The organism is Acinetobacter sp. C15, assembly GCF_013420645.1.
GTDB classification, from domain to species: Bacteria; Pseudomonadota; Gammaproteobacteria; order Pseudomonadales; family Moraxellaceae; genus Acinetobacter; species Acinetobacter indicus.
The window spans coordinates 57,672-110,705 of record NZ_VOXR01000007.1; the positions used below are offsets into that span (position 1 = coordinate 57,672).

Genomic DNA, 53,034 nt, shown 5'->3' on the forward strand with positions numbered 1-53,034 from the left:
CTGGGCTTTAACGTTCGTGCCGACAATACTGCACGTCAAAAAGCCGATGCTGACGGTATCGACATCCGTTACTACTCGATCATCTATCAATTGATTGATGACGTGAAAGATGCGATGAGCGGCAAGCTGGCACCAGAACACCGTGAAACGATTCTGGGTGTGGCGGAAGTCCGTGAAGTATTCCACTCAAGCAAGTTCGGTGCAGCAGCAGGCTGTATGGTACTGGAAGGTACTTTACACCGTAACAAGCCGATTCGCGTATTACGTGATGATGTGGTGGTGTTCCAGGGCGAACTTGAATCTCTGCGTCGTTATAAAGACGTGGTGGAAGAAGTCCGTGCTGGTATGGAATGTGGTCTTGCAGTCAAAGGCTATAAAGACATCAAAGTACAAGACAAGATTGAAGTGTACGATGTCCAACTAATTAAACGGAGTCTTTAATGGCGGGTAGTCAGCGTCTTAAGCGAATGGCAGATACGGTACAACGCGAGTTGTCCGACCTGATCCGCCAGGAGCTGAAAGATCCACGTCTGGGTGGTCTGGTGACCATCTCGGCGGTGAAAGTCAGCCCAGATTTAGGCTATGCCGAAGTGTATGTGACCGTAATGGGTCGTGAACTTGGCGATGAGCAAAGTGAAGCGGCAAACAAGGAAACCCTGGATGTGCTTAACAAAGCCTCCGGTTTCCTGCGCCATGAGCTGAGCCGTCGGATCAAGACCCGGATTACGCCGCGTTTGCGTTTCCATTACGACAAAACCAATGCCTACGGTAACTATATGTTTGGTCTGATTGCAGAAGCAGTAAAAGATTTACCAGCTGCCGATGCAAAAAAAGATGAAGAATAAGTAGGCCAGCAGGTCTATGCAAAAAAGCCACCTTCGGGTGGCTTTTTTTATGTCATCCGGAATTGCTTAACTTGCTTATCTTCCAGCAGAAACAAGCGCTTTAAGATTGCAATCAGGCAAGGGCAGGGCGGTTGAGACAGCACATAAAAAACCTGACCAGGAACAATCCGGGTCAGGTTTTTTAGAAGATGACGCGAAGACTTATTCGTCTTTAGAGGGTTTGATTCTGCCCAGCGGTTCACGATCTGTAAAGGCACGGCGACGGCTGCGCTGCCATGGTAGCGGACGTTCCAGGGTTTCTGGGACTTCACCACTCATCGAGCGCAGACGTAAATGCAGGGCTGCCTGTGCCATCAGGTTGGCCGATACCGGTGCGGTAATAAAGGCAAACAGGGTAATCAGCACTTCTGCAAACCCGAAGCGACCCAGATAAGCTGAATAAATAATGGCAGCAATCAGGAAGCTGCCCAGACCTAAGGTACTGGACTTGGTCGGGGCATGCAGGCGCATAAACAGGTCCGGCAGACGAATCATGCCAATTCCGCCGACCAGCATAAAGAAGGTGCCGATTAACAGGAAAATTGAGACCAGGATTTCCATCATCAGTTGCATGCTGTTCTCCTAATCAATCACGTGGCCAGAGGTGAAGTAACGGGCCAGGGCAGCGGTTGAAACAAAGCCTAGCATCGCCACCAGTAACGCACCTTCAAACAGTGAAGTACTGGTCCAGTAAATGCCCAGCACCACAATCAGACAGGTCGCATTTAAAAACAGGGTATCCAGCGCCAGCAGACGATCCACAATTGACGGTCCCATAATCAGGCGAATCAGGCACATAAACATCGAGCCGGCAATGGCAATCAGGCAGATGCCAAGCGCATAAGGCAATATCATCATGAGGCCGCTCCTGTCTTGACGTTAAAGATTTCAATCAGCGGCTGTTCATAACGGCTCTTGATCAGGGCAATTTCAGCTTCTTCGTCATCGGTACTTAAGGCATGCACCAGAATATCGCCGCGGTCCTGGTCAATACCGGCCGTGACCGTCCCTGGCGTGGTGGTAATGATCATCGCCAGCAAGGTGTTGACCTGTTCATGCTCGGTCTCCAGCGGTACACGGAACCATTTCGGATGCAGCGCATCGGTGGGTCCCAGCACCTGTTTGGCGACGCGGATATTGGACAGGATAATATCCCAGACCACCACCCAGAACAGTTTAAAGGCTGGCACCCAGTGGATATTCGGGGTGCGGGCAATAAACGGTTTGACCATCAGTGGAATCAGGATACTCAGGATCAATGCCATCAGCAGATTGCCGGCAGAAACACTATGTGCCAGTAACAACCAGCTAATGGCCACAATCACCGAAACAAAGGGATGTGGCAGCCAGATATCCCAAAACGATGTCTTTTGCATAGTTATGGCTCCATAGGTTTAAGTTGTGGCAGGTCGTCGCTGGCGGCGTCCTGCTCAATCTGCTGATTGATCTGACGTTGTTTATAGTCCGAAATATGCTCACCTTCCAGTGTATTTGGACTGATTATATACGGAATCAGCTTGGCATTCGGGTCCGGTTTTTCACCACTGTATTTGGTTTCTGGCAAATAGTTTGGATCATAAGGCTGGACGCTAATCACCTGGCCGGTTTCATCCTGCTTTAACACCGCCATTTCATACAGACGGTTGTTCTGCATTTGCTGGGCCGTGCTAAAGGCATAACGCTGGATTGGATTAGCAAAAACCACATAAGCCACCAGTGCTGCCAATAACAGGTAAATGGCCTTATCATTGCCTTTCGGGGCCTTGGCTGGCAGGGCCTGGTAGCTGTGATAGGCCTCATTGTCCGGATCATCTTCCGGACGCGATGCGCGCCAGAACAGGATAAAGCCAACCCGGGTCAGGGCCAGAATACTGAGTAAACCAACTAGCAGCACCACGGCAATAATAATGCCCTGATAAGGCGCATCAGCCGTGGCCTGTAACAAGAATACTTTACCGAGGAAGCCACTAAAAGGCGGCAGGCCGGCAATCATCAGTGCAATCAGCAGATAGGTAATTGACATCACTTTATGCTGTTTCATTTGCGGGGCGATATTAAAGTGATCCTTAAATTCACCGCGCTGCGCCGTGACCCAGCCGCAGAACAGATAGAAGGCCGCGGCAATTAAGGTACTGTGTACCAAGTAATACAGCGCTGCCGTCCAGGCCTGGGTGCTAAACAGGGCAATCGCAATCAGGATGGTGCCAATCGACGACAGCATCATAAAACCGACAAAACGGCGTAAGCGTTCTGCCCCAATTGCACCGATGACGCCATACAGTGAGGTAATCAGGCCAATTGGCAATAACCAGTTGCTGAGAATTTTCTGGCTCAGTTCATCATCAAAGACCGTCCCATTGACCCTTAAAATCGCATAAATCCCGACCTTGGTCATAATGGTAAAAATCGCCGCCACAGGCGTTGCCGCTACGGCATAGGTTTTCGGTAACCAGAAGCCGACCGGCAGCATCGCCGCTTTAATCCCGAACACAATAAACAGGATCAAGCCGCCGACTACCGCCAGACGATGCTGATCTTCTGCCAGCGTCGGTATTAAACGCGCCACATCGGCCATGTTAAGGCTGCCAACACTGCCGTAAATCATGCCCAGACCAATCAGGAACAGTGCTGAAGCCAGCAGGTTGATGGTGACATAATGCATCCCAAGCTGAAAGCGCGGTTTGCCCTGACTGTGCAGCAAGAGTACATATGAAGCCAGTAGCAGCACTTCAAAGAACACGAACAGGTTAAATAAATCGCCGGTGAGGAAAGCCCCGCACAAGCCCATCATCAGAAAATGGAACATGGCATGGAAGTAGCGGCCACGTTCATCCCATTGCTGGCAGGCGAACCATAGCACTGGCAAGGCCAGACCGTAGGTCAGTACCAACATTAGTGCAGACAGCTGATCCAGCACCAGTACAATCCCGAATGGAGCCGACCATTCTGACAGGTTGTAGACAGTAATCTGGCCGGTTTTGGCCAGCATCAGATAGCTGATCGCCAAGCCCAGTCCGAGAATAGTGGAAATCAGGCTGATGCCACGACGCCACGGCTGGCGCCAGTCATACGACAGCGAACCCGAACCCGGGTTGCCCAGCAGCACTAGAATAAAACCGGTAAAAGCCGGCAGCAGGATGCTGAGAATAGGAGTGTGTTGCGCCCAGAATTGGATAAAGTCATGCATTATGGCTCATCCTCACGTGGGTCAAGTAAAGCAGGATCATCTTTGGCATCCACATGGTCGGTTCCCGATTCATAACGGCTGCGTAAGGCCAGTTGCACCACAAAGGCGGTGGTGGCAAAGCCAATTACAATAGCAGTCAGCACCAGTGCTTGCGGTAAAGGGTCGGTGGATTGTGCTGCCGTGGTTAAAATGGCCGGTGCATTCAGCTGAATCCGGCCCATGGCGAACAGGAAAATATTGACTGCATAACCAATCATGGCCAGGCCCAGTACCACCGGAAAGGTACGTGCCCTTAAGATCAGGTACACGCCGGTGGCGACCAGTAAACCTACAGAGGTTGCGACTAAAAATTCGATACTAATCATGCTTACCCCCGAGGAATTGGACCAGACATACTGGAGTGACGCGAGTCGCCCAGCACGGAAATCAGCAACATGGTTGCCCCGACAACGGTAACGTAAACTCCAACATCAAACAGTGCCGCTGAAGCCAAATGCAGTTCACCAATCACCGGCGGATTGACATAAATATGTGCACTGGTCAGGAATGGACGGCCCCAGAACCAGGCTGCAATCCCGGTCAGGCCGGCAATGGTCAGACCGGAACCAATCCAGATTTCATATAAACGTCCGGATTTGGCTTTCAGCATTTGCTCGGTTTGGTCCTGACCAATGGCAATGTACTGAATGATCAGTGCCATTGATGTGACCAGTCCGGCAATAAAGCCACCGCCTGGCAGATTGTGCCCGCGCAGGAAAATATACAGGCTGACCACTAAGGCCACCGGTAAAATCCAGGAAGCGGTCATGCGCAGCATCAGTGGAGATGGGTTAAAACGATAGGTTAGGCCCTGCGTCATGGTGGTGCCGTGGGCACGCATCCCATCCATCAGGCAGAGGGCGCCAATGGCAGCAATACCGAGTACGGTAATTTCGCCGAAGGTATCGAAACCACGGAAGTCGACCAGAATCACGTTGACCACGTTGGTACCGCCGCCCAGTGGAATTGACTGCTGATTAAAGAACCATGAAATCGAGTTGTGATCACGGGTCATGATTAACCAAGCCAGCCAGCTAATACCAGCACCGGCCAGAATTGCAATCCCGGCATCGCGCCAGCGGCGGGTGCTGCTTGATTCATACGGGGTTAATTGTGGCAGCAGTGACAGGCTCATCAGTAACAGCACGGTGGTCACCACATCGACGGTAATCTGGGTTTGGGCCAGATCCGGAGCCGACAGGGTTACAAAGATCATGGTTACCACCAGACCGACAGCACCACTGATTAATACGGCTTTAATCCGTTCATGATGGAACCACAGCATCATCCAGCAGGCACTGAATAATAATAGCCACAAGACAATGGCAATCGCAGGTGCCTGGGTCAGCTCACGCGTACCGGTACCAATCCCCTGATTCAGCAGCGGCACAGAAACTAATGCAATAGTAAACACCAGAATCCAGAACAGATAACTTTGTAGGGAGCCGTTTTCGGTCAGGCGTTTAAAGCGGCGCGAGTTCAGCAATAGGCCTTTTAAGAACAGGTCAAATAACACCCGTCCCTGTAAGCGCCCCAATGCCGGATCGAGATCAATCTCGCGGATACGGCCGCCTTTGGCCAGGGCAAAATACATCACCAGACCGCCCACCAGCGCAATCACACTCATTAGCAATGGCAGGTTCAAGCCGTGCCAGATGGCCAGATGGGTGCCTTCAAAATTCATCAGCTGGGTACTGGCACGGGTGGTGCTATTGACCAGATGCTCAACCAGCAGGGCAGGGAACAGGCCGACAGCAATACATAAAATCGCCAGAATCAGGGCCGGTGCGCGCATGCCCATTGGCGGTTCATGTGCATCTTTATTGGGTACGTCTTTGCCAATCGGGCCATCGAAGAACACGCCATGCACTAAGCGCACCGAATAGGCCACGGCAAAAATACCGGCCAGTGTCGCCACAATTGCCGAGATCACCACCACCGGTCCGCTTAAATTGGCCAGCAGTTCGGTAAAGAACATTTCTTTGGACAGGAAGCCGTTGAACAGCGGCACACCTGCCATCGACGCAGCCGTAATCATGGTCAGCGTACCGGTAAACGGTAACAGCTGCCATAAGCCACTCAGTTTGCGTAAATCACGGGTGCCGGATTCATGGTCAATAATCCCGGCAATCATGAACAGCGCCGCTTTAAAGGTGGCGTGGTTAATAATATGGAAAATGGCTGCAGCCACGGCCAGCGGAGAACCAATCCCGAGCAGGCAGACAATCAGGCCCAAATGGCTGATGGTGGAATAGGCCAGCAGACCTTTCAGATCTTCTTTGAAAATGGCAAAGAAAGCCGCGATACACAGGGTAAACAGACCAACAAAGGTGACCAGATTATGGTACAGCGCCGCGCCGGCAAAAATTGGCAGCAGACGCGCCAGCAGGAAAATTCCGGCTTTCACCATGGTCGCGGAGTGCAGATAGGCCGAGACTGGCGTTGGTGCCGCCATGGCATTCGGCAACCAGAAATGGAACGGGAACTGGGCACTTTTGGTAAAGGCGCCGAGTAAAATCAGCAATAAACTGGGTACAAACAGCACATGGCTTTGAATCTGATCGGTCATGGTCAGAATCTGGTCTAGCTCATAGGTGCCGGTGATCTGTCCGAGCAGGACAAAACCACCGAGCATAGCCAAGCCACCCATGCCGGTAATGGTTAGGGCCATACGTGAGCCGCGTTGAGCCGCTTCGTAATTGCTCCAGTAACCGACCAGCAGGAACGAGGAAATACTGGTCAGTTCCCAGAACACCAGCAGGATAATCAGGTTATTCGACAATGAAATCCCGAGCATGGCTGCCATAAACAGCATGAGCAGGAGATACAGTTTGCTGAGGGAGTTTTTGGGGCTTAAATAATAATAAGCATAAATAAAGATGAGGGTACCGATACCGGTAATCAGCAAAGAAAATAATAAACCTAAAGCATCCAGGCGAAAGCTTAAATCAATCCCTAACTGGGGTAGCCACGACCATGACTGAATGATGGTGGCGCCATTAAAGACATCCTTTGCTTGAGTCAGTAACAGGATCAGACTGCTTAAACTGACTCCTATCGCCCCTAAAGCCGTTACCCCGCGCGAGAATTGCTTCAGCCACGAGACAAGGGTTGTGCCAAGTACCAGCGGTAGCAATATAATAATCGATAGCACACTCGTATCCATTGTCTTGATAGGTTCAAAACCTAAGGGTGAATCTTATCTTTCAAGGATTACAGGAATGCAAGGAGCAGTCCAAAATACTCAATCTTGAAAGCCGAAAAATAGAATTATGTCTAAATAAACAAGTTGTGTTGCGCAACTTGAGAAACTTATAGAAAATCGGATTTTACTATAAAAATATAAATCTGATTGATTTTATTACATGAATAAAACAACATCAATTTGTTTTTGCGCACACGGCAGACATTATACGCCGCCGAACTTTTTTCAGGATGAAATTGTTAGATCAGACCGGATTTTTTCGGCTGATTTTCCGATATTCCCCTCTATTCAAAGCCGTATTTAAGGCAACGGATGCGGGGTCGAGGTGTCATCATCATTTTGCAGCCGTTTCAGCAAGGCTTCCTGCTGTTCGGCACTCAGTTGCTGCTGAATCTGCTGATAGATGTCATCTACGCTGGTGGGCTCCTGTACCGCTTCACTCAGGCTTTCATCGCTGCTGCTGACTTCAGTCTGCATAAACTGGGCATAAATAGCGTCCAGCTGTTCCTGCACCGGTTGCAGATGAATTGGATGCAATTGCTGCTGATCCAGCCTTAAACATTGATAGTCTTCGGCATTTTCCAAGAGTGCCGTGCGGTTACCGGTGGCAATAATCTGCAGTGCCGGAAAAGCCTGATGCAAACGCGCCAGAATTACCGAGGCCATATCCTGATCGAGCTGATGATCGACCTGATCAATCAGCAGAATGCCGTCGCCTTCTAGAGTTGGATACAGACTATAAGGATTCAGCAGACATAAACGCCGCACAATATCGCCGACCAGTGCAATCCAGTTGCGGATACTGTTGGACAGCTGCTGATAGAGCTGGGTTTTGCCCTGATAGGTGACCATTAATTGCAGTTTTGGATGATATTGCAGATAAATCTGGCTCAGTTCTGGCAGCACAATTTGTAGTGCATCGCGCAGGGCCTGCAGACTTGGCGCGTGCATCTGGGCATGTGCCTGCATCAGTTTGTCACGCCGTGGAGGTTCTGCGTCGGGATGCTGCGGATGTAATAACTGTTCAATCAGTTCGGCGCTCTGAGCATTTTCAATATCGGAAATTTCCCGGAACCACTCAAAAAAACGTGTAAAGGTGGTGAAGGGGATAGCAGAAATTTCATAGGCATGTGCAGCCTGAAAAATCAGCGGATTGTTTTTACTCAGCAGATTGACTTCATTGACAAAACGTTCGGCCGGATAATAGGCAATTAATGGCAGGCCTTGTAGCGGGTCCTGTTTTACCGCCTGCTGGTACAGGCTGACCATTTTTTCTAGTTTCTGGGTTTCAGCCTTGCTGACCCCGACGCCGTTGCTGTTCAGGGTTTTGTACAGCTGCCAGTCGCAGCACTGACGGTCCTGCTGCTGGGCATCGCTGCTTTCCGGCAGGCTGCCAATGTCTTTGGGAAAACACACGCACAGATCAATTTTGGACTGTAGCCGGGTGTGCATAATGTCCTGATCAAGCATGACCAGTCCCGAGGTGCGTAAATCTTTATAACGGGCAGCAAACCAGGTCAGTGCCTGATAGGTGAAGCGCAGTAGCGAGGTTTTACCGGAACTCTGATTGCCCAGAATTAAGGCCACAGGCTGTTGCTGCGGATGCAGTTGTAGCTGAAGGTCGGTAAAGTGGGTGATGTGCTTGAACTGGACAGACTGAATTTTCATGGGTCACCTGCATGCTTTAACCCACCGCCTTACGCAAGGACACCGGCATCTGCTGTTTCAGCTGTTGCACCAGATCGTAAATATGATGGATATTTAAGCTTACTTTAGCACGTGTGCAGGCCACGTACAGTAATCGTAACTCTTCATCACTAATTTTATGATCACGTTCATTGACCTTGAACTGATAGTCATCTTCCAGATGCACGCGGTCCCATTCCAGCCCTTTGGCTTTGTGCGCGGTTGAAATAATATAGTCCGCCTGACCAATCGGGGTGATTTTGGCCAGCGCCATTTTCAGCGGATCGGTACCATGATCATCCACCAGTTTTACCAGCGGCTTAATGTCGCTGCCTTCATTGGTTTCGCAATATTCATGTACATCGTGCCAGGAGTTAAACCAGGCCAGTTCCGGCACATCGGTGACGCGGCGGCCCTGTTTCAGCATACTGGCAGCATCGACAAAACGGTTCAGTTTGACATGGTCGGCCTGCAGGCTGACCTTGTCACCATGTACCAGACCGGCCAGCAGCAATTCCATCGCCCGGGCATTGGTGCGGCATAAAATCGCATCGCGCTGTTTGGTATGCGGCTTGTTCACCACTTTGGAATGTAAATCCGGGTTGCCGAGCAGCGGCACGGTTTCATTTAAGCCGCCGAGAATGGCATTGGCGGTCATGGCGATGTCCGGACCAAAACGGAATGAGGTGGTTAAGCGCGACTCCGGCAAAGGCAGTTGCTGCATGGCGTTGATGGCACCGCGCCAGGCATAAATTTGCTGATGGGCATCGCCCACATAAATCACCTGGGTGTTGCGTTGTTTGAGCAGAATCCCCAGCATTAGCGGGTCGGCATCTTGCGCTTCATCAAACAGCACATAATCGGCCGGAATATTCGGTTCCGACAGCGCCCACAGTTTCAGGTAAATATCATGACCGATTCCGGCCTGATGGTTCGGATCAATTGATTCCAGCCAGCGCCGTTCCACTGCCGGATACAAATGTTTTTGCAGCAGCTCGGCATCATCAGGGTGCAGCCAGTTCGGTGCCTGAATATGCCGTGGTGCCGGATATTGCGAGCTGGTCGAGCAGAAATAGCCAACGGCATTGGCCACCAGACTGGCCAGCCTTGAAGGCATCAGCACATATTTTTCATAGCGGCCACCCATCATCCGGCGCAGGGTAATCGGTTCGAGACGATATTCCTTGGCAATAAAACTCGGACTCAGGCGCGGCAGGCGCAGTTTGTCGGTGACTCCACGTGGAACACTACGGAAGGCCAGCGAGTGAAAGGTGCGACAATCGACATTGCGATGAAACTTGTGTTGTGCTTCTGCAGCAATGGATTTGTTAAAGGCCAGATACATGCCACGCCGCTCCGGCATGGCTTCACTGATCATCTGTAGGGTAGTGGTTTTCCCTGTGCCGGCATAGGCAATCACCTTGAAGGATTTACCCAGACGTGCGTTATCAATGGCAGTGGCCTGCTCATAGGTGGCGGTCGGTTTCTTCAGCTCAGACACAGGGCGACAGCTTAAGCCTGAGTACGGTTGGCTTTTTCCACCAGACCGGATAAGCCCTGACGGCGTGCCAGTTCATTCAGAATCAGTTGCGGGTCCAGATTGAAATAGCCGAGCATGACCAGGCTGTGGAACCATAAGTCAGCCACTTCATAGATCAGGTCATTTTTATTGTCTTCATAAGCTGCAGCCTGATATTCCTTGGCTGCCAGAATAGTTTCTACGCTTTCTTCACCAACTTTTTCCAGAATCTTGTTCAGGCCTTTGTGATACAGCTTGGCCACATACGAAGAATCCGGATCGGCGGCTTTACGTTCAGCCATCATTTTGCCTAAATAGCTCAGAATTTCGACCTGTTCAGATTGCGCAGTGGAGGCATTCATGGCCAAGGTGTGCGGATTGCTGGACTTCTCGCCATAAATCGCATTCGGGTCTTTCAGCTGCGCATCAACAATTTCCCAGCCATTCGGAGTCAGTTTGCGATAGAAGCAGGATTCACGGCCAGTATGGCAGGCAATGCCGCCATGCTGTTCAATTTGCAGGATAACCACATCAGCATCGCAGTCCAGACGGATTTCATGCACCGTCTGGAAGTGACCGGATTCTTCACCTTTGTGCCAGAGTTTGTTGCGTGAACGGGAAAAATACACCGCCTGATTTTTTTCTGCGGTTAAGGCCAGCGCTTCGCGGTTCATCCAGGCCACCATCAACACCCGACCGGTTTGATGATGCTGTGCAATGGCTGGCACTAATCCCTGTTCGTTAAATTTTACTTCATCGAGCCATTGCAAGTTATTCATGAGTATGTCACCAAAATTTGTTCAGAAAAACGAGATTTACGCCAGTGCGCAAACGCTATAGTGTACGGTATCTGACCGGCTTGCAGGAAAAAATCTTTGCCTATTTTCGCTCAGGATGTTACCACTCTAACATTCATTTATCGTCCTGTTTAAAGCGGCTGTAACACCTCCGGCAAACACTGCTTTTCGACCAGTTCTAAAAACTCATCGCCCAGACGCTGACTTTCCGCAATACATTGCTTCCAGAGCTGAATGCGCTGTGCCTGATCCATGCCTTTTAAATTAAAGTCTTTACGGTCGGGTAGGCGGCCCAAGGGTAAAGACTGTAAATATTCGGCTGATGGTGAAATCAGCAGGGTTCGTGCATGATTGTCCGGATTGGCTTTGCGGTGTTTCAGCATTTTGTCGAACCAGCCTGGGGTAATGCTATCGGTAAAATGCGGATACAGCACCAGTCCCTGACTCTGAAACGGCAGGTCAATATGATAGTCAATCAGGCCGCCATCGCGGTAGCTGCCCGGCGCTTCCGGAATATCCCGAATTGCGGACATCACGCCCGGAATTGAGGCCGAAGCCATCAGCCAGCTGGTGACATTGTCCGGCGTTAGCGCATGATAATGGGTAAAGAAATCATCCTGCACCTGAAACTGGTTGCCTTGAGCTGGCTGGCTGATCACGCGCTGCATAAACAGGCGGTTGTGTTTGCGCGCCAGTGCATTGCCGCTGACAATACCAGCCACCGAGGCCAGTAGGGCCAGTGCACGGTCACTCTGGAAAATGTGCTGCGCTTTTACCGAGAGCACGGTCAGATGATAATCCGGATGATCGACCAGCTGCTGTGCCTTGCCATCGACCAGATTCAACAGCATATCGCGGCAGACATGACTGACGTCCTGCCGTGACATTTTTTTATGAAAGCTCAGATTGGTATATAAGTCTGCCAGCCGTTCGGTACCTGCTTTGGCGCCCCAGGCCAGAATGCTGGCAAAACGCCAGCTGCCAATTGAAGAACCAATCAGGGTGCGGCGCTGCGCTGACTGCGGCAAAAACTCGCCAAAAATGGCCTGATCCAGTCCCTGAATACCAATACCTTTTGGACCACCGGCAGCACCCGGAATCATATCGACCTGATCGGGTTGTAGGCCCTGCTCGGCAATCAGCTGCCGGGCCAGATGACCGGCACGAAGGGTGAGGGCAGGTGGTCGTTTTTGCAGAATCTGGATCATGGTCAGGAAGAAAAATAAACAGTTGTCTGTATTTTAGGCCAGTGACCAAGGCTCACAAGGGCAGGAATGTTCACTCTCTGACTGCTCAGTCATCCGGTATGTTATCTGCAATTGCAGGCCATAAAAAAACCGGTCATGTGACCGGTTTAAATAATGGAGGAATATAATGATTCAGGAAACTTTGCCCATTTCGCCTTATTTGGCCACGCGCCAGACTGCCAGAATACTGGCCAGCACAATCAGAATGACTGAGACAAACCACGGTGAAATAATCGCAATCGACAGCAGAATCGCCATTACGCTGCCAAAGATCCAGCTGCGTTTTTGCTGATGTTCCATTTGCAGACGCATGCTTTGCAGTTCATTCAGCTGTTTGGCATGCCAGGCCGACTGGTTTTTCAGGCCGTTTAAGCTGTCGATCATCAGGGTCGGTAAATCCTGCGCACCCAACAGTAGGTCCGGAATTTTTTGTCCCAGCTCTTTCAGGTTTTTCTGCGGATTCATTTGTGCCTTGACCCAATCGGTGAGGATTGGTTTGGCCAGACTCCAGATGTCCAGTTCCGGATACAGATCGGTGCCCAGCCCTTCAACATGCACCAGCGTTTTGAGCAGCAGCATCAACTGTGGAGGAATTTCCAGATGGAAACGGCGGGCAATATCCATCACTTCAATCAGAATACCGGCAAAGTCCAGCTCATGCATGGGTTTGGAGACCATCGGTCCTACCGTGCGGCGCATTTCACGTGCCAAAGCATCCTGATCAGTGCCCGGTGGAATCCAGCCAGCCTGATGCACAATCTGGATCAGCTGCATAAAGTCGCTGTTCATGACCGCCAGTAACATGCGCGCCACGGTCATCTGGTCGTGCTTGGACAGCTCACCCATAATCGCGCAGTCCAGCGCAATAAAGCGTGGGTTTTGCGGATTGATAGTTTCTACAAACACATTGCCCGGGTGCATGTCGGCATGGAAGAAGTTGTCGCGGAACACCTGGGTAAAGAAGATGGTCAGGCCTTTTTGCGCCAGATCGGCGCGGTCCATACCCAAGCGGTCAAAGGTGGCCACATCGGAAATTGGTACCCCGGTAATCCGCTCGGCCACCATCACATCTTTGCTGTCCATATACACTTCCGGCACATACATCATGCTGGAGCCGGTGAAGTAATGACGCATACGGCGGGTATTATCGGCTTCTAAGGTCAGATCGAGTTCTTTCAGGATAATCTGGCGATAGTCCTGAATAATTTCGGATAAATGCAGCGCGCGTGCCGCTTCAAGACGTTTTTCCAGAAAATGGCCGAGCCATTCCAGAATTTCAAAATCCTGCAGAATCTGCTGGCGGATATTAGGACGGGTGACTTTGACCACCACTTCGCGGCCATCGTGCAGGGCAGCGGTATGCACCTGGGCAATTGAAGCAGCTGCCAGCGGCTGCTCATCAAAACGCGCGAACAGGGTGTTGACATCGGCCTTTAAGGATTCCTGAATCCGCATTTGCGCGACATCGGAACCAAAGGGTTTGACCCGGTCCTGCAGCAAGACCAGCTGCTGTAATACTTCAGGTGGAATCAGGTCACGACGGGTCGATAACAGCTGACCGAGTTTAATCGCCAGTGGTCCCATATCTTCCAGCGCCTGTTTCAGCTTGAGCGGATTTTTCCGTTCCTTACTGGACCAGGCCGCCGGATGCATCCGGATCAGACTCAGAATATGGCGGGCTTTTTCTGGTAATTCTTCCGCAGGGAACAACGTGTCGAGTCTATAGTGCGCAGCAATACGCCAAAGTTCGATTAAACGTGAAACGTGCGGAATCATAAATCTCTTTACCTAGTCGTGTGAATCTGGAGTGTCTTCAAGCTGCTTGCGGAGCTGTTGAATCTTGGCCTCTACGCGGTCGATATTCTGGTTCAGGATGCGGGTATCCTGTTGCAGATCATCCATTTGCCAGCGCGGTGCAAACAGGCCGGAATCTTCTTTCAGGGCATCTTCGGCGAAAAACAGCTGACTTTGCAAGGTTTTTTTCAGCTGCTTGGGCGCCAGCTGGATTTTACCCAGCTCATGTGCCAGTGTCGGGCCAACCCATGGCGACAGATGCGCGGCCAGATCGGGTTCGGCCTGCTCGATAATACGCTGGATGTCCTGTAGCAGCTTATAGTCGCCTTGTACCGGAATGGTGCCGACATCATCGGCCAGCAGCAGTTTCAGCAGTTCCACCACATTCTTGACCTGCAAGGTGGCGGTGGCTTCACTGAGCTGCTGTTCGCGCTCAAACGGGCGCTGCTCGAAAATAGACGGTTGGGTTGCCTGTCCGGTAACGGTCGGCTCCAGACGCACCTTGTTTTCATCAAAAAATACATCTACCGACAGTTGCGGCGCATCCATCACCACGCGCAGGGTTTTGCCCTGTAGCTGGTTCAGCTGGATGCGGGTAATCGCATCCAGATTAATGACATGATGGATGCATCGTTCAACGGCACCTAAGGCCAGAATCGACCACATAGTAGTGTCCTTTTCGGAATTAGAGTTTAAAACCGCGGTGCACCGCCACAATACCACCGGTCAGGTTGTGGTAGTCACAGTTCTGGAAGCCGGCATTTTCCATCATGCCTTTCAGGGTGCGCTGGTCTGGGTGCATACGGATTGATTCCGCCAGATATTTATAGCTTTCAGAATCATTCGCCACCAGTTTGCCCATGATTGGCAGTGCAGTGAACGAGTACAGGTCGTACAGTTTCGAGAACGGTTCAAATACCGGTTTTGAGAATTCCAAGATCAGTAAACGGCCGCCTGGCTTAAGCACGCGGTACATGGCTTGCAGTGCAGCATCTTTATCGGTCACATTACGTAAACCGAAAGAAATGGTCACCAGGTCAAAGCTGTTGTCAGCAAAAGGTTCAAGTGTTTCAGCATTGGCCAGGACGAAATCGACATTGGTACAGCCGGCATCAATCAGACGGTCACGACCGACATTCAGCATCGATTCATTAATATCTGAAAGGACCACATGGCCGCTTGGACCAACTTCACGGCTAAAAACTTTGGCCAGGTCGCCGGTACCGCCCGCAATATCCAGTACGTGCTGGCCACGACGCACACCCGACATGTTAATCGCAAAGCGTTTCCATAAACGGTGAATACCAAAAGACATCAGGTCATTCATGATGTCGTATTTGCTGGCCACCGAATGGAACACTTCCGCCACTTTCTGGGCTTTTTCTTCGCTGTTTACGGTCTGGTAGCCAAAGTGTGTGGTCGCGCCGACATTACCGGTATTGGCGCCACGTGGCAGGTTGTATTTTGGAATGCTGCCCGTTACCGGAGTATCGGTTAGGCGCTGTTCTAGAGACTGCTGCTGACCTTGTGGTGCACCTTCCGGTAATGGCGAGGTTAAGAATGGGCTCACTTTGTCTGTGTTGGTTGCCGTTTCTGGATGGGTAGGCTTTTGCTCTTCATTAGACATAGTGTCACTCCTAACATGAAAATCGGGTTGATGTGGCAGTGCAAGCATGATGACAGATTCTTAGGCGTTGTACAGTCATCGGCCTGCAATTGTCAGGAATAAAATACAGAAAATTGAATTGTTATCCTGATGAACGTGAATGCATATTCGTTTTACTGCTGTTTTTGTACCAAATTTTGGCCATCACATGCAAAAAATTATGTGGCTTTATTGAAAGGGCTGCGGATCTCCCCGATGCACTTTGTCAATAATCTGGCGTTCAACTGCGGTAAATTCACGGACAAATTTTTCTGCAGATTTCAGCGGTTTCATGGCCACAAAACCATCTTGCATAAACTCGTACATGATATCGAAATTGTATTTATGCGCGGCGCCTTTACACATTTTAAAGGCGGTATAAACCATAAAGGAGCGCATGTATTTGTCCAGGCTTTTGCCCAGTTCATCCAGCATGTCCAGCTGTTTTAAACGCGCGGTGCCCTGATCGAGCTTTAAATAGGTCAGGCGCATCATCTCGTCGCTCAATGGCGTCTGCGCCGGATAATCCTTTAACAGCTGAATGGCAACCTGTTCATCCAGTTGCACTGCTAAAATGGCCAGGGCTACCCCGGAGGTGCCGGTTTTAATGGCATTTTCCGGAATCAGTTTTTCTGCTTTATGTGCGTATTTGGTCAGGCGCGCAATCTGTCCGGCCAGCGCATCAAAATCGGGGCCGCCGTATAAACGGTTTAGAAAATATTCGGCCATCAGCATATTATTTTTTTCGGCAAAATGCGGGGCATGGGTGCGTTGCATGCGCTGTTTCTGCCACAGCTGCACTTCCTGCAAACGTGTGAAAATTTCCGGCTGGCGATGATATTCAAATTGATTATAAAGTTCTAAAAGGTCATCTAAAACCGCAAGTTTGGACATGGAGCGTCTCAATTGTTTTGACTTAAGCGGCATTCTAAAGCCAGTTACATGCACAGGCCATGACAAATTGGTGACAGATTCAGGATCATCGGGTCAGTTTGCACTAGAAATAGACAAAATCAGACAGACGCGCTATACAAAATCATCAGCCGCCCGGCCAGCAGGCTGGTTATACTGAACGGAACAATAAAACAAGAGTGTGTGCCTATGACCGAGCAGAACCTGCAAACAGAATTTCAGTTAATGGATGAAGATCAGCTGTCTGTCGAGCTGATTGAAGCACAATATGCCCTAAAAGACAGCCGCGGTCAGAGCAATGCCAAAAGTCTGGTGATTCTGGTCAGCGGCATTGAGCTGGCTGGCAAAGGCGAGGCGGTGAAACAGCTGCGTGAATGGGTCGATCCGCGTTATTTGCATGTGAAGGCCGATGCCGCACACCTGTTTGATTTCAAAACCAGTTTCTGGCAGCCCTATGCCCGTTTTATTCCGGCCGAAGGGCAGATCATGATTCTGTTTGGCAACTGGTATAGCGATCTGCTCAGCAGCGCCACCCATGTCTCGAAGCCCTTTGATGACAGCCTGTTTGATGAGTATGTGCAGCGTTTTCGGGCCTTTGAACAGGATTTAAAAAACAACCAGGTCGATGTGGTCAAGATCTGGTTTGACCTGTCCTGGAAAACCCTGCAAAAACGCCTGAACGAGATGGACCCGAGCGAAGTGCGCTGGCACAAAATGAATGGCCTCGACTGGCGCAACAAGAAACAGTACGACACCTTGCAAAAGCTGCGCCAGCGTTTTACCGATGACTGGATTATTATTGATGGTGAAGATGAGCAGCTGCGTGACCAGCAGTTTGCCCAGCATGTATTACAGGCTTTTAAAGATTGCCCGGAGCATCCGAAAACTGTTGAGCAGAGCTGGCAGCAGGCGCCCATTCCTGAGGCCTTGCTCAATCCGGACAATGCCGCGCTGGAGGAGGGCGACTATAAAGCCGAACTCAAAAAACTTAGCCGCAAAGTGGCCGATGCCTTGCGTTTTGATGACCGCAATGTGGTGATTGTGTTTGAAGGGATGGATGCCGCCGGTAAAGGCGGTGCAATTAAACGGATTGTGAAAAAGCTGGATCCGCGTGAATACGAAATTTATACCATTGGCGCACCGGAAAAATATGAATTACGCCGGCCTTATTTATGGCGTTTTTGGACCAAGCTGCAACCAGAAGAAAAAATCTGTATTTTTGACCGTTCCTGGTATGGTCGGGTACTGGTGGAACGGATTGAAGGTTTTGCCAGTGATCTGGAATGGCAACGTGCGTATGCGGAAATTAACCGCTTTGAACAGGATTTAACCGAGCATCAGACCGTGATTATCAAGTTCTGGCTGGCGATTAGCAAAGATGAGCAGGAACAGCGTTTTAAAGCGCGTGAACAGACTGCGCATAAACGCTTTAAAATTACTGAGGAAGACTGGCGGAACCGGAATCGCTGGGATGATTATTTAAATGCCGCAGCCGATATGTTTGCCCATACCAGCACCGAGGATGCGCCGTGGCATATTATTGCCACCAATGATAAAAACAGTGCCCGGATTGAAGTGCTGAAAACCATCTTAAAACAGCTGAAAGCTGATTAAGCCGGCAGCAAACAGGCATGAATCCGCTATAAAAATGCCGGTCACTGGACCGGCATCAGATTGAGGAAAAAGGCTTAGCCATTGACCACCTGGGTCTGTTTCTGCTGGATGCCTTTGGCAATCTTATAGCTTTCTTCCACATGCGCTTCGGCGACTTTCTTCATGACAAAATAGCCCAGGCTGGCCGCCACCAGCTGTCCGCCTAAAGGAATAAATTTGGTGACTTGCTTCGTGATCACTTTCGCGGCAACATTGTTCAATGATTTTTTGACGGCGGTACGTGCCACCACCAAACCGGAAAATTCAATGCCGCGTTTACGCAGTTCCTGCCAGTGAATCTGCTTGGTTTCCGGGTCATAGACACTGACCTGTTCCGGCGACAGGCCAAAACGGGCATTAATTTCAGGAATCAGTTGTGACAAAATACCGACGTCAATCACGACATCTAAAAATGGAACCGGAATGACCGCCGCGCCTGCGGACACGTAGGCCCGTTTTTTGACCAGCTCCAGACAGTCAGCACGAACTTGCTCTAAATTTAAATTGGGGTCAATCGAGTTGGGAATCTTGTCTATTTTCATAATATTAAATACCTTAAGCGGTGTATCGATTTTTTTATTGAAGCACTATTAAGGTACGTATTTCAAAGCATTTTTGAATCGAACCATGAGCTAAAAGTGACATAGGCAACTGCAAAAGTATAGTAATGAATCTTTATGGTTTTGTAGATATCATGGCAAAAGTTTAACAGGGTAGAGCGTTATGGGGATTCATGTCATTCAAAGTCAGCGTGTCGATGTACTGGTCGAGGCGATGCTGAAGACAGTCCGTAAACCTGCAGCGCATCCGCTGGAGGTATTAAAAACCCAGCACTTTATTGTGCCGTCCCCTGCGGTGGAAGCCTGGTTAACCCAACGTCTGGCCGAACATCAAAGCATCTGTGCCAATACCGAGTTTCATCACCGGATTCGCGGTTTCCAGTGGAGTGCCTATCAATGGGTGCTGCACGATCAGAAAGACTTGGTCCGTCAAGCCAATATTCCACGAATTATCATTAAATGGCGCGTATTTCAGGCGCTAAAAGAATTTATTCAGCCGGAACAGAATCCGCTAGCAACCAGCCATGCGCTGTTTCCGATTATCCAGCGGATTTATGCCAGTGCTGACCGGCTGGAACAGCCGCTGGAACGCCAGCTGAAAAAACAGAGCATGCTGTACTGGGTGGCCGAACAGGTATCCAAACTGTTTAGCCACTATATGACTTATCGTGGGCATTGCCAGAAAGGCTGTGGCGAGCAGTGCCGCTGTCCGACCAACTGGCTGATGCAATGGGGCCGTGATCAGGCCCTTGATCTGGAGCAGATGTTCTTTAAAACCGACAGCGAAGTGTCGGGCTTTATGCTGCAGCAGGCAGAAGAACTGGAGGCGTGGCAGCGCTGGCTGTGGCAGGCAGTTTTTCATGAAGATTTTGAGCAGATGCAGCAGATTGACCAGCTGTTCTGGCAGGCGCTGGGCAGTCCGGAGCAGCCGGGCAAGGCGCTACGCAAATTACCGAAACAGCTGGTGGTATTTACCTTGCTGGACTTGCCGCCGCAGCAGTTACAGTTCCTGCGCCGTTTAGGTCAGTACATTGAAATTTTTATCCTGCATTACAACCCTTCACAGGAGTACTGGGCCGACAGCGTCGATCCGAACTGGAAGGCACGTTATGATGCGCGGGTGAAACAGCGTTTTCTGGCGCAGCATCCACAGGCCAATGATGCCGAGATTGCCCAGTTTTTCGAACAGTTTACCCTGCATTTTAATGCCCAGAACCGCGAGTCGCGTCATCCCTTGCTGACCCGTCTGGGCAAGCAGGCACGCGATCATTTCTCCTTACTCTCTGCCTTATCTTCCGGTGAAGAAGGCGTCTGGGCCGATCTGTTTATTGATGACTATCAGCCCAGCTTATTGGGCAAGCTGCAGGCCGATATCCTGTATTTAAATGAACCGGCCGCGCATCAATATGCTTTAGAGCAGCATGATGATTCTATTCAGATTCATGTCTGCCATTCCAGTCTGCGTCAGCTGGAAGTGTTAAAAGACCAGCTGCTGCACTGGCTGTCGCAAGGCACGAAAGAGCAGCCGCGCCGGCCAAGCGATATTCTGGTTTTGAGTCCGAATTTAAAAGAGATCGAACCTTTAATCCGCAGTGTCTTTGCGCCGCCACCGAGTGCGCGTGATCTGGGCAATCCCTCACATGACAGCAGCCGGCTGGCCCAGCACGGCGTGTATTTGCCAATTCAGATTGCCGGGGTCAGCCAGCTGGATGTCAGCAATGCCTGGCGCGCCGTGGCTGGCCGGATTCGTCTGTTACAGGGCCGCTTTAGTCTGGATGAATTTGCCGATTGGCTCGGGCTAGCGGCCAGTTTGCAGCGTTATGAGCTGGACATTGCCCAGCTGGAGCGTCTGCTGGAGCTACTCAGTGCTGCCGGTTTTAAACGCGGTTTTGATGCCGAGCATTTGCAGCGCAGCCTGAGCGCCGATGATCAGGATTATCGCTTCAGCTTTAAATTTGCGCTGGATCGTCTGGCGCTGGGGCTGGCCATTCCGGAACATACCCTGTTTCAGGATACGCTGTGTTTTGCCGAGGTAATGCCGGCCGATTTTGAACTGATTGCCAAACTGATCCAGATTTATCAGGACCTGGCCGAGCGCCGGCACTGGATGATTGCGCATGAACGTGGCGAGAACACGCGGGCCGAACAGTGGCTAAAACGCTTAATGCAAGACATTGACGAGTTTAGCGCAGCTGGTGTCACCGCGCTGGAAAACGTCTATAAAATCATTAAAAAGCAATACCGTATGCTGACTTTGGCCAGCTATTATGATGAGCAGGACCGGCATGCACTGGCGGCCTTAAGTCTGCCTTTGCCGTATATATTGGAAGAAATTGAAGCACAGCTGGCAGCACAACTGGAACAGGCTGAACCAAGCGGCCAGATTACCTTTTGCCAGCTGGGCCAGCTGCGTCCGCTGCCGTATAAACTGGTGGTGATGCTGAATCTGGACAGTGGCAAATTCCCGAATCGTAATGTGCAGCTGCCATTCGATTTAATGCAGTTGCTGAAACCGCAACTGGGTGACCGCTCGCGTCTGGAAGATGATCAGGGTGCATTTTTGGATGCACTGCTATTGGCGCAGGACAAGGTCTGGCTGTTTTATAACGGCTTTGATGTCAATGACGGGCAGGTGCGTGATCCGTCCAGCATCTTGCAGGAGCTGATTCAGCATCTGGCGCTGATTGTTGCCGCGCCGCAGCCCGAGTCTGCGCTGAACCAGACCGTGAGTATTGACGGGATTGAGGTGCCGGAGCAGTTGCGTCAGCTGTACTGTGTGCACCGTTTACAGCCGTTTGATCCGCTCGGTTTTGAATCCAGCGAGATCATCCGTTTTCAGGACCAGTGGTATGCAGTGGCACAGCAGATCCGTCAGCCGGGTGGGCAGCGCAGTCACTGGGCCAATCAGCCTTATCCTTTATTGACCCAGGATTTGCAGGTGCTGGACAGCCAGCAATGGATTCAGGACATGATTTTCCCGGCGCGGCTGTATTTAAAAAGTGTCGGGGTGGAAAACCTACGTCCGGAACAGCGCAGCGATCAGGCCGAGCCGTTATTGCTGGATGGTTTGGGTCGCTATACCATCCGCGATTTTCTGAAACAGCAGCACGATACGCCCGATCCGGCACTGTTACAAGACCGCCTGCCGATTGGCAAAATTCGTGAAGGCAGCTGGACCATGAGTCTGGTCGAACAGCAGCAGCTACAGGCCCGCTTGCAGCAGTATGCACCGAGTGAAACGACTATCACCCGACAGGTCTGGAAAGTGCGTCCTGACTTGCACATCCGCCTGACCCTGCCAAAACAGGGCGCCGAGCGCTGGGTTAGTCTGGAAGCGTCCAGTGCGCGTGCCAAACGCCGTACCGCACTCTGGCTGGAATATCTGCTCTGGCTGGCCTATCTGAATCTGGGTGATGGCGGCCAGCAGCATCAGCGGATTGTGGTATTTAGTGATGATACCGTCTGCTGTGAAGGAGTCAGTTCCAATCAGGCCAGACAGTGGCTGGAACACTGGTTTAAGGCTTGGGACTATGGCCAGCGCCAGCCTTTGGTGCTGCCATCGGCCTTGCTGCTGAAAGTGGCGGAAAAAGGCAAGCAGCATGAATGGGAACCCGATGCCGAACAGCGTATGCAGCTGAAAGATCTGGAGGGGCTGTATAAGGACTGGAATGATTCGGGCCAGTTTAGTGCCTTTTCGGTGGCCGACAACGAAGCCTGCAAGCATCATCGTGACTGGCAGTTTATTTTGCAGGAGCAGGATGCCAGTTTATTATTGGCGCATGCCTGTGAACAGTTTTCCTATGATTTATACCAGCCGATTTTCTGGCACCAGCAGACGCTTGAGGAGTAAATGATGGCCGCTACTCCACATTCTTCGCCACTATCTTTCCAGCCCATTACCGACATGCAGTTCAAGGGGCTGCACTGGATTGAAGCTTCGGCTGGCACCGGCAAGACCTATACCTTAACCAGCCTGATTGTGCGGATTTTTCTGGAAGCCTATTTACCCCATCAGGTGGTGGCGACCACCTTTACCCGTGCCGCCGCGGCCGAGCTGAAAAGCCGGATTCGTGCACGTCTGGTTGAAACCCTACGTTATTTTGAACAGTGCCAGTCCTATACTGAAGCCGAACTGCAAGCCAAGGCCCAGACTGAGTCCGATCCGCTATTGCAAAAAGTGCTGGCGGATTATGCTGCCAAACCGGACTTTGCCCGTGACCGGCTCAAGCTGGTGATTGACCAGCTGGATGAACTGTTTGTGGGTACCTTAGACAGTTTTAGCCAGAAGTTGTTGCGAGAATTCAGTTTTGAATGTGGCAAGATTGAACGCGCCGATATTACTGATGATGCCAAAAGTTATGTGCATCAGCTGATTCATGATGTGCTGCGGCAATGGCTGCAGGCCCAGCCACAGCAGGTGGTGAATTATCTGCTGTTGCAAAAGAAACTCAAGCATGTCGACGCCTATGTGGGTATTGTTGAAAATACCCTGAATTTTGCCTCGGCCCAGTTTCGTGAAGTACCGGCGCCCGAACTGGATTTAAACCAGTTTGAAGCAGCCATTGATGAGTTGTTGCAGCTGGATCTGGCTGATGTCGACAGCCTAAGCGACTATTATCTGGAGCAGGGCCAGTACGCTGCATTGGTTGGGAAAAAGTGGCGCACCAATCAGCTGATGCAACACACCTTATGCGAGGCTTTGCCGGCATTACTAAAGGCGTTGTCCCAGCAACGTGGCTATGCCTTGTTTGCACCACATTTTGAAAAAACCTTAAAGCTGTGTACCGATTTATCCACCAAAAAAGTGCTGAACAAATGTCCGGACGAGGTGCTGACGCAATTTGAACAGCATGCGGTGATTCAACGGCTAAAAGCCTTCTGCCAGCAGTTGCAGCAGCTGCAACTGGATTTAGAGCTGCTGGATGCCTATCTCAAATACTATTTAAGCCGCGAAGTGAAAAAACGCCTGCCACAGGTGTTGCAGCAAAAAGGTGAAACCACCTTTGCCCAGCAGATCCGCAGCCTGTCGGAAGCCTTGCAGGGCGAGCAGGGACTGCGTTTTGCCCAGTTTGTGCACAGTAAATATCCGCTGATTCTGGTCGATGAATTTCAGGATACAAACCAGGATCAGGACAGTATGCTGGCCAGTATCTGGCGTCATGCCCGCTATTATCAGCAGGGCTGCATGATTATGGTGGGTGATCCAAAACAGGCCATTTACGGTTTCCGCGGCGGTGATATGCTGACCTATAACAAGGCCCGGGCCGATGTGCAGGCCAAACAGGGACGTCTGTATAGCCTGAAATACAATCATCGTTCTATTCCGGCTTTGGTGGAAGTGGTCGATGCCTTGTTCCAGCGCCAGATGGATTTTGGTGAAGAGGTGCAATATAGCCTGGTAGAAGCTGGACCTCGCCCCCATCCGGCCTTAATTGACGGGCAAGGGGAGAACCGGCAGCCCTTGCGCTGGTTAATGCTAGAAGACAAAAATAATGAAGCATTGCAGGTGGCCTGGAAAATCCGGGAGCTTTTAAATCAGGCGGCGCAGCAGCAGATCTATCTGCACAATGGTCAGGAGCGCAGCCCGCTAATTGAAGATGATATTGCGGTGCTGTCCAAAAACCATGACGGGCTGGACAAGGTGCAGTACGAGCTGGAGCGGCTCGGGATTCGGGTGAACCGTCCATCCAAACGCAGTGTGTTTGACAGCCAGATCGCCAAAGATGTGGGGGCGGTGCTGACCGCAATTATGCATCCTTATGATGAAGCCAAAGTCAAAAGAGCCTTGTTAAGCCGCCTGCTGAATTTTAATTTACAGCGCTTACTGGAACTGGAAGCCCATCCGGCCGGCCTGAGCCAGTTTATGGATGATTTTGACTGCATCCGCAGCATCTGGTTTGAAAAAGGCTTTTTAAGTGCCTGGCAATATGCCCTGAACCTGTTTCAGGTCTGGGAGAATCTGGTCGCCCATCACAGCCGTGACAATGAACGGGTGGTGGTCAATCTGCGCCATTTAAGCGAACTGCTTAGCCAGCACAGCGAACATTATCAGGGTGCACAAACCCTGTATCAGTGGTATTTAAAACAGTTGCAGGCGCCAAGTGAACGCGAGTGGGAACTGGAGCGAAAACTGTCCAATGCCGCCGGGGTACAGTTGATGACCATCCACCAGTCCAAAGGGCTGGAGTTTAAAGTGGTGTTCTTGTTGGGGGCGGATAAGGATTTTCGCGAGGTCAACAAAACCCTGAATTTCTCGACCATTCAGGCGGTCAATCCGCTGACCGGTCAAACCGAGCAGCAGCGTCTGATTGCGGTAAATGCAGCAGCCTTGCTCAGTGCAGAGGATCAACAGCAGCATCAGCTTCGGGCCGAAGCTGAGCAACGCCGTCTGTGGTATGTGGCGCTGACCCGGGCCAGCCATCGGGTCTATGCCATTTTGCAGGATCAGAGCGGCAAATCCTGTTCCGGTCTGGCTTTCTGGCGCGGTCAGGGCAGTGACGTTTTCCAGCATCCGCATTGTGGCGATGAAGCATTGCTGACTGAAAAGCCGCCAAAGCTGAAGCTGCAGCAGCATGAGCAGACGCTACCATTAACGGCAAAGACTTTCCCGCAGCAGCGTTTCTATCCGCGCAGTAAAACCAGTTTCAGTGCTCTGGCCCAGCATTTAAGCCGTAAACAGGCGATTGATGCGCTGGCGGCTCATATTGAGCAGCACAGCAGTGCCTCTGATGAAGTGCATCAGCCAGTAGCGGTGGCTGATGTCGACATCCTGAATCAGCCGATTGCCTGGATTAAACGCCAGTTCCCGATGGGTACGCTGGCCGGTAATTTCCTGCATGAGATTTTTGAACACATTGATTTTCAGGATCAGCAGGACTGGCCGCTGGAAATCCAGCGCCGTTTTAAAAATGATTATCCTTCTTTGTGGCAGGAGCTGCAGGACAAGTTTAGTCAGGAATATCCGGAACATACGGAGGAAATCTTGCTGAGCTGGCTGTCGGCTTGGCTGCTGGATGTGCTGAGTACACCGCTGCATCCGGGCTTTCAGTTAAAACAGCTGGCGCCCGAGCAGCATCTGGCAGAATTTCCGTTTTATCTGTCCTTGTCCGATCAGGTCTTGGCGATCAAGCGGATTCATCAGCTGTTTGATGAATATGGCATTCAGATGCTGGATTTTCATGATGCCAATTCGGCGCGCTATTTAACCGGTTCGATTGACCTGGTGTATTTTGATGGCCACCGTTACCATATTGCCGATTATAAAAGTAACTTTTTAGGCGCCGATCAGTCGCATTATCAGGCGGCCTCGGTGCAGGCCAGCATGTCACAGTCCAGTTACTGGCTGCAGGCCGGTCTGTATCTGGTGGCCCTGCATCGCTACCTGAAAGTCCATCTGGAAAATTACGATATTTATCAACATTTAGGTGGGGCCAGCTATTTGTATTTGCGCGGCATGAATGGTCAGGCCGGGCAGGGCGTGTACCATTGGAAACCGCCGGTCGAGTTTATTTTGCGACTGGATGCACTGTTGGGGAATCCAACTGTCGATCAACTGGGGAAAATTGCCTAAATCATTTAATAACATTTAAAGAAAGAATGATTTAGCATGTGGATAACTTTGAGGATAATAGTGTGGACAACCAGCGGACAGTTTTAGCAGCAACGCCTGAAACCCAAACCCCGGCATGGTTTGCGCTTTGGAGTAACTATCTTTTACAGGCGCCTTTTTTTCAGGCGGAAAAGCGAGAAGATTCCGCTAAAATCATCGCGCAGTTGCTGGAGGCTACTCTCAATGGTGACAGCTGTATAGCCGCTTCTGCCGAACAGGTGGCAGCGTTGGCCAATCTGGTCGGTTCCGGTTCTGAACCGGGTTCGGTGGCGCCGTTTATTTATGACCAGCAGCATTTATACCTGTACCGTTATTGGGCGCTGGAGTCGGCGCTGGCACAGCAGGTGGCACGCTTAAAACAGCAAGCTGTTACGGCGGTAGATGTGTCGGACTATCTGCATTTATTGGAAGACCAGCACCAGCAGCAGGCGCTCAAAATGACCGCGACTACCGCTTTTAACCTGATTACGGGCGGCCCGGGTACCGGTAAAACCTATACTTTGGCGCGGATTATTGCCGTGCTAAACCAGGCCTTGCCGGAAATCCGGATTGCCATGGCGGCCCCGACCGGAAAAGCCGCGCAGCGTATGAAAGAAGCACTGCAGAATTCCTTTGATGATCCGAAAATTGCCAATCTGGTCAGTGACGATCTCAAACGCCTGACCCCGATTACCATCCACCGGCTTTTGGGCCTTGGCAACCGGCAGCAGCCACGTTTTCATGCCCGGCAGCCGTTGCCTTATGACCTGATTGTGATTGATGAAGCCTCCATGCTGGACCTGAATCTGGCCAGTATGCTGTTCAATGCCATTGCTGAACAGACCCGGGTGATTTTACTGGGAGATGCGCAGCAGCTGGCGTCGGTCGATGTTGGTTCGGTACTGGCCGATTTACAGCAGGTGCCGGCACTGGCAGATAATCATGTGCATCTGGTCACCAGTCGCCGTTTTAAAGCCGGTGCCTTAATTGGTGAAATGGCCCGCTTTATTCAGCAGCAAACGGCTGAACAGCCGGCCGCGCAAATCTTGCAGCAGTTTGCCGCACAGCTGGTGCAGCCGGGCGAATTACAGGCCGTAACTTTAACGCAGGACATGGCCGATGTACTGCAACTGGAATATTTACCCGATGAAGCCCCGGATCCCATAGCCGGGCAGGGTTATTATGACAAACTGATGCTGGGCTATCAGGGCTATGTGCACAGCCTAAAACAGTATTTACAGGCCGATGATCCGGACGCGGTGGTGGCGCAGGTGGTGAAAGCCTTTGACCAGTATCGGATTCTGACTGCAATTCGGCATGGTGGCTTGGGCTTGCAACAGCTGAACATGCAGATTGAGCAGCGTTTGTTGCAGCAACTGGCTCTGGACGTGGCCAAGCAGGGCGACTGGTATGTCGGCCGGCCGGTAATGATGACCTATAACGACTATCAGCTCGGCCTGTCCAACGGTGATATTGGCCTGTGTCTGCAACGTCTGCGTGAGGGCAACCGGCAGTTTGAAGTGTATTTCCCGAGTCTGGATAAATGGGTGCCAGCCACACGCTTGCCAAAAAATATTGAAACCGCATTTGCTCTGACCATTCATAAATCTCAAGGTTCGGAGTTTCAGCATGTGGCGGTGGTGCTGGATCAGGCCGCGCAGAATCTGCTGAGCAAGGAACTGATCTATACCGCCATTACCCGGGCCAAATCGGTGGTGAGTTTACTGGCCGACCGGCAGGCGCTGGTACAGGCCTTAACCGTGAAAACCAGCCGTAACAGTGGTGTGTTAGAAAAAGTAAATGAACATTTGTCATTATAAAGTTGGCATAAATAAACCCGGCCGTTGTAAGAAAATGCTTACAACGATTCGAGAAATTTGCGCATAGAGCTTTGCCTGAGTTTTTGAGAAGATGACTTCACACAAAAGCTCAACACGGAAAGTTGAGGAAAATCGCAAAACCAGAATAAGAAAGTCGAGAGACAGCGAGCTTACATTGAAGTAGGTGAAAAAAAGAGGAAACTTACAGCCGCTAAGCCTTGTAGTTTTGGGAGAGACTACAGGGCTTTTTTATTGGCAGTTCAAAATCAAAAAAATGAAGCGTCATTCATCGACGTAAGCGAAAACGTACAAGGAGAGAGGTAATTATCTGCTTCTTTCCCCAAGGGCTTGTGGCAAAATCTATCACATAAGGAAAGCCAATTAAAACAGGGAATGTTGATTAGAAGAAGGCCAAAGCCTCGCTATACATCACAATAAATAAAATTAGAACAACGAAAAAAGAAGAAACTACAGCGCAAAAAATAGCCCGGGAATTTATTCCCGGGCTATTTTTATTCCACTTCAGCTTATTTACGTTTCATCATCCCGGATTTCTCTTTGGTGTTTTATGAATAGAATCAATCCTCCGGGTAGACGTTGCATCATTCATGTGACATCGCATCGGATAATTCATGGCTTTTTCGCGTTGTGTTTTGCAATTTAAGCGGTTTTGTCTTAAAATAATGCACTTGCTGTAGTGATGCACGGCAGTCAGACAGATGCTTGACATCGGTTTGATTTTTATCAAGGTATTTTATAAGCATCTCGGAGAAATCGAATGGCTTTAACAAACGCAGATCGCGCAGAGATCATCGCTAAATTTGCTCGTGCTGAAAACGACACTGGTTCACCAGAAGTTCAAGTAGCTCTTTTAACTGCTCAAATCAATGACTTACAAGGTCACTTCAAAGAGCACAAACACGACCACCATAGCCGTCGCGGTCTGATCCGTATGGTTAACCAACGTCGTAAATTATTAGACTACTTAAACGGTAAAGATCACGGTCGTTATGTTGCGTTGATCGGTGCTTTAGGTTTACGTCGTTAATTCGATTTAGACTTTTATTTTCGGGTTATTGCATGCGTTGCGCTGTATGTCTGAAAACTAAAGTGTACCCGGCGTTGACCGGGTAATTAAGAAGGGGCGATTGTTTCGCTCCTTCTTTGTGTTTAAAAAACCTATATTTCTAGTGAGGTCGGCTTCTAAGCTTTGTCATTTACTTGAACCTGAGTCGTGAATGCCAAACCTTAGGGGTCTCCACTAGAATAAAATCAGGAAACAAAAATACATGTCAATGTTTAATATTATTCGTAAAGAATTCCAATATGGTCAGTACAACGTGGTACTGGAAACCGGTCGTGTTGCACGTCAGGCCAACTCGGTTTTAATCACCATGGGTGGTGTATCGGTACTGGTGGCGGTAGTTGCACAGCCAACAGCAAAAGCCGGTCAGGACTTTTTCCCACTAACCGTAAACTATCAAGAAAAGCAATACGCTGCTGGCCGTATTCCGGGTGGTTATGGCAAACGTGAAGGCCGTGCGTCTGAGGCAGAAACTTTAATTTCACGTCTTATTGATCGTCCAATTCGTCCATTGTTCCCCGAAGGTTATTACAACGAAATCCAGGTAACAGCAACAGTTGTCTCTTCTGACAAAACCATGGAAGCGGATATTGCTGCCATGTTAGGTACTTCAGCAGCACTGGCAATTGCGGGTACACCGTTCCGTGGCCCAATTGGTGCAGCACGTGTGGGTTTAATCAACGGTGAATACATCCTGAACCCGAACCACGAACAGCTGGCACAGTCTGACCTTGACCTCGTGGTTGCAGGTACAGAAGCTGCAGTACTGATGGTTGAATCTGAAGCGAAAGAACTGTCTGAAGACCAGATGCTGGGCGCAGTGTTATTCGGTCATGACGAAATGCAAATTGCGATTCAGGCGATTAATGAATTTGCAGCAGCGGCTGGCGCAACTGAGTCAACCTGGACTGCACCAGAGAAAAATGAAGACCTTCGCGCGAAATTAAAAGAAGCGTTTGAAGCGAAAATCTCTGAAGCCTATACCATTGCAATCAAACAAGACCGTTATGCTGCTTTGGATGCATTGCAAGCAGAGGCGGTTGCGCAGTTCGTACCTGAAGAAGATGTAGATGGCATCGCAGATGACCTGAATGAACTGTTTGAAGATCTGAAATACCGCACTGTACGTGACAACATCCTGTCTGGTAAGCCGCGTATTGATGGTCGTGACACCAAAACTGTACGTGCGTTAGATGTACAGGTGGGCGTTCTTGATCGTGCTCACGGTTCTGCGCTGTTCACCCGTGGTGAAACACAGGCGTTGGTAACAACGACTCTTGGTAACACCCGTGATGCATTAATGGTTGATACCCTGGCTGGAACCAAAACTGACAACTTCATGTTGCACTACAACTTCCCGGCTTACTCGGTTGGTGAAACGGGTCGTGAGTCTGGTCCTAAACGTCGTGAAATCGGTCACGGTCGTCTGGCACGTCGTGGTGTACAAGCGGTTCTTCCAGCTGCTGACCGCTTCCCGTACGTAATCCGTATTGTATCGGACATTACTGAATCGAACGGTTCATCTTCTATGGCGTCTGTATGTGGTGCATCTCTGTCACTGATGGATGCCGGTGTTCCACTAAAAGCACCAGTTGCGGGTATTGCGATGGGTCTGGTCAAAGAAGGCGAGCGTTTCGCAGTGCTTTCTGACATCCTGGGTGACGAAGACCACCTGGGCGACATGGACTTTAAAGTTGCCGGTTCTGCCAACGGTATTACTGCGCTGCAAATGGACATCAAAATCGAAGGGATCACTGAAGAGATCATGGAAGTGGCATTGAACCAGGCTTATACCGGTCGTATGCACATCCTGAACGAAATGAACAAAGTGATTTCACGTGCACGTCCAGAAATTTCAATGCATGCGCCTACCTTCCAGGTCATTACCATCAACCCGGACAAAATCCGTGACGTGATTGGTAAAGGCGGTGCAACCATTCGTCAAATCACTGAAGAAACCAAAGCGGCAATTGATATTGAAGACAACGGTACCGTTCGCGTATTTGGTGAAACCAAAGCAGCTGCACAAGCGGCTATTGCCAAAATTCAGGCTTTAACTGCTGAAGTTGAACCAGGCAAAATCTACGCCGGTAAAGTAATTCGTATTGTTGAATTCGGTGCCTTCGTAAACATCATGCCGGGTACAGATGGTCTGCTGCACATTTCTCAAATTTCAAATGAGCGTGTAGCTAACGTGACTGACGTACTGAAAGAAGGCCAGGAAGTGAAAGTCCAGGTTGCAGATGTCGACAACCGTGGCCGTATCAAGTTAACCATGAAAGACATTGATCAGGCTTAATTTCAGGCCCTGATGAATTGAAAAAGCCCGCTTTATGAAGCGGGCTTTTTTATGGCATGATCGCAAAATAAAATGACAGGAATGTGGATGCACGCGGATGCAACAGTATTATTTTTCCCTCCATGACACCACACAACAGTTATTTCTGCATCGGGGGCCGGCCGCCGAGGCAGAATTTATCTGGCTGGACTATACCCGGGAAGATGTACGCCAGCATCCGGAACAGTGGCAGCAACAGGTACTGCAGCTCACCCAGCTGTGGCTGAACGAATATCATCTGCGCGATATTTTAAATCTGGAACATCCCTGCAATTTCGATAGTCTGGAAGATTATGACCTGCTGATTTTCCGCAAACTGATTACCCCGGATGACCAGATTTATAACTTTAATGACGAAGCGCATGAGCATGTGTTTGGCTTAAGCATCACACCAGTCAGTTTTATTCTGACCCCGCAGGTGCTTATTACGGTGCGTGAGCAGGGCAATAAAGCCATTGAAAATTATATTGCCCGTTTAGATACCATTTTAAGCCGGCCGGCTGAAGAGCAGAATAAACCGAAAAAACTGGCAACCTCGCCTCTAGATTTGGCCTTACGTTTACTGAACAGTATGGTCGATGACTATTTAAACCTGCGCCATCCTTTAACCCGCCGGGTCGAGTTTTGGCAGCGTGAGCTGTTGCAGGGCCATCGCCGTTTTAACCAGTGGCATCAGTTGCTACAGGAAAATATGGCATTTCAGCAGGTGGAAAATCTGTGTGAAGAACAGATTGATACCTTGCAGGAACTACGCGATGAAATTGTTGAAAACTATCTGCATTTAAAAGGCAAGAAACGCAGTGAAAAACAGGAAATCATGCTGGTGCGGGTCGATGACTTAAGCAGCCATGTGGCCCGCATCCAGAAACATACCTTGCGTTTAAGAAGTGCGATTCAGGCGGCGATTGACCTGCATTTTTCTGCTATTGCCAACCAGACCAATGAAAATATGCGGATTCTGGCGATTATTACCGCGGTGTTTGCACCCTTAACCCTGTTAACCGGAATTTATGGCATGAATTTCGTGATGATTCCGGGGCTGGATTCACCCTATGCTTTCTGGGTGATGCTCGGCACCATGCTTATTACCACCTTGTTGCTGCTGTATTATTTTTATCGGCGGCATATGGTGGGACGCGGTGAAAAAAGCGTATTGGATATGCTTTCGCAGCGGCCGGATCGGACTCGGATTGACCTGTTCTGGTTTCTAGATTATGTGCCCGGCAAGCCGTTACCGCTGGAAGATGAAAGCGCTCTTCGCGATTCTCAGCTTAAACCAAAATAATGCAGCCTTCATTTGCCTGCCCGAAAGAAAGCATCTGCTTTCTTTCGGGCAGCGTGCAGATTTCATCGCACTGCAATAAAAACCGGTTAAGGTGAAGATGAAGGATTTTGCTGGGCCTGCTGCAAAAGCTGATAAATCTGATCTTTCAGTTTTAATTTTTTGCGTTTCAGCGCCTCGATATCATCATTAATCTGATGAACCGGATCAAGCTCGAGCTGGCTGATTTTCCGGTCCAGATGTTCATGATCTTCAAACAGGCGCGCAAAATGTGGGTTGTCTTCGCGCAGTTGTTGCATTAATTCCCGAAACTCCGGGAACATGAGTTTGACCTTTTTGTTGCATTCTTTTGTTTTCATTGCGACCGTCTATTTTCCCAAAAATAAAGAGAGGGAAATACGCAGATTTCCCTGTAGAGAGTAAATGGCGTGGTGCCTAGCTTTGTCTTAAATGCAGATGTTTGACTTCTTTGCGCAAATTTTGCAGCTCATCAATCAGGTCGAGCATCATGGCGACGGCAGAAAAGCTGGCATTAAAATCACGTTGCAGGCGATAGGCCTGGCGGGCACGAGAGACATCTTCCCCAAAAAACTGGTGAATCCGTTCTTCCGGACGTGAAGGGAGAATGTCATATTCTAAAAGCTGTAATACCCATTCCGGGCTTTGACCACAAGCTTCAGCAAAATGCTCTAAATCAAAAGATACGCGCTCATCTATAATTTCAGCTTGTGGGCGACCAGACTGGGAGTTTTCGCGATATTGGATCGTGGTCATGGCTTACTCCTTTTAGCTTGAACTTGTTAAAACAAGGAAGAGCAGATGCATGAGTTGTTCTAACGTAATTTCGGGTCTATGCGCTGCGCTCTTGTTGTTTTATCTGAAGGATTAATTTTATTTAAAACCATATTTCAGCATTTGGCTGTTTTGTTTGGTATTCCTTTGTGCTTGAAACGTAGCCTTGCTTGCTTTTTCGCCATTTTGCTGGCAGTAAGAACAGTCAACAGGCCTACCTTCAGCTTAAATAAACTGTTTAAATTTTATTCATTATTCAGGCTTTCGAGAGGGACGGACAGAGGGTAGAGCAACTATATTGTTTCAAATTATGTCCATGTCATTAAGATAAAATGAAGGCTTCCGTAGAAGCCTCTTGTAAACTTGTTGAAGAATCAGTATTTAATCCAGGTCACACTACGACCGATCACGGAAACACCGACATAGCCGCGTAAGGTCAGGCGTTTACCGTTGGCACTTAGGCGTGCCTTGCCTTTATAGACTTTGCCGCCAATCGGGTCGAGTACACTGCCTTGCACAAACTGTAACGGGTTTTTTGGATCCTGCCTAAAGCCCCAGATAAATGGCAAGCCGATAAACGGTTTGTTTTTAAGTTGACCCGGACATTGGTGGCAAATATTCATTTTTTCTGCGCCCGGAATGTTGCGGGTTTCAACAATAATACCTTCATAGGTGCCATCTGGCTTTTTACGGATTTCGACATCGGCACGGGAATAACTGGTACGGTCATCAATTGTTTTCCATTTCCCCACCAATGGATCATTCTCTGCGAAAGATACGCCTGAAACTGTTGCCAAAAGCAATCCAGCAACAATCCCTGTAAACCCCTTTTTCATGATTATTATCCCACAACGCAATGCGCGTTATTAAAATTAGAGTAAAGTGCCTAATTCTATAGAAGAAAATACTGTTAAATCAATGAAATAATAAGTGAAAACGATCACAATAAGATATGAAACCACTAAATAGTTGCAACTATTGCACACGCTTGAATTCATCAGTCAGGTTATACAGAGAATGTGTGCTTGCGCTAGATGAATAAAGCGGTATGGTTTGTCGCAACCCCATAGCTTAAAAAAGATGAGTAACGGCTTGAGCGAGATTGATGCTGAGTTCAGTAAAAAGCGTGAGCTATTCGAACCTATATTTACAGGGTCATAAAGATTGAATAAGCGCATGAAACTGAACATAAAAAAGAGACCAAACCGTTCTCCGGTTTGATCTCTTGGTAGTCTTGAATCTTGCGGCCTAGCTTAGGTGTTCACCAAACAGGCCAAGTGCTTCTTCTGCAGTAAACTGATAACGTGCATTACAGAACTGGCAATCCATCACAATCGGGTTTTGATGTTCCAGGGTTTCACGTACTGCATTGGCTCCAATCTGGGTCAGCGCCGTAGCACAGCGTTCTTTGGAACAGGTGCAGCCAAATTTAAGATGTTCGACTTCTGGCAGACGTACTTCTTCTTCGTTGTACAAACGGTACAGCACTTCCTGAACTTCCAGATCGGTCAGTTCGCTGGTTTTCAGGGTTTCAGTCAGCATGGTCAGGCGTGGCCATAAATCTTCATCTACACGTTGCTGTTCTTCTTCGCTATTTCGCGGTAACAGCTGAATCAGTAAACCGCCAGAACGCTGGTCGTTGCTGGCCAGTACAATGCGGGTTGGAATTTGTGCAGATAAATCATAGTACTGCATCAGGCAGCCGGCCAGGTTTGGCTTGTCTAAAGGCACAATACCCTGATAACGCTCACCAAATTCCGGTTCAATATTAATAAACAGCACCGGATTGACCAGGGTTTTGAGTACCGTGCTGCTGTCTTCAGCCTGCTGGAAATGTGGATCTGGTTCATAATCTGCCAAAGCACGAATTTCACCCAGATGATTACATTCGGCCATTGCCCATTTAAAGGTGCCGCTGGCCTGAATTTGCAGGCTAATCCGACCTTTAATTTTTAAGGTACTGGCCAGCAAAGCGGTGGCACTGAGCATTTCTCCCAAAAGGACCTGGATGGCAGGCGCATAGTCACGTTGGGCCAAAATGGTTTGCAGGGCTTCTTCAAGATGAACAATCTCACCGCGGACAGGGCTATCTTCAATAAAAAAGCGTTGGCGTAAATCAGACATAAAATTCTCCATAACCCTGCATTAATGGTGATGATATTGTAAATCACAAGTCAGTTTGATTCATTACGTGTTACATCAATATGATGGTTTTGTAGTGAACGCTTTAAATCTACACCGGTCGGGCTTTCCCGGACCTGGGCATCATTCTCGAACAGGTGCTCCAGTTCGGCCAGTGCATTGCGATGAGTTTCATAGATTTTTTGCTCATCGGTATAAATATTCTGCTGCTGGGCCAGTAATTTTTCATCATAACTGCGAAACAATTCGATACTCTTGTAAGCATCTTCTTCAGCAATACCCTGGTCGCGCAGCGCGCAATAGGCCATGCCTAAAGAAGATAAATAGGTTTCGCGCCAGATGTGTTCAACGCCTAAATCCCGCAATAAATGCACATGATGGCGGTCACGGGCACGCACCAGCAGTTTGAGCTGCGGATAATTCAGGCGGATATGCCGGGCCACATTCATCGAGTCTTCAATATCATCAATGGCCAGAATAAAGGTCTTGGCATGTTCAATCCCGGCGGCACGTAAAATATCGGGCTGGGTGGCATCGCCATAATAGACTTTACCGCCATAATTGCGCACAAAATCAACTTTATCCAGGTTGCTGTCAATGGCGGTATAGGGTAGGTGCTGCAAATAGGCCACCCGTGCAATAATCTGCCCAACCCGGCCAAAACCGGCAATAATCAGCGCTGGATGCGCATCGGGAATCTGGTCATATTCCGGCGTCTTGTCCTGATTCAGACGCGGAATCACCTGGCTGGTCATGAACCAGTACAGCACCGGGGTTAGCACCATCGACAGGGTCACCATCAGGGTAATCGGCTCTAAAATGGCCTGTGCCACCACTTTTTCTGTTAAGGCAACCTGTAACACCACAAAGGCAAATTCACCGCCTTGCGCCAGACAGGTGGCCAGTAGCAAACTGTTTTGCCAGGAATATTTAAAATACCGGGCAATTGCGGTCAGGGAAATAAATTTCACCAACAGCAGTACTAAGGCGCCGCCGAGAATGAACAGTGGACTGTCGATCAGCAGGGACATCTGAGTGGTCATCCCCACGGTCATGAAAAACAGGCCGAGCAATAGTCCTTTAAACGGTGCAATACTGGCTTCCAGTTCATGTCGGAATTCGGAATCGGCCAGTAGCACCCCGGTCAGGAAGGCGCCAAGCGTGGTGCTAATCCCCAAGACATCCATCAGGCAGACCACGGCCAGCACAATAAACAGGCCGACCGCGGTAATCAGCTCATGCGCGCCGGTTTTGGCAACAAAACGGAAAAACGGGCGCATGAGATAACGGCTAAATAAAAACAGTCCGCTAAAGGTAGCTAAAATCGCGGCGAAATAGGCCAGCCCGTGATGAGTCGATTCGGTACCGGCCAGCAAGGGAATAATCGCAATTAATGGAATGGCGGCGATATCCTGAAACAGCAGAATTGAAAAAGACTGCTGGCCATAACTGCTGTTCAGCTGCTGTTTTTCATTTAAAAGTTGCAGCACAAAGGCGGTTGAGGACAGGGCCAGGGCAAAACCAATAATCAGGCTGGCAGCAATTTGCTGCTGCAAACTGAAAAACACCAGAATCGCCAGTAACAGGCCGGTGACAGCCACCTGCGCGCTGCCCATGACAAAAATCGACTGACGCATTTGCCAGAGCCGCTGGGGTCTGAGTTCCAGACCAATAATGAACATCAGTAAAATGACGCCAAATTCAGCCAGTTCCTGAATGGCTTCCGGGTCGCTGGCGATATTGAACACACTCGGGCCCAATAAAATACCGGTAAACAGATAGCCGAGTACGGTGGCAATCCCAAAACGCTTGAGCAGCGGAACCAGTAATAAAGAGGCACCCAGAAACAGGGTGATTTGCAGCAGTAACGACATCGACAATCCTAGGAGTTATGGTGCCCTCAGGCTGCAGCCAAAGTCAGTGGTTAACTGAATTCCTGAGGGTCTATATCTAAGCTAAGTTTCATATTTGATGGCTTGTGATGCAACATATTTTGCCACCATGCACGTAGATAAAAATGTAAACGGGCGCGATCTTGCGACAACAGCACCAGATGCGCCTGATAGCGGCCGGCCTTGCGTTCCATTGGCGCCGGAATCGGGCCCCAGATATCAATTAACTGTTCAGAATTTTCTCGCAGCCACTGGGCATGTTGCTGTAAAAACTGCTGGTTCTGCTCCTGACTTTTGGATTCGCAGCGAATCAGGGCGGTATAGCGAAACGGGGGCAGCAGGGCGGCCTGACGTTCTTTTAAGGTTTGCCGGGCAAAGGCACGATAATCCTGCTCGACCAGGGTGCTCAGCAGCGGATGATCAGGACGCAGGGTCTGTAAATAGACATCGCCTTTATGTTCACCGCGGCCGGCACGACCGGCCACCTGCACAATCAGCTGCGCAGTCCGCTCTGGCGCCCGGATATCAACACTTAACAGGCCGGCATCAATATCCAAAATCGCCACTAGAGTCACATAAGGAAAATGGTGGCCTTTGGCCAGCATTTGGGTGCCAAGCAGAATCAGTGGCTGGCTGGTTTGAATGCGGTCATAAATTTTTTGCCAGCTGCCGACGCGGCTGGTGGAATCGCGGTCTACCCGCACCACCTCATAGTCCGGGAACAGATGTTGCAGGTTTTCTTCAACCTTGGCCGTGCCCATGCCCAGGGTTTTCAGTTCGCTATGCTGGCACTGCGGGCATTGCTCCGGCTTGCGGTGAATGGTGCCACAATGATGGCAATGCAGATGGGTATATGGACTATGATGCAGGGTAAAGTTGGCATCACAGTGTGGGCATTGTGCCTGCCAGCCGCAGCTGTCACAGACCAGCACCGGTGCATAACCACGGCGGTTTAAGAAAATCAGCACCTGTTCTTTTTTCTGCAGGCGTTTTTTGATTTCCTGAATCAGCAGCAAGCTTAGACCTTGCTGTTTTTGCGCAACTTTTAAATCAATGATGTGAATTTTCGGCATCAGTGCCGGGCCGGCACGCTGGTTCAGTTCCAGACGGGTCATTTTACCCTGTTCGGTCAGGGCATAGCTGTCAATACTAGGGGTAGCCGAACCGAGAATCACCGGGCAGTTTTCTAAATGGGCACGGTATAAGGCTACATCACGGGCATGGTAACGAAAGCCTTCCTGCTGTTTAAATGACAGGTCGTGTTCTTCATCCAGAATAATCAGCCCCAGATTGGGCAGCGGGGTATAAATTGCCGAGCGTGTACCAAGAATAATCGAAGCCTTGCCGGTCTGGGCGGCCTGCCAGGCCTGCAAACGTTTGCTGTCATTTAAACCGGAATGCAGCAGCGCAATATGACAGTGAAAACGAGACTGGAAGCGGCTAATGGTTTGAGGGGTCAGGCCAATTTCCGGCACCAGCACCAATACCTGTTTTCCCTGTTTTAGCACTTCCTGCATGATCTGCAGATAGACTTCGGTTTTACCACTGCCGGTCAGACCATCGAGTAAAAAGGCCTGATAACGATGCTGCGCTTTCAGTACGGTTTCAATGGCCTGTTGCTGGTCACTGTTCGGGGTTAACGGCATTTGCGCCAGCGTCATTGGCACCGGGCTAAAATCCTGCTGCTCCAGATCGCAATAGCAAATCTGCTTTTTTTCCAGCGCTTTTAAGGTTGCAGTTTCAATACCGGCCAGATTCAGGATATTTTCTGAAGTCCCGCTCGGATGCAGCTTCAGGACTTTATAGGCCTCCTGCTGCTTCTCGGAGCGCTTCAGTTTGGCTTCGGCCTGATCATCCAGTAGTTTCCACATTCGTGCCAGTAAATTATACGGGCGTCCCTGACGTAACAGGCTGGGCAGGGCGCTATGCATCACTTCGCCAATCGGAAACTGATAATACTGCGCCGACCATGTCAACAAAGTTAAAACTTTCTGATCTAGAATCGGCTGCTGGTCGAGCAGCTCGCTAATGGCTTTCAGTTTAATCTTGGGGTCAAGCGGATGATCGGGCGGGAGTTTTTCAATAATGATGCCCACCAGATTCTGCCGGCCAAAGGACACCAGCACCCGCGCGCCAACGGCAGCCTGCTGATATTCGGCCGCACTGAGCATATAGTCAAACCCGTCATACAGATAGACCGGAACAGCTACACGAACACGGTAGATGGGGGCGGGATGAACGGGCGAATTTGGCATAACAGCGGGTCTGCTTCCTGATGAAAATGTCGTCGTGCTCGATCTGGAGTTATGATAGAGTGAGCAAATAATTTATATCTCAGAATATGAATGATTTTGGTGGTGAGACGCAACTGCGTTGAATAATTTTTTGGAAAATTAGAGCATTACAATGCCTGCATATCAGTTTACAGCCCTTGATGCATCAGGAAAGCAGCAAAAAGGGGTTTTAGAAGGGGATTCTGCACGGCAGATTCGTCAGCAATTGCGTGACAAGGCCCTTATCCCGATTAGCGTTGATCCGGTAGAACAAAAACAGAAGCATCAGGCCCAGCGCTGGTTCCAGAAAAAAATGACCGCTTATGATCTGGCCTTAATGACCCGGCAGCTGTCGGTACTGGTGGCCGCAGCCATTCCGCTGGAAGAAGCCTTGCGCGCCGTGGCCAAGCAAAGTGAAAAAGTCCATGTGCAGAATTTATTGCTGTCGGTACGCTCCAAGGTTTTAGAAGGATATTCACTGGCCAATGCCTTACAGCAGTCGGGGCATTTTCCGGATTTATATATTGCCACCATTGCCGCCGGGGAACGTTCTGGACATCTGGATTTAATTCTGGACCAGCTGTCGGACTACACCGAAAACCGCTTTGCCATGCAGAAAAAAGTGCAAGGCGCGATGATTTATCCGATTATTTTAATGCTGATGTCCTTTGCCATTGTGATGGGGCTGATGACCTATGTGGTGCCGGATATTGTCAAAACCTTTGATCAGGACAAAGGCGCCTTGCCGTGGATTACCGTGGCGTTAATGCAAGCCAGTGATTTTATCCGTCTGGCCTGGCCCTTTTTGCTGGTCGGGACGATTCTGGGCATCTTCCTGTTGGTCCGCTTTTTAAAAACCTCGGCCGGCCATTATGCATTTGATCGTTTAACCCTCAAACTGCCACTATTTGGTAAACTGTCACGTGGTATAAACGCAGCACGTTTTGCCAGCACCCTGTCGATTCTGACCCAGTCCGGTGTACCATTGGTTGATGCCTTAAAAATTGGCGCTGCGGTCAGCAGTAACTGGGTGATCCGCGATTCGGTTAATCTGGCGGCCGAGAAAGTCACCGAAGGGGGGAACTTGGGCACCCAGCTGGAGCGCAGTGGTTATTTCCCGCCGATGATGGTACAAATGATTAAAAGTGGTGAAGCATCGGGTGAGCTCGACCGGATGCTGGAGCGCGCATCGACCATGCAGGATCGGGAGGTGACCACGCTCATCTCGACCTTACTGGCGCTGCTGGAGCCCTTAATGCTGGTGCTGATGGCCAGTATTGTGCTGGTGATTGTGATTGCGGTGATGCTGCCTATTGTCAATATGAATAATATGATTTAAATCGAGACCCATTGAAGATAACAAATGATGAAAGATTCAAGAGAGAACCTGATGCAACGGAAATCCTATTCGAATAAACAGGCCGGTTTTACCCTCATTGAAGTAATGGTGGTGATTGTCATTTTAGGCGTGCTGGCGGCGCTAATTGTCCCGAACGTGATGGGCCGTGGTGAAAAAGCCAAAGTCGATACCACCGCAATTACCTTAAAAGGTGTGGCCGGCGCGCTGGATCAATACAAGCTGGACAATGGCCGTTATCCGTCCATGCAGGATGGTGGTTTAGATGCGCTGGTCAATCAGCCCGCGTCAGCTAAAAACTGGTTGCCGGGTGGTTATGTCAAAGGCGGTTATCCAAAAGACAGCTGGGACAATGACATTCAATATGTGATTCCAGGCTCTGAAGGTCGCGCTTTTGACCTGTATTCTTTTGGTGCAGATGGTCAGCAGGGCGGTGAAGGCACCGATGCCGATATTTATTATCAGCCTTAAGCCGGCTTGATTATAAATGCCGTGATGGAATATATCACTTCACCTGATTGGACTATTCAATTAAAGGTGAAGTGATAATAGCTCTTAATGGCTTTGTTGCATAAATATGTAAGCATCTGATTTAAATAAATTTAATTTTGGATCAAAAAATAATCAAAACTTTTAAAATCATATAGTTATGAAATCTTTGTGCAACAAAGCCGCTCTTAATTATAAAAAATATTCTAATATTCTGATAAATATGAATTTAAGATAATCTTCCAGATTTGAGATTCATAATAAGAATTATTTCCAACAGTACTGATTACAATAATCCCGGGAATGTGGAGCAATATCATCTATTTATTTCATTAAAACCGTTCATAATAAGTCAAAAGGCACATATTTGTCTGGAGGATGGTATGAAAGCATTAATCTTGTCGGATGAAATTAACCAGTTTCACTGGACGATGCTGAAGTCTGTTCTGCTGATTTTAAGCCTGCTTCCCTTGAGTCAGGGGTTTTTGCATCTCTGGCAAAGCACCGAAGGCAGCAGCCAGATTATGGTTGGTTTCTTCGCGCTGAGCCTGATGAGCTCGTGCTTGCTCTTAAGTTTCTGGTCGGCGCTACAAGCCACTGTTTTAAAACTAGAACCAGAACAGGCTTCTTGCTTTGAGCAGGCAGTGGTAAAAGTTTATCGCTATCTGCCGATGCTCTCTCTGGCGGCGATGCTGTCCTATCTGGTGACCCAGCTTTAAATGTAGACAATAAAAAACCGAGGCATGAACCTCGGTTTTTTTTATTACTCCTCCCTTTTACAAAGGGTGAGAAGCACTGCTTCGCAAGGGAGGGATTTATAAAATTAATCCCCTTAACCCCCCTTTGATAAAGGGGGACTTCATAGGCGAATTATCTTCTCGACTTAAAGCTGACATCTACTTTACGTGGACGATAGATCCAGCCCAAAACCAGCAACAGGAAGGAGAAGATCAGCACCGGCCAATCACTAAGGCGAGTGTACAAGGTCTGGCCCTGCATTGCCGGTAATTCACCGCGTAGCACTGCTTCCTGATCAATCGGGGCCTGCTGCACAATATGGCCTTGATGGTCAATAAAAGCGGTCACGCCGGTATTGGTGGCCCGAATAAACCAGCGGCCATTTTCTTTGGCACGCATCTGCACCATCTGTAAATGCTGCCACGGGCCGGCTGTACCGGTAAACCAGGCATCATTGGACACAGTCACCAGAAAATCACTCTGGCTGGCATTACGACGGGTCAGATTCGGATAGGCCACTTCATAACAGATGGCTGCACCCAACGGCGAGTTATGAATCATCAGCGGCTTTTGTTCTTTGGCACCGCGCGAAAAACCACTCATGGATGGATCATTCTGCAAGGCCGGCAAGACCCAGCTTAACAGGCCGGATAAAGGAATATATTCACCAAATGGCACCAGGCGCTGTTTCTTGTATAAGCCTTCTGAATCTGTACCGGTGGCCATAATACTGTTGTAGTACATCGGCTGGCCATTTTGCTGAGATTCAGGCAGGTCCCAATACGGAATACCGGTGACCCAGGCACTTCCCGATTTTTCCGCCTCGGTTTTCATGGCCGCTAAAAACGGTTCGATATCGGTCTGGAACATTGGAATGGAAGATTCCGGCCAGACAATCAGGTCGCGGCCCCATTCGGTGCGGGTCAGTTCACTGTAGATCAGCAGGGTTTTCAGTTGATATTCGGTCAGCCATTTCAGGTCTTGTGGAATATTGCCCTGAATCAAGGACACGGACAGCGGCGGTTCATCTTTCTGGTTAACAAAACTGAGCTGGGAAGCACCCCAGGCACCAGCCAGGAGCAGCAATGACGGCACCAGCCAGAAGATGCGTTTATTCAGGATTTCCACCAGCGCACAGGCCAGAATAAGGGCCACAAACGACACCCCGAACACCCCGAATAAGGGCGCATAGCTGTCCAGAAAACGCTCGGTAAAGGCATAGCCTACAAATAGCCACGGGAAACCGGTAAATACCCAGGTTTTGGCCCATTCAAAGAACACCCACAGCGGAGCGAAAGTTAGCGGCGTTTCCGGGAAGAAGCGGCGATACAGCCAGGTCTGAATGGCGGTAAACAGCCCCATGGCCAAGGCCATAATCGCAATCATCAGCACGCTTAAAATGGCCGGGGTATCTCCATAGACATGAATGGAGGTATATAGCCAGAATGCACCGACAAACCACAGGCCAATGCCGTAGGCCCAGCCAATAAAAAAGGCCTGTTTGGCAGAACGCTGACGTAAAACTGCATAAAGCAAGGCTGGAGACAGCAGGGCAATCCACCAGTAATAATACGGTGCCAGGGCAAAACTGAAAATGGCACCTGCGATTAAGGCAATCAGCAGGGGATAAACTAGCGGGAGCTGTTTGTGTTGTTGGGATGAATCTAACAGCTTGGTGAAATAAGTCCTCATTGACGTACAGCTCGAATCAGATGAATAGTGCGTGCATCTGCTTCAAGAATCTTAAACTGCCAATCCCCAATTTCAATAATTTGACCTTGCAGATCACTCACCAATCCAATTTCCTGAAGCAGTAAACCGCCGACAGTTTCTACTTCATCGTCAGAAAAATCAGCATCTAAAACATTGTTAAAGTGTTCAATTGGTGTAAGTGCCTGTACCAGCCAGGTGTTGGCGGTCTGCGGATCATGATCGGGCACAATGTATTGTGCTTCGGCATCGGCCTGATCATGCTCATCTTCAATTTCACCAACAATTTCTTCCAGAATATCTTCTAGGGTTACCAGTCCTGAAGTACTGCCATATTCATCAATTACAATGGCAATATGGGTCTGGGTATTTTTCAGCATACGCAGGACCTGATCGGAACGCGCACTTTCTGGCACAAACAGTGGCTGACGCATCAGTGCCCGGATATCAACCTTCGGCGTTGGTTCGGTCAGAAAGGGTAACAAGTCTTTGGCCAGCAGAATCCCCACTACATTGTCAGGCTGGTCTGAAGAGAAGACCGGAAAGCGTGAATGGGCCGACTCGACCAGTACATGTAGAATATCCAGCAGCTCATCATCTTCCTGCAAGCTGATCATGGAAGTGCGCGGGGTCATAACCTCACGGATTTTGGTGGCCGGCAAATCCAGCACACCTTCCAGCATTGCCACAGTATCGGGTTCTAAAAAACGACGTGAATCTTGTACTAATTTTAGCAATTCATCGCGGGTTTCCGGTGCAGTACCTAACCATTTACGTAAGCCACGCATACCCCACGATGGGCCTGATTCCTCGTGCATGATCCTTCCTAAAGACTCGTTGTATCTAAAAAACTTGATTTAATCATACCGCAGAAAATACAGTTGTCTATTGTTTATCGACTTTCGCTGAAACAATGAATTTGATGATTTATCAGGCGGATAAAGCCAGCTTGCAGCATCAGTGGTTTTGCTGGCTTTGTGTTAGAATAGAAAAATTGTATCTCGCCGAGTTTTATTATGTCTGATTCATCCATTACCCCTGCCATTCAGCTAAATACGCGCGGTCTGCGTTGCCCTGAACCAGTGATGATGTTGCATCAAGCCATTCGTAAATCTAAATCGGGCGATGTGGTGGAGATTTTTGCCACCGACAATTCTACTTCGTGGGATATTCCAAAATTCTGTATGCATTTGGGTCATGAGCTGCTGTTACAGGAAGAAGTGCTGGATGCTGCTGGCAATAAAGAATTTCATTATCTGGTCAAAAAAGGCTAGGTCATCCTCCGACAATGCCGCGGTTTTAAAGGCCATGCTTTTTATCGGATAGTTACATATTGATAAACAAGCGGCCGGGTTGAAGCGATGTTTTATGTGGTTATTTTGTATAAAATAGCCACACTTTTTTTTAGCTATTTATTACAGAACAATGATGCCAAGCAATATATTTGCAGCACTAGAAAAATTAGGCCTCAGCCCACAAAAACGTGCCCTCCATATTCAATTTTCTCAGCCTGCCTTAAATGCCGATGTTTTTTTACAGCGCATCGATGGTGAACACCAGCTCAATGACGGTTTACATGCCGAACTGATCTGTCTTTCGACCAATGCCCAGATTCCGTTAAAACAGTTTATTGGCGCGCAGGTTGCCGTCGATCAGGTCACTGACCAGGGCCAGCTGTTTCGCAGCAGCGGTATTATCACCGCAGCCGCGCAAGGCCAGAGTGATGGCTCACTCACCCTCTATAAACTCACGCTAGAAGATCCGACTGCACTCTGGCATAAACGCCGTAACAGCCGCGTGTTTATGAATAAAAGCGTGCGTGAGGTCAGTGAAATTTTATTTAAAGAATGGCAAAACAAAAGCCCACTCTTTGCCGCCAGCCTGACCCTGGACTTAACCGGACTGACCCAGGAACTGGATGTGCGTCCCTTTATCATGCAGTCCAATGAAACCGACTATGACTTCCTGACCCGACTCTGGCGCAGTGAAGGCATTAACTGGCTGATTGATGAAGCCCAATTACAGGTTGTACATTCCAGCAGCCCGCTTCAGGCCCAGAAATTACGCCTGATTGATGATAACAACCAGTACAGCGCCTTAAACCGCCGCAGCATTCGTTTTCATCGCTCCAGTGCCACCGAACAATTAGATAGCATCACCCAGTTGATTGCCCAGCGCAGCCTGCAACCGACTGCCGTACATCTGCAACGCTGGCAGTCAGATAGCCTGAGCCAGGAAGAAGGCGCCGGTTCAGTGCAAAGCAAACACCAGCACAGCCATAATCAGGACAATGCCAGCTTGAGCCTGGAACAAGCCTGGCAGATCAGCCCGGCCTGGATGCAGGATTTAAATGGCGAAGACCAGGCCACAGCCTCTTCCAACAACCAGCTGGATAAACTGAACCAGAACCTCAGCCACTACAACGACCTGCAATCCAAATACTTTAGTGCCCATTCCACCGTCCGTGATGCCCAGGTCGGCTACTGGTTTGAACTGAATGAACACCCGGAAATTGACCAGCACAGCGCAGCCGACAAAGAATTTCTAATTACCGGCAAACAGTTCTATAACCAGAACAACTTACCCAAAGACCTCAATCAGCAGATTAACCAGTTACTCAGTCAAAGCCACTGGCATAGCCATTTTAGCTTTCAACACGAACAACACCCGGATGAACGTCAAGGCAATACCTTAGCCCTGCAACGCCGCAATATCCGCACCGTCCCGGAATACCATCCACTACAGCACCGACCGGCGGCTCATCCACAGCGCGCCCGGGTAGTCGGTCCTGCTGGCGAAAGCATCGATGTCGATGAATGGGGACGGATTAAAGTCCGTTTCCTGTTTACCCGCAGTGATGACCATCAGCATGATGGCGGGGCCGGCAGTAATGACAATGACACCGATTCCGCCTGGGTCGATGTACTGACGCCTTGGGCCGGAGAAGGCTACGGGGCACGTTTCCTGCCACGGATTAATGAAATTGTGGTGATCGACTTCTTTGACGGTAACATCGACCGGCCTTTCGTGGTTGGTCGTTTACATGAAGCAGAACGCTCGCCAACCCAATTCGACCAACAAGGCCAACTACCCGACACCAAAAAACTCAGCGGGATCCGCTCACAGGAAATTGAGGGCAGTGGCTTTAACCAGCTGCGCTTTGATGATACTCCGAAGCAGATCTCTGCCCAGCTGCAAAGTAGTCATGGCGCAACACAACTAAATCTAGGGAACTTGAGCCATCCCAAAGCCAGCGCCGAAAGTGATGGTCGGGGTGAAGGTTTTGAACTGAGAACCGATCAGTGGGGTGCAGTTCGTGCTGGAGAAGGCTTGCTGATTTCCACCTACAAACAAGAACAAGCCAAAGCAAACCATCTCGATGCAAGCGAAGCCAAACAACAACTCGAAAGTAGCTTAAACAATGCCAAAACCTTAAGTGAAGTGGCCAAAAACCAACAAACTGATCCACTGAGCTTACTCGAAAACCTACAGGGCTACCTCAAGAACTTAGAGAGTGAAGACCAAAGCAAAGCCGCGGCTTTCAAACAAGCGATCATGCTCTTGGCTTCACCAAGTTCAATTGCCTTAGAAAGTAACGAAGACATCCACCTCAGTGCAGATGGACAGATCAACCAGATTGCACAAGGAAGCATTAACACCAGCACGCAAGACAGCATCATCGGACATGCCAGCAAAAAGATCAGTTTATTTGCAGCGCAAGAAGGGGCACGACTCTATGCAGGCAAAGGCAAGATCGAGATTCAAGCTCAAGGGGATGGTGCTGATCTGATTGCTAGAAAGGGTGTGCAGATTATTTCGACGGAGGCAAATGTCGACATCACCAGTGCGAAAGAAATCGTACTGACCGCAGGCGGTTCGCAACTAAAAATAAATGCTTCGGGGATTTTTCCTACGACTGGCGGTAAGTTTGAGGTTAAAGCAGGGCAGCATCAGTTTGTGAATGGAAAGAATGTATCAGCAAAATTTCCAGCTTTACCTACCTTTAAATTATTACCTAATAAAGTGGAATTAAAATACATTTATGATGACTTAAAACCTGTTGCACAAGCTCCATTTAAATTGATTTTTGCTGATGGTTCTTCTCAAGAAGGAGTACTAGATGCCGAAGGTTATGCCAAAGTCACTATTCCTAGTGATAAAACTCAACCTAAAGTCTACTATGGCTTTAGTAGTGTTGAGGCGAAACCAGATAGAGAAAAAGTTGATAATCCTTTCAAAGATCAAAAAGTGATGAGTGTTACTGAAGCAGAGCAGTTAATTGAAAAATATAATCAACAGGAACTTGATGCATTATTAGATGAATATTTCCCTGATGAAATTGAAGAGATGCTCACGTCAAATAATATCGAATACGACGATCATGTAAGCGATTATGAAGAACAATTAATACCACAACAAAATGATGTAGACGATGCAATAGCAGATGATTTAGAAGAAATTTTACTTACAGATGATTCTACTTCTAGATTAGACCTAGGAGATAAACAATGAATACTGCCGTAGCCAAGGGTTCAACGCAAGCTGTGAGAATAACAGCTAAAGGGGAAGAATCGGCGGCTCAATGGATTAAAGGTGTACTTGATGGTAGTGGCTCCAGTCCTGCTCAAATTATTGTTGCAGTTGTGATAGGTTGTATACCCTTTGTTGGTCAAGGCGTTGATGTCGGGAATGTGATTGTCTCAGTCGTTAAAATATCAGAAAAGCCAGATAATAAAGAGAATTGGTTTGATTTGGTATTTAATCTTGTTGCATTTGTTCCAATTGCTGGTGATGGATTAAAAATTGTTTTTAAACAATTGCGTTCAGGTAAAGCTATGGGAGCTATTTTGGATGCAATACCAAGCAAAACATTACGTGGTGATGTAGATAAATGGTTTAGAACCTTAAATTGGAATACATACACAAGAGAGCTGCAAACAACTAGTAATAAAATTATTGATGGTTTAATTGGCGTCTTTGATAGTTGGATGACACGAGCTGTTCTCGGCAATGCTAAGTTAAAAACATTAGTAACTCAGCTTCAGCAAATGAAGAAAGTTGCCAATCAAAAAATTGATATGGTTATGAAAGAAATGCAAGCAGCCCATAAAAAGGCACTAGCAACTCCTTATCCTAACACTACAGCTAGAGCTCCAATTACGACTCGAACACCGACAACAACCAGTAGACCAAATCAAAATCCAGCCCCACGAACTCAGCAAAATGGCAATGTATCAAGAAATACTGGAGGAAATAATGTAAGCCCAGGTCGTCAAAATACTTCAACACGACGTCAACAATTACAGCGAAAAAGAAGATCGAATCAAGAACTTGGTTCAGGTGGTGAGCACATTACGGATTATTACTATGTAAAACGCATGAAAAGTCGCTCTAAAATTAATAATAATGGCGTGCTGTACGAATATCACGATACGGGTCATAACGGACTTGATCATGTATGGCATAGTGCTCGACTAGCACATAAGTATCGTATTACAGACAGTAAAGCGACCAATGCACTGAGTCATCGAACACTGATGACACCAAAGGCAGCCATGATGGCATTGAAAATGGGTCTCGATGTTTATATGGCATCAGATGAAGATGACAAAGTCAAGCGGTCAGTGGGAACAACAGTGAGTGATGGCGTACAAATGTCACACTTGTGGATTTCTCGGAAAATTTCTTCCGCTAAGATAGTTAAAGAACATGATAAATTATTGGATGCTATTGAAGAGTGGGAGAAAGTTAAATTTAAAGCTACTTCAACAAGAAAACTAGGTAAAGCTATTGTTATCAAATGTCCTTATGATCGTAGTTTAGTCACCATTACGGGGGATAAATTTGATCATCATGAAAAATGTAAAGGTTTAAATAAACCCAAATGCACACGGACAGTCACGGCACACGGGATTAAATTAGAATTTGTTTTACCCAATGAGATGTTGGAGAGATAAAAGAATGTCGATACAAGTAAATGATCAAGAAATCGATTGGCAAAGATGGTTGAGTCTTGAAATAAAAGATGCAAGTTTATTTAGAGACAATTTACTAGAACAAGAAATGTACCATAGAAGATTTGATACATTTGTCAATGGATTATATACGGTTGTAGATGGATTTAGTCATTATAAAAATGATTCTAAATTTGGCGGATATATTGCTTCTGGAAGAAGACGGATTATTGATACTTTAGATTTGATGTCACTCCAATATTCTGCTGGTGGAGATTTAAATTTTATAAAGGAACTTTTCCCGTATCTTCTTCATTGGACAGAAGAGTATGCAGAAACCAGTCACCTTTATAATTTAAGCCCAGATGCAGGTGGACGTTATGTCTGGCATATTTCTTTAGGCACTGAAGATTATTGGTATATTGCTTTGCGTTTAATTTGCTTTGGATTATTGACAGGCTATGCAGATCAAATAAAGCGAATTATGCCAATTATCGATTATGTGGAAGCAACTCCTGAAGGGCAGGAAAAAGATGGCTTAATCGAGCGATTGGTTGCTTCATTTGTAACAGATCGAGGCATACCACCGAATGATGCACGTCGTCATTTGCCTTATCGTAAGCTCATTAAAGTTTTTGAGGCGGATGCAGAAAAGCGTCCAGCAATGATGTTGCAATACTTAGAAGATTGGTATGAAGCCAGTCGTCGTGAACCATACTTTGAACAGCATCCAGAAACCGACTTAAGATCTGGTAGAAGTTATTATGGTTATTGGTCATGGGAAGCAGCAGCTGTTACATGGTTGTTAGATATTGATGATACAACTTATCGAGATCACCAATTTTATCCAAAAGATTTAGTTGATTTTGCTAAAGCACAATCAGAAAAAGTACAAGCACAAGATTCGGTAGAAAAAATTAAAATCAAAGGTGGGGATAAATGTCCAAAAACAGGTTATTGGACGACGCCAGCCCAACCAAATGAACGTCAATATTTTGATAGAGGTGACATTTTACCAATGCTTTCAGAACAAGACTGGGGTGAAGTATATTGGTATTTTGATGGTGAAAAATAAACTTAGAATATCGCAAGATTTAGCCATCCTTATAGGGTGGCTTATTTTTTTATGATAAAGCCTAGTCATAATTACAGGCGAAAAATTTGATCATCATGAAAAATGTAAAGGTTTAAATAAACCCAAATGCACACGGACAGTCACGGCACACGGGATTAAATTAGAATTTGTTTTACCCAATGAGATGTTGGAGAGATAAAAGAATGTCGATACAAGTAAATGATAAAGATATAGATTGGCACAGTTGGTTAAATTTAGAAGTAAAAGATTCAAAAAAATATAGAGATAACTTTCTTGAATCAAAAATGTATCATAAACGATTTGACATTTTAGTGAATGGTATATATTCCGTTACAGACGGTTTCAATAAGTATAAAAATGATTCTAAATTTGGCGGATATATCGCAGCTGGTCATCAACGCTTACAAGATGCTTTAAACTTAATATCTTTACAATATTCCGCGGGTGGAGATTTAAATTTTTTAACGGAACTTTACCCATATATTCTTCATTGGACAGAAGAGTATGCTGAAACGAGTCATCTTTATAATTTAAGCCCAGATGCAGGTGGACGTTATGTCTGGCATATTTCTTTAGGAACTGAAGATTATTGGTATATTGCTTTACGACTGATATGCTTTGGTTTACTGACAGGGTATGCAGATCAAATGAGTCGAATTATGACGATTATCGATTATGTGGAAGCAACGCCTGAAGGGCAGGAAAAAGATGGCTTAATCGAGCGATTGATTGCTCCATTTGTAACAGATCGAGGCATACCACCGAACGATGCACGTCGTCATTTGCCTTATCGTAAGCTCATTAAAGTTTTTGATGCTGATGCAGAAAAGCGTCCAGCAATGATGTTGCAATACTTAGAAGATTGGTATGAAGCCAGTCGTCGTGAACCTTATCATGATCAACATCCACAACCTGATATTAGATCAGGCATCAGTTATTTTGGTTATTGGTCATGGGAAGCAGCAGCTGTGACATGGCTATTAGATATTGACGATTCAACTTATCGAGAGCATCAATTTTATCCGAAAGATTTAGTCGATTTTGCTAGATCGCAAGCTGAATCGGTTTCAGCAGAAACCACTATAGAAAAAATTAAAATCAAAGGTGGAGAGCAATCCACGAAAACAGGTTTTTGGACGACTCCTGCCCAGCCAAATCAGCGTCAGCACTTTAGTAAAGGTGAGATTTTACCAACGCTTTCTGAACAAGATTGGGGTGAAGTATGGCAGAGTAAAACTTGAAGTGCGACATAAACCACCTAATTAATTTAAAGGGTTTATGGAGTATATAAAATTGTCATACCATCATCTTAACTTTGAAGATCGTACTGCATTAATGCTTGAGTCAAGAA

Annotated in this window: 40 protein-coding genes and 1 pseudogene (1 of these 41 cut by a window edge); 18 read left to right on the forward strand and 23 right to left on the reverse strand. The window is 48.5% G+C overall.

The window, feature by feature from the left end:
• Window positions 1-441, forward strand: partial view of a translation initiation factor IF-2 gene (infB, locus tag FTT63_RS04570; RefSeq protein WP_005181788.1) — the end only. 2,280 nt of this gene lie to the left of the window's left edge; the window shows 441 of its 2,721 coding nt (coding positions 2,281-2,721); its start codon lies off the left edge, out of view; the stop codon is at window positions 439-441.
• A complete protein-coding gene (locus FTT63_RS04575; RefSeq protein ID WP_005181793.1) occupies window positions 441-845 on the forward strand; it encodes a ribosome-binding factor A in 405 nt (134 codons plus the stop codon). The genes infB and FTT63_RS04575 overlap by 1 nt, the downstream gene beginning before the upstream one ends.
• A gap of 201 nt (window positions 846-1,046) precedes the next feature.
• On the opposite strand, the gene FTT63_RS04580 is transcribed toward FTT63_RS04575, so the two are convergent.
• From FTT63_RS04580 to FTT63_RS04645, 14 genes are all read right to left on the reverse strand, one after another.
• On the reverse strand, window positions 1,047-1,457 hold the full coding sequence (locus FTT63_RS04580; RefSeq protein WP_016659653.1) for a Na+/H+ antiporter subunit G: 411 nt from the start codon (window positions 1,455-1,457) through the stop codon (window positions 1,047-1,049).
• A 9-nt stretch (window positions 1,458-1,466) separates the two neighbouring features.
• The gene (locus FTT63_RS04585) at window positions 1,467-1,742 is read right to left on the reverse strand and encodes a monovalent cation/H+ antiporter subunit F (protein WP_005181799.1); all 276 of its coding nucleotides are present in this window, start codon (window positions 1,740-1,742) and stop codon (window positions 1,467-1,469) included.
• Window positions 1,739-2,260, reverse strand: a complete 522-nt coding sequence (locus FTT63_RS04590) for a Na+/H+ antiporter subunit E (RefSeq protein ID WP_005181800.1) — start codon at window positions 2,258-2,260, stop codon at window positions 1,739-1,741. The genes FTT63_RS04585 and FTT63_RS04590 overlap by 4 nt, the downstream gene beginning before the upstream one ends.
• 2 nt (window positions 2,261-2,262) lie before the next feature.
• The gene (locus FTT63_RS04595; RefSeq protein ID WP_180192020.1) at window positions 2,263-4,071 is read right to left on the reverse strand and encodes a monovalent cation/H+ antiporter subunit D; all 1,809 of its coding nucleotides are present in this window, start codon (window positions 4,069-4,071) and stop codon (window positions 2,263-2,265) included.
• Entirely contained in the window at window positions 4,071-4,436 is a 366-nt protein-coding gene (locus FTT63_RS04600) for a Na+/H+ antiporter subunit C (RefSeq protein ID WP_075167613.1), read from the reverse strand. The genes FTT63_RS04595 and FTT63_RS04600 overlap by 1 nt, the downstream gene beginning before the upstream one ends.
• Window positions 4,437-4,438: 2 nt before the next feature.
• A complete protein-coding gene (locus FTT63_RS04605; RefSeq protein WP_104470463.1) occupies window positions 4,439-7,276 on the reverse strand; it encodes a monovalent cation/H+ antiporter subunit A in 2,838 nt (945 codons plus the stop codon).
• 339 nt (window positions 7,277-7,615) lie between these two features.
• Window positions 7,616-8,983 carry an AAA family ATPase gene (locus FTT63_RS04610; protein WP_127801105.1) on the reverse strand — a complete coding sequence of 456 codons (1,368 nt, stop codon included), beginning with the start codon at window positions 8,981-8,983 and terminating at the stop codon, window positions 7,616-7,618.
• 16 nt (window positions 8,984-8,999) lie between these two features.
• Entirely contained in the window at window positions 9,000-10,502 is a 1,503-nt protein-coding gene (locus FTT63_RS04615; RefSeq protein WP_127801104.1) for a UvrD-helicase domain-containing protein, read from the reverse strand.
• 11 nt (window positions 10,503-10,513) lie between these two features.
• A complete protein-coding gene (gene hisIE, locus FTT63_RS04620; RefSeq protein WP_127801103.1) occupies window positions 10,514-11,299 on the reverse strand; it encodes a bifunctional phosphoribosyl-AMP cyclohydrolase/phosphoribosyl-ATP diphosphatase HisIE in 786 nt (261 codons plus the stop codon).
• A gap of 149 nt (window positions 11,300-11,448) precedes the next feature.
• The gene (locus FTT63_RS04625) at window positions 11,449-12,525 is read right to left on the reverse strand and encodes a patatin-like phospholipase family protein (protein ID WP_005181814.1); all 1,077 of its coding nucleotides are present in this window, start codon (window positions 12,523-12,525) and stop codon (window positions 11,449-11,451) included.
• Between the two features lie 195 nt (window positions 12,526-12,720).
• Window positions 12,721-14,340 carry an AarF/ABC1/UbiB kinase family protein gene (locus tag FTT63_RS04630; RefSeq protein ID WP_104471778.1) on the reverse strand — a complete coding sequence of 540 codons (1,620 nt, stop codon included), beginning with the start codon at window positions 14,338-14,340 and terminating at the stop codon, window positions 12,721-12,723.
• Window positions 14,341-14,352: 12 nt separating this feature from the next.
• Window positions 14,353-15,024, reverse strand: a complete 672-nt coding sequence (locus FTT63_RS04635) for an SCP2 domain-containing protein (protein ID WP_104471776.1) — start codon at window positions 15,022-15,024, stop codon at window positions 14,353-14,355.
• Window positions 15,025-15,043: 19 nt separating this feature from the next.
• A complete protein-coding gene (ubiE, locus tag FTT63_RS04640; RefSeq protein WP_005181822.1) occupies window positions 15,044-15,985 on the reverse strand; it encodes a bifunctional demethylmenaquinone methyltransferase/2-methoxy-6-polyprenyl-1,4-benzoquinol methylase UbiE in 942 nt (313 codons plus the stop codon).
• 207 nt (window positions 15,986-16,192) lie between these two features.
• Window positions 16,193-16,897 (reverse strand): hypothetical protein, encoded by a 705-nt coding sequence (locus tag FTT63_RS04645; protein WP_127798531.1) that lies wholly within the window; start codon window positions 16,895-16,897, stop codon window positions 16,193-16,195.
• A 207-nt stretch (window positions 16,898-17,104) separates the two neighbouring features.
• Between FTT63_RS04645 and FTT63_RS04650 the strand changes: the two genes are divergently transcribed.
• Window positions 17,105-18,529 (forward strand): phosphate--AMP phosphotransferase, encoded by a 1,425-nt coding sequence (locus FTT63_RS04650; protein ID WP_127798533.1) that lies wholly within the window; start codon window positions 17,105-17,107, stop codon window positions 18,527-18,529.
• A gap of 74 nt (window positions 18,530-18,603) precedes the next feature.
• Here FTT63_RS04650 and FTT63_RS04655 read toward each other — a convergent pair whose 3' ends face one another.
• Window positions 18,604-19,110 carry a hypothetical protein gene (locus FTT63_RS04655; protein ID WP_005181834.1) on the reverse strand — a complete coding sequence of 169 codons (507 nt, stop codon included), beginning with the start codon at window positions 19,108-19,110 and terminating at the stop codon, window positions 18,604-18,606.
• A 181-nt stretch (window positions 19,111-19,291) separates the two neighbouring features.
• Between FTT63_RS04655 and FTT63_RS04660 the strand changes: the two genes are divergently transcribed.
• The 6 genes from FTT63_RS04660 (at window position 19,292) to FTT63_RS04685 (ending at window position 33,243) form a co-directional block, all read left to right on the forward strand.
• Window positions 19,292-22,978: an exodeoxyribonuclease V subunit gamma gene (locus tag FTT63_RS04660; RefSeq protein ID WP_163146185.1), complete on the forward strand. Its 3,687-nt coding sequence runs from the start codon at window positions 19,292-19,294 to the stop codon at window positions 22,976-22,978.
• Window positions 22,979-22,981: 3 nt separating this feature from the next.
• Window positions 22,982-26,698: a UvrD-helicase domain-containing protein gene (locus FTT63_RS04665; protein WP_127801101.1), complete on the forward strand. Its 3,717-nt coding sequence runs from the start codon at window positions 22,982-22,984 to the stop codon at window positions 26,696-26,698.
• A 62-nt stretch (window positions 26,699-26,760) separates the two neighbouring features.
• The gene (recD, locus tag FTT63_RS04670) at window positions 26,761-28,536 is read left to right on the forward strand and encodes an exodeoxyribonuclease V subunit alpha (RefSeq protein WP_127801100.1); all 1,776 of its coding nucleotides are present in this window, start codon (window positions 26,761-26,763) and stop codon (window positions 28,534-28,536) included.
• Window positions 28,537-29,314: 778 nt separating this feature from the next.
• Window positions 29,315-29,584, forward strand: a complete 270-nt coding sequence (gene rpsO, locus FTT63_RS04675) for a 30S ribosomal protein S15 (protein WP_004637724.1) — start codon at window positions 29,315-29,317, stop codon at window positions 29,582-29,584.
• A 247-nt stretch (window positions 29,585-29,831) separates the two neighbouring features.
• Window positions 29,832-31,919 (forward strand): polyribonucleotide nucleotidyltransferase, encoded by a 2,088-nt coding sequence (pnp, locus tag FTT63_RS04680; RefSeq protein ID WP_171065134.1) that lies wholly within the window; start codon window positions 29,832-29,834, stop codon window positions 31,917-31,919.
• Window positions 31,920-32,016: 97 nt separating this feature from the next.
• Window positions 32,017-33,243 (forward strand): CorA family divalent cation transporter, encoded by a 1,227-nt coding sequence (locus FTT63_RS04685; RefSeq protein ID WP_127801099.1) that lies wholly within the window; start codon window positions 32,017-32,019, stop codon window positions 33,241-33,243.
• An 86-nt stretch (window positions 33,244-33,329) separates the two neighbouring features.
• On the opposite strand, the gene FTT63_RS04690 is transcribed toward FTT63_RS04685, so the two are convergent.
• The 6 genes from FTT63_RS04690 to FTT63_RS04715 all read right to left on the reverse strand — a co-directional run bounded on the left by FTT63_RS04690 (window position 33,330) and on the right by FTT63_RS04715 (window position 40,321).
• Window positions 33,330-33,599: a YdcH family protein gene (locus tag FTT63_RS04690; RefSeq protein ID WP_034598128.1), complete on the reverse strand. Its 270-nt coding sequence runs from the start codon at window positions 33,597-33,599 to the stop codon at window positions 33,330-33,332.
• A 76-nt stretch (window positions 33,600-33,675) separates the two neighbouring features.
• Complete coding sequence (locus FTT63_RS04695) at window positions 33,676-34,014, reverse strand: chaperone modulator CbpM (protein WP_005181858.1); 339 nt, start codon at window positions 34,012-34,014, stop codon at window positions 33,676-33,678.
• A 392-nt stretch (window positions 34,015-34,406) separates the two neighbouring features.
• Window positions 34,407-34,868 carry a DUF2147 domain-containing protein gene (locus FTT63_RS04700; protein ID WP_127800189.1) on the reverse strand — a complete coding sequence of 154 codons (462 nt, stop codon included), beginning with the start codon at window positions 34,866-34,868 and terminating at the stop codon, window positions 34,407-34,409.
• A 412-nt stretch (window positions 34,869-35,280) separates the two neighbouring features.
• Window positions 35,281-36,156, reverse strand: coding sequence for an Hsp33 family molecular chaperone HslO (locus FTT63_RS04705; protein WP_005181862.1), 876 nt, complete (start codon window positions 36,154-36,156; stop codon window positions 35,281-35,283).
• A gap of 50 nt (window positions 36,157-36,206) precedes the next feature.
• Entirely contained in the window at window positions 36,207-38,048 is a 1,842-nt protein-coding gene (locus FTT63_RS04710) for a monovalent cation:proton antiporter-2 (CPA2) family protein (RefSeq protein WP_016659637.1), read from the reverse strand.
• Window positions 38,049-38,098: 50 nt separating this feature from the next.
• Window positions 38,099-40,321: a primosomal protein N' gene (locus FTT63_RS04715; RefSeq protein ID WP_127801098.1), complete on the reverse strand. Its 2,223-nt coding sequence runs from the start codon at window positions 40,319-40,321 to the stop codon at window positions 38,099-38,101.
• 151 nt (window positions 40,322-40,472) lie between these two features.
• Here FTT63_RS04715 and gspF point away from each other — a divergent pair, with 151 nt between their 5' ends.
• The 3 genes from gspF to FTT63_RS04730 all read left to right on the forward strand — a co-directional run bounded on the left by gspF (window position 40,473) and on the right by FTT63_RS04730 (window position 42,904).
• Window positions 40,473-41,678 carry a type II secretion system inner membrane protein GspF gene (gspF, locus tag FTT63_RS04720; RefSeq protein WP_005181870.1) on the forward strand — a complete coding sequence of 402 codons (1,206 nt, stop codon included), beginning with the start codon at window positions 40,473-40,475 and terminating at the stop codon, window positions 41,676-41,678.
• A 51-nt stretch (window positions 41,679-41,729) separates the two neighbouring features.
• Window positions 41,730-42,167, forward strand: coding sequence for a type II secretion system major pseudopilin GspG (gene gspG, locus FTT63_RS04725; RefSeq protein WP_005181871.1), 438 nt, complete (start codon window positions 41,730-41,732; stop codon window positions 42,165-42,167).
• Between the two features lie 401 nt (window positions 42,168-42,568).
• Window positions 42,569-42,904, forward strand: coding sequence for a hypothetical protein (locus tag FTT63_RS04730; RefSeq protein ID WP_045795389.1), 336 nt, complete (start codon window positions 42,569-42,571; stop codon window positions 42,902-42,904).
• A 151-nt stretch (window positions 42,905-43,055) separates the two neighbouring features.
• Here FTT63_RS04730 and lnt read toward each other — a convergent pair whose 3' ends face one another.
• Window positions 43,056-44,615, reverse strand: coding sequence for an apolipoprotein N-acyltransferase (lnt, locus tag FTT63_RS04735; protein WP_127801097.1), 1,560 nt, complete (start codon window positions 44,613-44,615; stop codon window positions 43,056-43,058).
• Entirely contained in the window at window positions 44,612-45,451 is an 840-nt protein-coding gene (locus tag FTT63_RS04740; RefSeq protein WP_005181878.1) for an HlyC/CorC family transporter, read from the reverse strand. Before FTT63_RS04740 ends, lnt begins: the two co-directional genes overlap by 4 nt.
• A 198-nt stretch (window positions 45,452-45,649) precedes the next feature.
• Between FTT63_RS04740 and tusA the strand changes: the two genes are divergently transcribed.
• The 6 genes and pseudogenes from tusA to FTT63_RS04765 all read left to right on the forward strand — a co-directional run bounded on the left by tusA (window position 45,650) and on the right by FTT63_RS04765 (window position 52,924).
• On the forward strand, window positions 45,650-45,907 hold the full coding sequence (tusA, locus tag FTT63_RS04745) for a sulfurtransferase TusA (protein ID WP_005181880.1): 258 nt from the start codon (window positions 45,650-45,652) through the stop codon (window positions 45,905-45,907).
• Between the two features lie 151 nt (window positions 45,908-46,058).
• Window positions 46,059-49,145 carry a type VI secretion system Vgr family protein gene (locus FTT63_RS04750; RefSeq protein WP_180192021.1) on the forward strand — a complete coding sequence of 1,029 codons (3,087 nt, stop codon included), beginning with the start codon at window positions 46,059-46,061 and terminating at the stop codon, window positions 49,143-49,145.
• A complete protein-coding gene (locus FTT63_RS04755) occupies window positions 49,142-50,590 on the forward strand; it encodes a hypothetical protein (protein ID WP_127801905.1) in 1,449 nt (482 codons plus the stop codon). The genes FTT63_RS04750 and FTT63_RS04755 overlap by 4 nt, the downstream gene beginning before the upstream one ends.
• A 4-nt stretch (window positions 50,591-50,594) precedes the next feature.
• Window positions 50,595-51,662 carry a PoNe immunity protein domain-containing protein gene (locus FTT63_RS04760; protein WP_127800293.1) on the forward strand — a complete coding sequence of 356 codons (1,068 nt, stop codon included), beginning with the start codon at window positions 50,595-50,597 and terminating at the stop codon, window positions 51,660-51,662.
• A 58-nt stretch (window positions 51,663-51,720) separates the two neighbouring features.
• A pseudogene (locus FTT63_RS15910) lies at window positions 51,721-51,861 on the forward strand (hypothetical protein); the annotation flags it as partial.
• Between the two features lie 4 nt (window positions 51,862-51,865).
• Window positions 51,866-52,924 (forward strand): PoNe immunity protein domain-containing protein, encoded by a 1,059-nt coding sequence (locus FTT63_RS04765; protein WP_127801906.1) that lies wholly within the window; start codon window positions 51,866-51,868, stop codon window positions 52,922-52,924.
• Window positions 52,925-53,034 lie beyond the last annotated feature (110 nt).

Coding starts and splice junctions, on each gene's coding strand:
- FTT63_RS04575 (WP_005181793.1), top strand. CDS start 441: ATGGCGGGTAGTCAGCGTCTTAAGCGAATGGCAGATACGGTACAACGC.
- FTT63_RS04580 (WP_016659653.1), bottom strand. CDS start 1,457: ATGCAACTGATGATGGAAATCCTGGTCTCAATTTTCCTGTTAATCGGC.
- FTT63_RS04585 (WP_005181799.1), bottom strand. CDS start 1,742: ATGATGATATTGCCTTATGCGCTTGGCATCTGCCTGATTGCCATTGCC.
- FTT63_RS04590 (WP_005181800.1), bottom strand. CDS start 2,260: ATGCAAAAGACATCGTTTTGGGATATCTGGCTGCCACATCCCTTTGTT.
- FTT63_RS04595 (WP_180192020.1), bottom strand. CDS start 4,071: ATGCATGACTTTATCCAATTCTGGGCGCAACACACTCCTATTCTCAGC.
- FTT63_RS04600 (WP_075167613.1), bottom strand. CDS start 4,436: ATGATTAGTATCGAATTTTTAGTCGCAACCTCTGTAGGTTTACTGGTC.
- FTT63_RS04605 (WP_104470463.1), bottom strand. CDS start 7,276: ATGGATACGAGTGTGCTATCGATTATTATATTGCTACCGCTGGTACTT.
- FTT63_RS04610 (WP_127801105.1), bottom strand. CDS start 8,983: ATGAAAATTCAGTCTGTCCAGTTCAAGCACATCACCCACTTTACCGAC.
- hisIE (WP_127801103.1), bottom strand. CDS start 11,299: ATGAATAACTTGCAATGGCTCGATGAAGTAAAATTTAACGAACAGGGA.
- FTT63_RS04625 (WP_005181814.1), bottom strand. CDS start 12,525: ATGATCCAGATTCTGCAAAAACGACCACCTGCCCTCACCCTTCGTGCC.
- FTT63_RS04630 (WP_104471778.1), bottom strand. CDS start 14,340: ATGATTCCGCACGTTTCACGTTTAATCGAACTTTGGCGTATTGCTGCG.
- FTT63_RS04635 (WP_104471776.1), bottom strand. CDS start 15,024: ATGTGGTCGATTCTGGCCTTAGGTGCCGTTGAACGATGCATCCATCAT.
- ubiE (WP_005181822.1), bottom strand. CDS start 15,985: ATGTCTAATGAAGAGCAAAAGCCTACCCATCCAGAAACGGCAACCAAC.
- FTT63_RS04645 (WP_127798531.1), bottom strand. CDS start 16,897: ATGTCCAAACTTGCGGTTTTAGATGACCTTTTAGAACTTTATAATCAA.
- FTT63_RS04650 (WP_127798533.1), top strand. CDS start 17,105: ATGACCGAGCAGAACCTGCAAACAGAATTTCAGTTAATGGATGAAGAT.
- FTT63_RS04655 (WP_005181834.1), bottom strand. CDS start 19,110: ATGAAAATAGACAAGATTCCCAACTCGATTGACCCCAATTTAAATTTA.
- FTT63_RS04660 (WP_163146185.1), top strand. CDS start 19,292: ATGGGGATTCATGTCATTCAAAGTCAGCGTGTCGATGTACTGGTCGAG.
- FTT63_RS04665 (WP_127801101.1), top strand. CDS start 22,982: ATGGCCGCTACTCCACATTCTTCGCCACTATCTTTCCAGCCCATTACC.
- rpsO (WP_004637724.1), top strand. CDS start 29,315: ATGGCTTTAACAAACGCAGATCGCGCAGAGATCATCGCTAAATTTGCT.
- pnp (WP_171065134.1), top strand. CDS start 29,832: ATGTTTAATATTATTCGTAAAGAATTCCAATATGGTCAGTACAACGTG.
- FTT63_RS04685 (WP_127801099.1), top strand. CDS start 32,017: ATGCAACAGTATTATTTTTCCCTCCATGACACCACACAACAGTTATTT.
- FTT63_RS04690 (WP_034598128.1), bottom strand. CDS start 33,599: ATGAAAACAAAAGAATGCAACAAAAAGGTCAAACTCATGTTCCCGGAG.
- FTT63_RS04695 (WP_005181858.1), bottom strand. CDS start 34,014: ATGACCACGATCCAATATCGCGAAAACTCCCAGTCTGGTCGCCCACAA.
- FTT63_RS04700 (WP_127800189.1), bottom strand. CDS start 34,868: ATGAAAAAGGGGTTTACAGGGATTGTTGCTGGATTGCTTTTGGCAACA.
- FTT63_RS04705 (WP_005181862.1), bottom strand. CDS start 36,156: ATGTCTGATTTACGCCAACGCTTTTTTATTGAAGATAGCCCTGTCCGC.
- FTT63_RS04710 (WP_016659637.1), bottom strand. CDS start 38,048: ATGTCGTTACTGCTGCAAATCACCCTGTTTCTGGGTGCCTCTTTATTA.
- FTT63_RS04715 (WP_127801098.1), bottom strand. CDS start 40,321: ATGCCAAATTCGCCCGTTCATCCCGCCCCCATCTACCGTGTTCGTGTA.
- gspF (WP_005181870.1), top strand. CDS start 40,473: ATGCCTGCATATCAGTTTACAGCCCTTGATGCATCAGGAAAGCAGCAA.
- gspG (WP_005181871.1), top strand. CDS start 41,730: ATGCAACGGAAATCCTATTCGAATAAACAGGCCGGTTTTACCCTCATT.
- FTT63_RS04730 (WP_045795389.1), top strand. CDS start 42,569: ATGAAAGCATTAATCTTGTCGGATGAAATTAACCAGTTTCACTGGACG.
- lnt (WP_127801097.1), bottom strand. CDS start 44,615: ATGAGGACTTATTTCACCAAGCTGTTAGATTCATCCCAACAACACAAA.
- FTT63_RS04740 (WP_005181878.1), bottom strand. CDS start 45,451: ATGCACGAGGAATCAGGCCCATCGTGGGGTATGCGTGGCTTACGTAAA.
- tusA (WP_005181880.1), top strand. CDS start 45,650: ATGTCTGATTCATCCATTACCCCTGCCATTCAGCTAAATACGCGCGGT.
- FTT63_RS04750 (WP_180192021.1), top strand. CDS start 46,059: ATGATGCCAAGCAATATATTTGCAGCACTAGAAAAATTAGGCCTCAGC.
- FTT63_RS04755 (WP_127801905.1), top strand. CDS start 49,142: ATGAATACTGCCGTAGCCAAGGGTTCAACGCAAGCTGTGAGAATAACA.
- FTT63_RS04760 (WP_127800293.1), top strand. CDS start 50,595: ATGTCGATACAAGTAAATGATCAAGAAATCGATTGGCAAAGATGGTTG.
- FTT63_RS04765 (WP_127801906.1), top strand. CDS start 51,866: ATGTCGATACAAGTAAATGATAAAGATATAGATTGGCACAGTTGGTTA.